Below are 56,514 nucleotides of genomic sequence, written 5' to 3' on the forward strand. Positions count from 1 at the left end.
AGTACTTTGGTAATTCCCCGCTAAGTTATTCGGTAAGCTAAATGCGGTATTAAATAAATCATTGAGCTCTCTGCCTAGCACCGAGGCGGTCGAGAACACCCATAATATCCCTGGCGGCGCATCAGAGACCACTTCGGTCTGGCCACTGGAGGAAATGATCACCGCATCGACTTTGGTCCCATCCGTACTGCCATAGGTAAAGCCAACCATGAAATACCAAATCATAAACGCGCCGATAAAACGATGAAACGCGGAAAAGTTTTTGCTGCTTAAGGTACCCACACCCGCCACTAACAGACCGATAGTGAAGGCAATACCAATCCCTTTACCGGCGCCTAGGCCTCCGGCACTCAGCACCATCACTACCGCGTCCAATACCGACTTCATCAGGGCGGCATCACCAAATGTGTAAATCTCAAACATGTCGAAAATCCCTTTTATCGAACAGTTTCAAGCAAATTCTTTAAATTTGAAGATGTGGCAATATCCGAATTGTTTTTTACTCTCAACTCATATAAGTCCCGCTCATGCACAGCAAAACTCTTTTCGATCTTCTCGATATAATCCTTTGGTATTTTGGCACTGTCAGATTTGATAATAGTGTCAAATGCCTTACGAAAATCCAGCATCATCACATCTAAAATATCCAGCGCTGCCTTTTCACTTAACAATTCAATAAAAGATGAAGATGCCTGACCACTGCGTAAACTTCTGGCAACCGTGCGTTGCGCATCTGGAATGGCGGAGATAACCGCATATTCTTCATCGGTCACCGCTGAACCGTCAAAGCGATTTTCTGCCAACTTGTCAAAGTAGCTTTTCATCTTTTCATAAATACTGCTCTTTAAGCCGACAAACTGATCCATTTTCCTTTTAGACACATCCATACATTTATCGTCTTCAGCAATAGTTGAGCTTGAAATATCATTACACACAAGCTTATACAAATCTTTCTTTTTAGGATCCCCATCTAAGAATGTTTTTATATCCAAAGTACCCGGTGCATACTTCGTAGTGGCATCTGAATCTGAGTTAGCATCCTGTGAATCGGTAGAAATTGTCCATGTTCCCACTAAAGACATAAACATTTCCGCCACCTCTATTGGCTCCAGGCTTAGAGCACCGACGGTCATTTTGCTATAGCGATAGTCAGACTTTTTTAACGCTTCAAAAAACACATTGATATTACACTTTTCCCCACATTTTTCTTTGGCATTTTGTGTGTCTGTTGTCGCTTTCGCATCATAGATATCCGAATGCGTACCCTCTTTATGGGTCTCTTCATTGACCGTGTCAAAAGACATACTCTCGACAAAGCTCTTTGCCCCATTCTTTATGTCGTCACCAAACTCTGCGGCCAGAGCTTCACAGCCACCACGCAAATATTTTGAATATTCATTCATGTCCTCCTGCCACTTTTGCATATTGGACCAACAGGAGTTACACATACCATCAATGGCGGCACCAAATGCATAGGTGGCAGCGCCAGAGGCGATGGAACGCAACTGCTGAATAATGGCATCTTTATTGATCATCGAAAAACTGCCTAAGTTTATGTCAATGCCTGAACAGCCATAGCGCATTGAGGGCAGGTTAAGATTATATAGTGCCGTGAATTGAGTTTGCGGCACTCGGATTGAAGTGGAACCAAACCCCACCACCGCACCGTTTGAAGTGGAATACGCTTTAGCTTTGGTGTTTTGCACCATCACATTAAATATTTCATTAGAAACATTCTTTGCAGCACTAGCGTAGTTTGAAAAAACCAGTGCTAATACACAGATCACAAGGTGTTTGTTCATGGTTGTTGTTCCTTCGCTTGTTCTGTATTGCCAAGGTTAAATGCATCCTCTATCAGGGCATCTAAATACGCGTCATTTGATAAATCGGATTGTTCTCTATCTGGCGTGTGCGTTTTAATAAAGTCTTCGCGCTTGGCTTCTCTGGTAGACATCATTTGCTCACGGCTGATCCATTTCTTTTCATGGGCCAACATAATGATTTTTTCGGAAAGTTGACTCAAAGAGGCATACTCATTGGTGATCATGGTCATCTCCAAGGAGTTGTTATCTATCATGTACACGGTCGGAGTGGACGATAGATCAAATTTATTGATCAACGCCTTCGGCATTTCACTGACTAAACGGAAATATTCAAACCCACCTGATGGCGGTAATCCATCTAAAGACACAGGCATTACGGACAGTCCTGTATTATCCATCAACTGCTTGATCAATGGGCCAAACTTGACGCAGTATTGACAGCTGGCGGTATAGAAGTAAAACAGACTCGCTTTGTTAGCTAACTCAGCGATCACTTTCTCGGTATTTTCTCGTGCTTCGCGACGCTTGAGCTGTAACGCCGCCGATTGAACCGGCATAAGTTTGTTTTCAGATAAACTAGGATGCTTCATGTAGAGCAGTCGGGTTTGATCGGCGAACTGAGTGGCTTTGTCCAACATAATGCGTTGTGCCACATAGTATCGCAGCATCGCTTTCTCATCCGTTGGATTGTTAATCGCAGCATCTCTCAGCTTAGGCAATACTTTACGCAAGTGCTCTACGGATAGCGCTTTTTCGGGCTCTTTCTCAGGTGACTTTTCCGAAGCTATCGGTTCATTCTTTGGCTCTGGTGGCGTCTCTTCTTCTTCCATCTCATACCAGAAGAATCCACGTTCACGCTCAGAGTAAAAGCCGCGCTCACGCTTCTCTGAGCCTTGCGCGTTAGCCAGTCCAAGTACAGAAAAAACAAGGCAAAATAGGGAAAAATAATAACGACACATACACACATCTAAGCCAATAGTAGTGTGTATATTTTACGGAGCTTAGAGACTAAAAAATGAAAATAACTGTTCTAATAATGACAGTTAATAAAATGATGTCGCGTAGAGGAGCAAAGCAACGCGACATACTAACTTACGCTTGAGAAGCTAAGGGCACTTCTACTTTGGCATATTTTGCTATCAAGGCACATGTCGGGCACGGGCGATCGAGCAATTCAGACTTAACAAAATATTTCGAATGGCACTTAGTACACGATTCCTTAATCAAGGTGTTATTACGCATAAAACCAAACACTTGATAAATATGATCCGCACGACATTCGGCAGGTAATTCACCAAATTCAAGTACTAAAATACGCATCACCGTTGCCAGTTCTGACAAGGTTAATGGATACTCAAAAGATGCATTTCTTGGGTTGATTTCCTGATAGATAAAAATAGCCTTTGACGCGATGATCTGTAATTCAGGCTTCTTTATCCAGTCAAAACTACGTAGCACCCGGGTATTACGCCCTTGCGCCCTATGGCTCTTTATGATCGCCACGATATCAGAGGGTAAGTTGCCAAAATGACTAAAGTTAGATTTACTTAAACCTCGCTCTAGCAGATAAATAGCGGCATTCCAACTAACTAGTTTCTTTGCTCCATTCATTATTCAATCCTTTATTTTTTACTATTTCTGATGTACCGACATCAAGTTAAAGATATTCGTTAATTCACTTTCATTCATGCCTTCAGACTCAAGTCTATCGGCAGATAATCGTAACATTTTAGAGTTGATCTTTATCAAAGGAGGTAAAAATCGCATTTTTGATACAGATATAGAGTTTAAAAAGTCCAACTCCTGTTCACCCAACATCAGTGTTTTTTTATAGAACTCCAGCAAAGGGTGAGACTCTTCTGATACTTCAAGTGCAGCTATAAACTGCTTCAACGATACCAAATATTCAGCTTGGCAGGCGTTCAGATGCTCCGTTTTTTCAAGTAGTTTATCGTGCTTCATACTATGCCTTTATCTCAGTCTGGGCCGCCATTTTTTGTATCGCCAAAGAATTGATACTCAATATACTGCGTAAACAATGGTAATACTCTGGAGATATTTGAGATAAATATTTCACATCCCTATATTCCAAAATTGTCTGATAAAACTTATCAATAGCCAATCCGTGCTCTTCCTGTTGGAGTTCTTCAAATACTTCACGAACAGCATTTAAGTAAGCTGCTTGAGATTGATATAACTCATTCCTTAAGTTTTCAATATGTTTCTGATTTAACATTTTTTCCTCAACTCACCAGAAAAACCATTTGTTTGCTACCAACTTTGTTACACACTAACAGTGAAGCATCGTCAAGAACTGATACTTTTGCATCTTGTTCAAAGCGTAAAGATTCGTACGAGAGAAAGTATCAAACATTGCAAGATCAAAAACTAAGCTTTCAATCAAACACCTTGCCATCTTAAATTATAGCTTGCAGCGCTTCAACACAAAATTCACAAAAAAGGGACAAATATAACATCCTATCCCTTCAAAAGTTATGAAAAAACAAGCCTGTGCGACATTGTAAAAAATTGCTAACAACTGTTCAAAAAAAATACAAAATAATACATTAGTATTGTGAGTTTCAATCATTGACCCACTAATACAGAAAAATCATACACTATATTTTTTTTGAGTAATTTAATTAACTACAAAAAAAAATCGAGTTATTTTCACCAGAAGCCAAAATCAAATCGTATATAACCCATATAATCTTTATGTCTAAAAAATCACTCAGAAAAAACACAAACAATTAATTCACAAACAAGCACAGAATCAATAACTTAGTTAATCCCAAAAACCAAGTAAAACAACAAAAAATAACATATTATTAACCACTGGTTGTACCACCATATATATGTAAGATAGCCTTTTACCCTACAAGCCCGCGCCATATAAGCATGAATTTCAAGCATCCATAAATGAGTATATCTCCCCCCTACGTCCCTTTATATCAGCCTATTTTATAACCTAGCTGCAAGCACTTTCTATAACACGTGGCATTGCGCAAATTTCGCCCAAAGCTACAGAGCAAAAAGCGAATCATTGCAGTTTTTACCGCTCTATAAAAATTCGAAAAAACAGCACAATAAATTAACTAATGAAATTTCACCCGTTAATTCCCTACTTTTCGCTTTACGTAAAATAAAATATCCCTGATGAAACGGAGTAGGATCTATAAATGTATAACAACACCAAGACTATCAACACAGGCGAACGCCAGCAGCCTGGAATTTCTTGTGCCATTACTTTGTATGCTCCCTCAATGAACGCACTGTTAAAACGCAACCAGAAAAAATCCACACTGGTTTTTGAACAGTATGCCAGTTTATATGCGGACACCTCTCTAGAACCGAAAACAATGATGCGCTTTACTCTATGGCAAGCCGAGTTCATCAGGAAAATGCATCAGGCGCAGACACGACTGGAACTGAGTTATGCAAATTTAAACCTGACACCTATTGATATGAGTAGCTTTAACAACTGTGGATATGCTCATCAAATCAAGGTAACTCATCCAATCGTACACACTTACCTTACTACCCTACAACGAATAGATAACGTTCTGTTTAGAAATCATATTCATTGGATCAAGGGAGATATTACACAGTGCGTCGCTGAGAACATTAATAATCAAGGGTGTAACATTATTAAACGCGCTCTCAACCGCTTAACCCACCTTGTCAATCAATCACAACTCACAAACCGAGGAGTATATTCAGACATTGCATTAGCCAACCTGTTAGGTAAAACTCCGCAAGAAATAGCTGGCAGCATGAAGCAAGCAAAATAAGTATTTACGTGCGTACAAAATCAATGGGATATTTTTAATCATGGCTGCGTTTAATCAATTACCTATGTTTTTTCAATGGTGTAAAACTCAGTTAGGCGAAAGAAGAGAGCCCTCTTTGGCCTCTCTATTACTACATTATCCGCCCGTAAGTTACGGTACGCCTATCAGTTCAAGAGCTGCTATCGTTAAACACTTCGATCGACAATTTAATGTTTTACTACCAGCAGCGGGGCTAAGAATGCATGCTAAGCAAGGGGTGCCTAGCTTCACTGCTTTATACCAAGAAACATTGCTTAACTTCACCAGCTACGCGCACTTATTACCCAGTCACCGCTTTGCTCTCAATGATGTGGGGGACCTACTCATGCATTCGTTGACAACCAGCCATAGCTGCCTTGAGTTAGCAAGAGCGCAAGAAGAGAACATCCCTAGAAGCCGCCAGGAAATGAACATTGATATTCAAAAAAAGCTCAAACCACGTTGGATATATGGCACTTGGATAGCCGCTTTATTACATGACTTAGCTACCACTTTGAGTCGCGTATCTGTTAACTCAAAAACTCAAAACTGCCCTGCCTGGGATCCCCTACATGAAAACTTATTCAGTTGGGCCAAGCGATATCAGGTCAAACACTATCAGGTTCACTGGCAAAATAATGTACGTGATGGTTCGGAAAAACTTGCTCATATGCTATATACAAACATCGTCAGTGACGCTGGCAAGCAATACCTAGCAGACGCAGGTGATACTCTAAAAGTACAATTAGAACGTTTTTTAAATGGTCATCAAGACCATTCCTTTATGGATCGCATTATCCTTGATACAAGCAATGTGCTGGCACGCAGCTATAAAGGAGCATCCCTAAAATCAATCGACTCAATATCTAATACTTTAACTCCAGATCCGGAACAGATTAACAACCCACACGTCCAGACTCGCACCACACGAAAACGACAGCGTGGGCGCAGTAAACTTCGATCGCCAATTGTCGCGATATTAACGGACGCCATTGCGGAACAATTTGATCTCTTGTTCGCCCATCAAGAGATATTACTGCTGGACTCACAAATATTATTGGACATAGAGTCTATCTCACGTCTGACTAAACAGGATACGCTCAGCGTCATTGATGCATGTAAGAAACAGGCCCTCACATCGGAGCCCGTCATAAAGCAAATTATCTTCAACGAGAAAAACAAACACTATTTAGTGCTATCCGATACACTGAGTGACATTATTTTTCAATCTTACCCAAAAGCACATTGTGATAATGTGATAGTTCGTCACCTCAATGAAACCAGCCACTGCGAGTCACAACACACACTGAGTATCATTCGTTTCAATGGTGCCCTGTATGCAGAGCAAGGCGTTGATTTACAAGCACATGAAATTACTAACAATCGTGCACAGCCTCCGGTCGTATACATAGAAGGCACTGCTCACCATAGGCTCGCATTCGATACAAAGGAAACAAGCCATGGATAGAAGCCACCCTTTATTTAGCGAAAATCTCTTCAGACCAACCTTTGAGGTCAGTGCTGGACATTGGCTAGCAAGCTTATCTATTGCCAACTTAGTGTTTAACTCTTTTAGCAGCGAGCCAACACAAATTGCGCAAGCCGTTTCTGTTGTATTGGCGGGTATGAGTTTCAATATGTACAACCAAAGTAAGCATCGAGTGAAGTTGTATGAAAAAATAAGGTATAACGATTATATGTTTGCCCAGTTGGATAAGCTTATTTTGGGGCAAGAAAAGGATTTGCAGCATGTTTACATCGGCAAAGGCTTTCATTGGGGACCGGAACACACTGCAAGAGTAAGAGAGTTGATGCGTCTTTCCTCAGATCTGCAGGAAATTAAACTTCCCTTTCTCTGGCAGCTATGTACCAAAAACAAAAAAGACACAACCAAAAAGCTGGGAGGTCACCCTTATATTCATGCTGTAGGACTAGATAAGGCCGAACAGTCTATGCGTCTAGAGACAGAGAATTTCAAAGGCCATACCCTAATTTACGGTCAAGTCGGTACGGGCAAAACGAGTATGTTGCAATTGCTCTCTAGTTTATCGCTGGTGCGTGATAACACGGTGATCGTGATTGACCCAAAAAATGATTTAAATTGGCTAAAAACCCTCAAGTACACCGCCAAGATGAAAAATCGCCCTTTTTATTATTTTCATCCCAGTCAGCCCAGCTCTAATATCGTCAAGATTGACGCCATAGGAACCTATACAAAAGCGTCGGAGATAGCCTCTAGATTGCAATCTATACTCCCATCCGGTGGTGACTCTGAGTCGTTTTCTAACTATGCCTGGTCACAGTTCAATGCTGTTGCTGAGGGTTTACTCTTTATTGGTAAAAAGCCCAATCTAATTACAATACACAAATACCTGTTTATTGAACGTGAGGAGTTAGTTGAGTTAGTCCTAGACAAGTACTTAGACACTCACATGCAACACCTGAGCACAGAGCCAGACAAACACCCAAAAATAGACTCGCTCGAAAAAAAGATAACTTACTATAAGAAAAAGATAAAACCGACTGCTGCAAAGGATGACTTAGATACGCGCCATCGGCGCACAGTGATGACAATGATAAACTACATCACCTTAGAAGATCCTGCGCGATATGCAGTGATGATGTCAACCACCAAGCCACTTATTGAGCAACTGGTTGCCACACCTCTGGATGAATTGCTATCGCCGGTCTTTGTACCAGGCGCAGAAGATCACCGCCCTATCATCACCACTAAGGGGGTTATGGAAACCGGTGGCGTATTATATATAGCCCTCGACTCCATGTCGGATCCGACGATTTCGTCTGTTATAGCGAAAATGTTACTTGCGGATGTATGTGCCAATGCTGCTGAGCGATATAATTCAAATACAGAAACCCCTCCGCGTTTAAGCCTGTTTGTCGATGAAGCACACAGCGCACTTAACGATCCTTTGTTAGATTTAATGGCGATGGGCCGAGCGGCGGAAATCGAGGTCTATTTAAGTTCACAGACACAACCAGATTATGAGCATAAAGCGGGCAAAGAAATCGCCAAAAGACTGACAGGCCTGTGTGGTAATGTCATCAGCATGCGTGTGTCCGATGCAGACACGCAAGAGTTTGTAACCTCTCGCCTTGGTGAAACCCGAGTGACCGAAATTCAACGCAGTCGAACTGCACAATCAAATACTCAATCACATTTTAGAGATTATATGAGCACATACATAGAGGGATTTAAACATGTGGACTCAGAAGTATTCCCTATCACCCTATTATCCGACTTGCCCAAACTACAATATGTCGGGCACTTTTCAGATGGCTCAAAACGAAAGGGCGTGATCCCCATCATTAAATTCAATGCCAAAACTTCAAAAGAGTTTGCTAAGCGTACGTATTAAAGAAGATCAGATTATGATAAAAAACCCAAGGTCAACAAAAAGCCAGATGAATTTACTGTTGCCGCGAAAAATCAGCAAGGTACTATCTAAAATATATTGGAACTGGCCATCGTTAGAAAAAATGCATATTGCCTTCTTTAAACAGGTTGGTGATAAGGTGCGCATTCATAACTCGCAAGAGTTGTTATTTTTACACGCCACAAGAAGAGCGGTCACGGTATTTACGGATCTTGAAGAAGTTTCGATGAGAAATGCATTTAGAGCATTTGTTACTGAGCTGGTTGACGCACTCGAATATTCCCTGCAATTTTGTATATATAAAAAGAATACCAGCCATGTCATTGCCTTTGACCCTTTCACCGAGAGTTTTCACAATTGGTTAGGCGATGTGAGCGAAGAAGAAATCGACATAAAATATGTTGGTAAGCCACCACAATATGATAAGTTCGAAAATAACTGCCGACTCATTCTAACCGCCAAAATAGCATCAAGAATTGATCTAATAAACCTAGGGATAATACCTGATATGGCACAGACGAATACAGCGACCCGCGACCCAATTTTAGTGTCAGATGAATTAGACATTTTTTAGGCTAATTAAGTGAATAAAAATACCAATCAACGCTCGCCGTTCATTATTTTTATCATTGGCACTTTGTTTTTCACCATCGTGTTTAACATTATTTTTATCACGCCAGAAGAAAATGAGCAGCGAGTGCGCCTAGAAGCGGTGAGTATCTTCAACGTGGCAGGGCAACAGGTCATCGACAATATAGTCCGTAAAGCTCACTATATATATCAACACACGATGATTAACAGCGGCATTGAGTATCTTATTGACAACCTCTTTGCCGTTAAGAATAGTTATCAAGGGCAAAATGCCATCATGCAAGTAGAGCAACTAACCGATAACTTTGGACAAAATTTAAAATTGGTGAGTTATCAGCTGGCTTTTCGGCTATCCGTGCTCAGTGAGTGGCTGATAACTTTAGCCGCGCTATTTGCAGGCTTTATTGTTGATGGCTATTACCGACGTAAGATAAACCAATATGAAAGCTCCAATGCCAGCATCGGTATGACCAAGGTTTGGTGGAGTATCGTGCTCACCTTCAGCTTTACATTAACCTTATATTTGTTTTTGCCTATTTCTTTGGGAGTCATGGCATTTTATTTCCCAGTCACCTATTTTTTACTGTTATCTTTAAGTGTGAGAGGCATATTGATCCGCTACCATCCCAACTTTTAGCACCTCGATATTAAAGCCGAAGCAAGCTGCCTACAACTCAATCCCCCCACAATGCCTTTTCCCGATTAACTACGAAAATTTTCCCTGTTATTTCGCCATCGCTTAGGATCTATTTGAAATAATACTCCTGCATTGACGCCCTCAAGTGGAGGGATTTTAAACTTGGAGATTAAAATGAAATTTAGCATTCTATTTATTGGCTTAGCATCACTATTATTTGCCCTAGATGTATTTGCAGGTACTGGTGGTTCTCAATTTGACACTTATTACTCTGAAATTGTGGGCTGGCTAGATGGCGCCCCAGGTAAAGGTCTCATGGCACTGATGTTTTTGGTTGCTGGTTACTTTGCAGTTATTGAACCTAACTTCATGCGTGCAGGCGCAGCGGCACTGTTCGGTTTAGTATTTGCGAATGCTTCAGCATTTATCACTGGTTTCTTAACAGCGACGATTTAATGTAAGCCATGAAAGAAAAGCGCATTCCAACTCGCCAAAATCAATCTGTAGAGATAGGGATATTCCCCGCAGATGCCCTCGGGCCAGCCCTTGTCATGTTTATTATTTTCACGACGTTGGGAAGCGCTAATATTGGGATCATGGTCAGCGCTATATGTCTTTACTTTTCAAAGGGTTTAAAAGACAAAGGGCGTGGATTTATGAAACATTATTTGTGGTCTAAGGGTTATACGTTAAAGATTGCTAGCAGAGCTATTCCTAACTCTAAAGTGAGGCAATATCATCGATGAGCACTTGCTCTTACCACAGTTCGATACCAGAGGCGATCACAACAGCAACTTCGTTAAAGCAGCTTAAGTTGCTACTCTTAGTGCTGCTTGCTATCACCTCTTTGTATCTTACATTTAGAACAGAAATCATCACCGTCAAGAACAACTTGTCCCCAGATATTTTGTTGTTATCTGGAAACAGCCTAAGCGAAAGCGAAATGACATCCATGGGACTCTATTACTCCGTTAGATACGGTAATATTTCTTCTAATTCGATGAAAAGCATAGAAAAAATATTACCAAAAATGCTGCCCTTTTCCAGTAGAGAGGACACCAAGGAGTATATAGAAGAGCTGAAAACAGTATACGAAGACACCGAAGTTACGGAGCGTTTTGTACCAACGAGAGTCTCTGTGCATAAACAAATGAGCAAGGTTTGGGTAACGGGCACTCGATATATTTACGTCCAACAAAACAAACCGAAAATCGCGCAAGTAACGAAGGTATACGAATTCAAGATCAAAAGAGGCTTCGCATACCCTGCACATTCAGAAATTCAAATCGGTGCGGGTAATGCACAAAGAGAAATATCAGCCTATTTAGAGCAAGAAAATTGAGGATAAAAAGGTGTTAAAGAGCCCAGCTATCAGAACCTACAGTGAATCAATTAAGTATATAAAAGATAATAAAATTTCTAATATTTTATTATCTTTTACGCTATTGGTTCTGGCGTATGGATTTGTGACCAATAAAACGACTGTCATCGTTAAACCTCCGATGATGAATCAAACTATCGAATATACCGCTGGGCAAGCTAATGCGGCACTGAAAATAGCTTGGGGAGATTGGGTAGCCAGCCTCACAGGCAATATCAACCCAAACTCAGAACCGTTCATTAAATCTGAACTCAAAAAAATCATGGAGCCGCAAATAGAAGCAGAATTCTTTAGCGGTCTCAATGCCCATGTTGAAACATTAAAGCTTAAAGAGTCAGAGCAAATCTTTAGCGTTCTAGAAGCTGATTACATACCTAAGGCTGACATTGTCTGGGTGTACGGTGAAAAAGAAGAAATAAGTAAGCGAAAAGGTCGAGGAAAACCTGTGCCTTGGACATATGAAATCAAAGTGAGAATTGTTGATGGCTCTCCTTTGGTTTATGGCTTTGCCCAATATCAAGGGGAACCTGATATCCAAGGCATGATCACCAACTTTAACCACACTCAACAAAAACAATCAGACCAGCTCGATCAGCAAGTAAATAAGGACAATGTTGAATGAAAACCAAGATAGCCGCATTCGCCCTAGCAGTACTCACACATTCAGTATTAGCTGAACAGAGCAGTTCACCGCAATATCAAATGTCTCTTCCTGTATCGGGCGCTTCAAATCCTGTTGTAAAAGATGAAGAAGTTGAAAAAAGGCAAATGATAGCCGCAGAGCTATTTAAGCAACAGAATCATGATTTGAAAATAGATCCCTCTTTATATGGGATTGTTCAAGATGGTTCAGCGATGACCACTGAACAAAAAGTGCTTGCTAAATATAGACCAAGACTCAGTGTAAAAACGGAAATTGGCGGCAATGAAATGCTACCTATCGCGATTGGTCTACCCAACCGTATAAAAACAAATTTTAAAGATGTTGAAGTGGTCGGTTCGTTCCCTGAAACAGTTTACATTGCCCAAGAAGGCGGATTTGTCACCATCAGCACGAATACAGCTAACCCGATAGGATTGTTTCTTAGAGAATATGGTATGCCAGAAACTGAGGTGGCCGTCACTTTGTTCCCTTTTCAGGTTGGGCAAGCGATGATCAACTTGGATATTAAAATCCCACAGGCACTACAAACAGAGATTGATCGCAACCATAAGCGTCGTGTTGAAGAAGAGAAGCTTGCTGAAGCAATGCTGATGCTAGATGCGGAAAATCGTAAGGCTAAACCACATATCAAGAAATATTCAGCGATATTAGAGCATATTGCCAAGGGTGTTGATCCTAACGGTTTCATATTACAAGAGATCACACCAAGAATGCCCTGCCCGCTGCTGGCATCTAAAGGTATCAACCATGTTCAATATCAGCAATATAACAATGCAAGACAACTCGTTGATATTCTAGTTATTGAGAATACGTCGAGCTATCCGGTGGATTTCGACGAAAGCTATTGCATGTATGAGCTTGATAACTATGGTCAAGCAGTCAAGAAAAAAGATGTCATTGTAGTCGGTTCATACCCTAGATCAACGCTGTTTCCAGGCGAGAAAGCGGAAGTATATATTCTTCGCAATAAAGAGCTCCCCATCGCTCAAAAATCCAGCCGTCAACGTTTGATAGAGCTTAACTAAGAGAGACACACCTCATGGATAAACTAAGAGAGTTTTTAGAAACTATTAAAGATAAGTTAGTGGATGATACGAAGTTTCGACTGAAAGTCATTTCTCTTGTCGCCCTATCTGTGGTCTGCTTTATCTTATTTGGCGGCTCCGATGAAGGCTATGAGTTTAACTTCAAACAATCCAAACCTAAACCTATGTTTGTGTCATCCGATGCTGCGAATGAAATTGATAGGGACAATATTGACTCAGCCTATAAGGCACTGCAAAAGCAATCAAAAGAGATGGAAACACAGACCATCAAAATGCAGCAAGTATGGGAAGGAAAACGCCAAGACCTGGAAACTCAGTTAGATAAGCAAAGACAGGAAATGCAAGAACTCAAACGACAATTAGAAGTGATAAGCTCGAACCGTAATAATGTTGCCAACTCCTCTTTGAATGCTCAGCAGTCAACTCAACAGTCTGTAACATCTGCGCAATCAAACGAGGTGCAACCTGCATTTTCTCAATCTATGCAACCAACTCATTCGACGGTTAAGCAAAGTCGGACCAATATCATCACAGCGGCTCCCATTACCGGAGAAGGAATACGTTTTATCTCGCAACGCAAAGAAATCACGTACAAATCATCTGGTGAGATAGAAACGCAATTAAGAGGCAAGGCGTTAGAATCACAAAAGGCTTTAGAGCAAAGTAAAAATAATACTACCGTAGATGAGGAAGACGATGGTTTTTGGTTACCATCTGGAAGCATGATCACTACGACGCTTATCACCGGTGTTAACGCCCCTACACACCCAAGTGCGCAATCTGAACCTGAGCCAGTAACAGCACTGATCACCGAGAATGTAATTTTACCAGGCGGTTATACAGTTGACTTGAGAGGATGCCATATCATCGGCTCTGCGATTGGTGCACTAAAAGATGATAGAGCTAAAATCCGCTCCGAACTAATTTCTTGTGTTAGAGAAGATGGTAAAGCTATAGAGGTCAACCTAGCAGCATATGCTGCAGGTTCTGATGGCTTACAAGGTGTTAAAGGCAAACGGGTATCTTTAGCCACTCCTGTGCTAACGACATCTATTGCAGCGGGTCTGGCCGGAGGTTTTGCTGGAGCGATGCAACCCCAGCGGATCCCTTCACTACAAACATCGAACAATCAAGAGGCGCTATTTCAAAGACCCGACGTGGGAGAAATCACGGGCATAGCAGCACTGGAAGGAACCTCACGTTCATTCAGTCGTGCGGAAGAGTATTTTATGGACCTGGCTGATCAAATGCACCCTTACATTGAAGTGAATGCAGGTAGGACTGTAGAGTTTATGACGACTCGTGGCACCAAACTTAAGATCAACCAAAAGGGTTAATCATGACTGTTATTGACAAAGATAAATCGCCAAAAAATAGTAAAAACTCTGCTTTTCAGTACTCTGAGGTTGCTGTCAATGTAATTCTACTGGCCACGATTGTGGCTATAACTCTGTACGCATTAATGGCCCTACATTATGAACCAAAGTTCGAAAAGTTGATGGCACAATCTCATGGTACAAAAATAGCTATCTTAAACTATCCAGAAATTTCCCTAAGCACAAATATCACAGATCCAAAAGAAGTTGCGATACGCACAAAAACGGTCGTTGACAGGCTGACTAACGAAGGGTACGTCGTTTTAGATGTGAGTGCAGTTCATAGTGTTAACTTAGACTTGGAAATAACCAAAGAAATGATTGAAAGTGTCGTATTGGAATAATATTAATTTGTATTATTCAATGAACTTGATCTCCCTATCCTTTATCTAACAGTATGTTGCTGTAACCGAGCAGAATTGTTTTTCATGTCGGTTGCAGTATCACTGTTAGATCTCATACCATCTCTCCTAAAATCTGCAATGTTACTGTATCTCTGTATCCGATACTCTTAACATTTTCAATTTATTGGTTTATTAACCCGATCATGACCACTTATCACATCACCCTTCACTCGCATCTGAAATGCAAATGACAGTTAAAAAGCAGCGATCCATGCATTGATACTATGATCGTCACGATCTCTTTGCATAGGCCTTCTGAGAGCGCCTCAGGATAAGACAGCATACATAATAGTGATGAAATGCATGTTCTTATTATTAAAAGATAAATTGTACGTTCATGTGGGTATGTGGGAAACGAAGTTATCCACATATCCACATGACTATAAAGATCTATAAAGATCTATAGATCTAATATAAATATATATAAGATCTATAGATGCATTTAAGTTTTTGATAAATAATATCTTTTTAGGCTTATTCCTAACATAAAACTACACCTAATGAGACGTTTACCACCTTGTTACATATCGTTTTTCATGCCAAATAGATCATATGCCTTTCGCTAAGCTAACATTTACCTTCTTTTTATGTGACAAATTACTTGCCTTTTAGGTGTTACAAAGGGGGAAAATGTCACTTATATCTATAGGTTACAAATAACTCCGCATAAAAGTGAGGGGGATCGGAATGTGGTTGCTTTGAGTATATGTGACAAAAAACTCCGCAAAAAAACACATTTATACCCATAGGTAACAAAAAACTCCTCATATGATGGTTTTTTCTCTTTTACAATACCTTTAACTCGGTAAATATGACCAGTTATTTCTTTTTATTTGCTTTTGCGACTACATACTTGCTTTTATTTTCACTATTAGAAATAAAAAAGAGTCATTTTTTACCAGAAAACGGCTTTTATTAACATTTCAGTTACAATCTGGAAGGTTTTTTTGCTGTTTATTCTTGTATCGTGGGGGTTTAGTGAATGTATGTGGTGTTTTTTGTAATGTATTGAGGTGGATTGTGTATTGTATTGGTCTCTCTGTGGGTTTTGCGCGGTATATTGCTTGTTTTGAGGAGGATTGTGTTATTTACAGCTGGGGGATTATGTAATATATTCAATGTTGAGTGTAATCATACACTGTGCTACGCATCTAGGGCTGAAAATAATAATTATGCATACAGACGAACATTACGAGCCAGATCACTTTCCTGACAAAGTCATTACTAAAACAGGGTTACCAGATCAAATTAAAAAAGGTCATGAGCTGGTCTTTTCTTATCAAGACTTATCCAAAAGGCAGGCGGATGTGTTTGCTTTGATGATGGCGAGTATGCATGAAGATGATTGGTCTAAAGGTTCGCCTGTATATGAGTTTACCACCACGCAGATCTCTGACTTTTTGGATATTGATAAGCGTTCTGTCAGATCTATCATAAAACCTGTGTGTAATGAGCTAACCAAGAAAAACATTGGTCTTGAGAATGGCTCTAACTTTGAATTCTACCCCATCTTTTCTCGGATCCGATATGAAGGTGGGGTGTTAAAGATGAAACCTAATCCTGAACTCAGAGCCGCTTATATTGATTATAAGAAGGGTTATGCACTGATCAATACGAAAAACTACTTTGGATTAGATAAGGAGTATACAAAACGACTCTACGAAATGCTTTCTCGCTTCAAGAACCATGGAACGATTCACCCTATTGCAATTAACGCGTTAAAAGGCATGTTTGGTATTTTGGACGAAAAGGGGGAATACAAGTCAGATAAGCGCTCTTATAAAGCAACGGCTGTTTTTATTAACCGTTGCATAAAACAGCCCATGGAAGAAATGAGAAATAATCTGGTTGTTTCCAAAGAAATGGTATTTCCTGACTCAGCAACTAAAAAAGGTGCCTATGGTTTTGAATTAATTAAACGCGGCAAAACCATTACCCATATTAAATTCACAGTGAAGTGGGTTTCCAAGAGTAGTGAAACAAGCATTGAGTTAAACCAAAAAGATGCGCTGGAAAGAATAAAAGAAATAGAAGGACGACGTTTTACGCTTAAACTTCGTGATGAAAAGCTTTCTATTAAAGAGCTGGAGATGCTTAAGTATTGTTATGAGACAGTCGGAGCGATTGACAAGGCCTCTTTAATTTCTATAGCCATTGAAAAGCGCAACGAAGAACTTAATGAAGAAGAGAACTTTGAAGATCTTGTTACGGAAGAATTAGCCAAGCTACAAGGCATGGCTGAACAATTGGGCGTGGACAGCGGAGATTATTAACCGCGAGTTAGTCTTTTTGTCAGTATTATTTGCTTTTATTCAAGTTGAATTCGCCAATATTCAACTTTTGTAACGCGCAGTAAATATTAAAAAGTTATCCTGAACTTATCATTATTCTAGCGTTTGTGTTGTCGACAAAATCATGTATTTGGCGCTGCTCCAGTAAAGTGTAGCTATTTGCCTAATTTGCCTGTTATAGCACTGACTGCGACTGTTAACGAGGGTCGCTTTAAACTGATCTTAAGCTTCAGTTCATCATGAAAACGGTATTAAAGATGTAATTTTGCCAAGTTAGTTCGTTTTTCGTATGGGATTTTAGGGTAACCTACTAAAAACGAATTAGATTTTAATATGCATTGATATGAGAACACCTATCCCATCTCAAAAAAATTATATTGTTCTTATTTTGTGTCCATAATGAGAACATAATTCGGGGGTAAATTTAATGCCATCATATGTGACATGAGTGATATATCAATGATATCGCTCTTTCCATTCATCATGTGGCTGTCTTTGTTTACAGACGGTACTTTTTTTAATGGTAAAATATTGAAGCGTTGCTAATTGCTAAAGGAACAGAAAGTTTGGGTGTTATGATGAGTATTCAATTGGAAAAAATCCGAGGATTATTAGCTAATAAGCAAGTGTTAATGTTGCCTCGTTTTAGAAGCTCAGCCATACCCTCCCATGAGGGGATGGTTTTTAAATGTGACGAACAGATAGCCATTATTTTATCAATACAACACTCATCTATATTTCCTCATGCTTTAGAAGTGCGTACCAATATACGGCCGTATCATATTATTTTTGGCGATGACTTTGAAAAAGCCAAAAATGACGTGAAAGATTTGGCCAAGGAGCATCAAGTCTCTATATTCTGGATTGATTCAGACACACTTGCCCCCTTGCCTGGTGACACGATTAATAACTTTTCACCCGAAGAAGTGATTGCAATATCTGGATTCAGAAAGTGGATTTACTGCCCTATTATTGAATCAAAGTTTAAGGCATATGTAGAAAACCTATCTTTAGAATACCAGGATGATGGATCGGAGTATGAGTTGGAACACTTTATTGACCCAGAACAAGTTGAGTTCCGGTTGGACAAGCAGTTGTCTACTGCAGAACATCTTTATCGTTACTATGGCTGTAGTGTGGAGCACCTATACCCTTGCCGACCTGAGTTAAAAGATGATTTCTTTACCGATAGAGAGTTGATCTCAGCTCTGTTTATCAACCTGCTTGAGTCTAAAGAAGGAACAATCCAGCTAAATGCGTTAGTGGAGCGCATTTTTAAAATGGTTGTTAAGAGTGAAAGATTGGCTGTGTTTATGATTTACCATGCGAATTGTTTCAACTGGGAGCTACAACAGTTTAAAAGAGAAAGTACAACAGTAAGCGTTTATCAGGTGCTTGGCCTGTCGGACTTTTTGGAGCGACATATGCGTCAGCTGCCCATGAAACTGATAGCGTTAATGGAACGCAAACTCAAATTACCGTTTATCATATTACAATCGGCATTTTCTGCTGAATTGTTTATTACCTTAAGAGGTGATGACGTATTGTTTAATCGCAAAGCATTTATAGCGCGATTTTGTGATGAAGAGGCGGTACGACACAGCGAAGTAAATAATACGCGATTCGTAAACAAAGTGATCAGCGACGATTTGCCAAGCTTCAATGACCTAGAAAGTACGATTAAGGGGCTGACAGAAAGAAATAGACAAGCACTGTCTAACCAGCCTAAATTTGTCAAACTATGTCAAAGCTGTCGAGCTATTTTAGCCAATGACAGCAGCATGTGCTGGAACTGTAATAACACGACACTGCTCTCTATGTTGCCTAACTCAGTAGAGCAGTTTGTTCCTTCCTTGATGGATGTCGTGAATGTATTGAAAACGAAGTCTTTGTCAGTGGACTTAGAAGTTAATTGATAAGCGTAGGTGGTAACATCGTTTATGATTATTCTAGCTTAACCTGTTGTTTTTTATATGTCTTATACTTTTTTTTGGCGATTATTCAAGGTGAATTCGCCAAATAACCTAGGCTCCTTTCCTAATATTCAGCATCGTTGCTATCTCCCCTACTCCTTGTAGATTGTCATTAAGTATCAAATATCGTTGATTTATTTCCGCAAAGTCAGGCCCACAAAAGATATCATCAAGACATGATACTTATGGTATAGAAAAATGAATAATCAACTCCTCAGTGTGATTACATTAACGGGAATGCTTGGTGTTAATATAACGACGCATGCAGCACCGTGTAGTGATTCAGCATTACAGGCGCTTATGCAGCGCCCTCCCCTAGACGAAGCGTTTACACAATACAAAACCATTGTACAAAGTCAGTATGTTGTTTGGACTGCTCAAGTGGAAGATTTGAGTATGGGTATGGGAGGAAGCAGTGCTTCTGATCTTGTCATGCAAGGTAACGTGTACGAAAAAGAAATAGTCGAGAGTCTAAAGCGTTTAGGTCGCCTCGTGACGCAAAATGAGCACCTCGTATGTCAAGCTGAGTTACAGGACTATATTATGTCTGGCATTAAAGATTTTCAAAGTTGGCATCAGCAATTCAAAAAAGAACACCTAGATAATTAATCATTCAAAATAGCTTAGTTAATTGCTTATCGATGAGTTTTATCCCATTAGACTAGAGATACTTCAGTTCTAATTGGAAACCTAACATGCAAATGAAAATGCTGGCCAGCTCACTGTTGGCGTTGAGTGTGACATTATCATTTCCTAGCTCTTCACAAGAGACTCCCGGACAAAAAACCGTTAATGAGAAAATCGCCGAACTAGAGCGTTCAGTTGCACGCCTACCAATAAAAAATGTGTACTTTGGCCTAAATGATAAAGGTAGCTTTCTGTTTAGCGAGGGGGGACGTTTTGTTTTTGAAGGTAAGGTATATGATGGTTGGCAGAAAAAATACATCACTAACTTAGAAGAAGCAAAGGCATCTTATGTGGTCCCTCTGGAGCGCATTGGTATCAACCCTGCAACTTTAGGTGCGCTGCACAGTAAAGAAGAAGGTGAAATTGACCTTGTGGTTTTTACCGATCCAAATTGTACTGCATGTGATGGGCTTTATGAAAAATTACAGCCCTTTAGTCAAGACTATAAAATAGCTTATGTGTTGACTAACTTGATCGGTGGTGATGAGTCTACACCATTAATAAAGCGTCTTTACTGTGAGCAAGATAAGCAAAAAGCACTAAAGAGTTTAGTTAACAGTGAAGAATTAGACCTTCCTGATATGAAAGTAGATCAGTGTGACTATTCTCGCTTATTTAACAACTTGGCAGCGACGCAAGTCTTAGGTATTTCTCAGCTTCCTACATTGGTTAATCGCCGAGGTCGCATCATCCAGGGTGTGCCTAAAGCATTAACACAATTTTTAAAAGAGGGTGATGAGTAATGTTTAGAAAGATTGTTACTGTTGTTTTCTCGATGCAATTAGCTGGATGTGCAGTGTTTGCCGTTGGGGAAGACCCCTCATGTGATGAGCAGGCCGATGGCTTAGTGTGTCACTCCGCGAAGGAGGTCTTGCTGATGTCGAGCTATAAAACTGACCTTGAGAATTTATCGCCAGAAGAGTTATCCGCCCTACAGCAAAAAGCGCTGGGATATACTAAAAATATGAAAACAGAAGAAGAAGGCATGAGTCGTTTCTTTGCAAGAGATGATGTACATGAAAGTGTTTCTTCGAACCAAAACACTGGACCAGCAAAGGCTGTCGTGACGGAACCGCCTGTAGACACCGCATTGAACGTTGATTCATTTAAACAAATGGAAGTATTGAAGCAAGCCGAAATGTTACGTGATGAGCAATCGATTATGCGTACGCCGGCCAAAGTGCTCAGAATGCAATTTGCGACATGGGAAGACGATGAGGGTCGGTTACATGACCCAGGTAAAATCTACGTCGAAGTGGAATCTCGCAAGTGGGCCATTGGCAAAGAGAAGCGTACAGAAATGCCGGTTATCACCCCGTTGCAAATTCGAAAATTATCGTTAGAAGAAATTAGACTTCGCAATGAAGGAAAGTAGGTCCTGATATGTCTTTGTTCTCTAGCTCTGCAAAGCTTGCAAAAAAACTGCTGAAACGTCACTCACCAGGCGAATTATTCCCATACGTCGACTATTTGGAGAAAGATCAAGCCTTCATTACAGACGATGGGCATTTGGGAGCGATTTGGATTTGTTCCCCTATCAATGGTACCGCCAAGGAAGTTGAAAGTGTATTAAATAATTTATTGTCACGAAAGTTTCCAGACGACTGTTGGTTGCAGTGTATGCTATTTGCTGTGCCCGATGTTACCGCCTACTTAAGGGGTTATGCTGCCATGCGCGGTGGCCGAGTGGCCGATCCTGAAAGAAATAGAGACTATTCTGTCGGCTCTCGTGTTATCCGTGATTTCTGGGAAGAGGCGACGAGAAGCCCTATCATCAGCAACGGAACCAAGGCGCGTAACTTCCGCCTGTATTTCAGCTTTAAAATGCCAGTAAAGGGGAATCGTAACGGTAAATTTGCAACAGCGAAGGAAATGGCGGAGTTTAGGCGTTATACCCAAGTCGTTGAGGGGGCATTAAAAAGCATGCATTTGGCGCCTTTTCGTATGGACCAAGAAGAGCTGTTATATCAAATGCAGGTGATGTTCAACTGGAACAAAAATGCTGGATGGCGAAAAGGGCGTCCTAATGTTGACTCCTCTATGATGCTTAAGGATCAGATTTTTGATATTGGCGGAGGATTCAGTGTTAGTGATGATAATCGCCATGTATTGCTCAAAGACAAGGTGATCACCGCTTATTCGGTGAACACGCCTCCCGCGATGATGATGATGGGCAGAATGTTGAACCTCACTGGTGACTGGCAACGAGGTATTGATGGGATTTTTGATAACTATGCTATTTGCGTCAATGTCTTTATTCCTAATCAAAAGAAAGCGTTGAATGATTTCAGTCGTTCCAGAACGGCCCTGAAACATCAATCTAAAGTCGGTTTTGCGGCTATTAATGAACGTATCCAGTTTCAAAAAGAAGACTATGACCTCATGTACGAAAGGATAGAAAAAGGCAAACAATCTATTCTTGAGTGGTCTATGCATATTCTGCACTTTACCGATACCGTGGGTGAGGCGAAGGAAAAGCAAAATGATTTGGAAGGGTATTTCAATAAGAAAGATTTTGGCATAGTCCCTGATGAAGCCATTATGTTGCCGCTAGTGATGAGTTGTATGCCGCTCTCTCCTAATAAAGAAACCAAGAACTTTTTGGAGCGAACATCCAAAGATACTTCTGAAGTGGTTGCGCTCTTCATGCCTATCTATGCATCTTGGCAGGGCAACTGCTATAGAGATGGCCGGATCAGCCCGTTGATGACTTTCGTCACGCGAACGGGGGCGTTGTTTGGTTTTAATCCGTTTGAAACAGACTCGAACATGAACATGTTGGTGTGTGCGACCAGTGGTGCGGGTAAAAGCTTCTTTACCAATGGATTTGTGAGTAACTTACTCACGTCAGGCAGCGAATATCGTTTAGGTCTACTTGAAGATAAAGGTATAGAAGATACCGCCAGCCATCCTTTGGATGGGGGGCAGGTATTTATCATCGACGTAGGTTATAGCTACGTTAAGTTGTGTGAAATTTACGATGGCCAATATCTAGAGTTTAACGAGCACTTTAAATACAGTCTGCAACCTTTTAAAACCGTTGATGAATGGGAAGGTGAAAAAGGGATGGCGGACATGGTATTCCAACTTATTTCTCTGATGGCTTTCCCTAAGACCGCACCGGATGATTTCCAAGAATCGAGAATGCGTACACTGCTCAACGAAGTATGGTGGGAGCATGGAAACAATTCTACCATTGATGATTTTCAAGCAAAGTGTTTAGCTGATCAGGACCGTCGTATCAACGACGTTGGATATCAGTTAGCCGGATTCTGTAAGGGTGGAATGTACTACCGCTACTTTGATCCCAGCAAAAAACCTGTTGAATTTAATGGTCAGCTTATTGTTGTAGAGCTAGAGCAACTTAAATCTCAGGAACATTTGCAGAAAGTAGTGCTGTTACAGATGTTCTCTAACATCCAATTTGCCATGTATTTGGGGGATAGAAATATTCGAAAGGCCCTGATCATCGATGAGGGTTGGGAGTGGATCAAAAGTGGCAATGAGACGGTTGGTAAGTTTTTGGAAACAGGCTGGCGTCGATTTAGGAAATACAACAGTATGGGATGTCTTATCACACAGTCATATCTGGACACCATGGAGACACCGGTTGGTCGTGCTTTAGCGACGAACTCTCAATTCAAGGCCATCATGATGCAAGGTGATGGTGAGGTAGAAAAACTAAAAAGCGGCAAACATCTGACAATTTCAGATGGAGAGTATGATCTGATGGAAACCGTGCGTACTGAAAAGGGCAAGTTTTCAGAAATTTTCTTACAAGCAGGCCCAGCAAGAGAGGTTGTACGCTTTGTGGTACCAAGGTTTGAGCAGCTTATGTACTCGACAGACCCCAAAGATGTAAACCGCATCAACAAGCTCAAAGAGCAGGGGATGACCACCGATGAAGCCATTACACATATCATTAATAGTGAAGCTTCATAAAATTGGATAATTAAAAAAGGCTACTCATTTAAAGTAGCCTTTTTTATGGGGGGTCGTTTAGCTCTTGATGTCGTGTAATGTTGAACGTTTAACGAGGTAAATGCACTTTTTAACAACCAGCATGACACACAGTAATAATAGCGGAATTGCACTGAGCACCGTGGCCAGCAAGAGCATACGAGCGAAGATAATCGACGCTTTTTGTAGTTCAATTCCCAAGCTGTGCACTCCTGTTGGGACGAAAATAAATAACACAAACACAATGCTGAGCAACAAAAACAACCCCGGCCACATATTCCTTAAATCGGCTCGGCTGGGTGACATATGCAAAGAAATTGCACATGCCGCATATAACCAAATGCCATGTGACCAACTGAAATTAAAATAATGAACAATCGTTGTATAATCCGCAAACCAGAGCACAGCAGTTAAGGCGTGAAGTGCCTCTGCCATGCTTAACGTGGTATTGATGTGAATATTCGCTAGCCAATCGTTGAGCTGTGGGAAAAGAAAGTAATTTAATAAATAAAGCGCCAACGCACCGCCAAACAGTGGCGCAATGGCGACAAAAAAGCAACCAACTTGTTGGTAGGCGGTATTGCTATAGCTATGCTCTACACAGCCTAGTTCACCGGTTTGTCGGTTGGGCTTAAACAAAGAGATGGCTCTAACGTTATGGTTGAATAAGATAGCGGTTGCTGCATGAGATAGTTCGTGAATGGGCACACCAAGGATCCCAGTAAAATATAGACATCTAAAGCCGTTATATCTAATGGCCAAATAGATGGCTACTTTTTGTGAGACCCTTAATAGTAGGGCGACGGATAAAGTCAGTCCGAAGGTGGCGCTTAGAAAAGATCCCAAATTTATAATTTGCTCTGATAGAAAAGTTGTCATACTGGCTGCTCAAGCCAAGAAGGGTTGCTCTTTAAAATCGAGTCAACGCGGGTCCTTATCCTTTCTATCAGATCTGGCTTAATACGGTAATACTGCTCATTATCAATGTACACTCGGTAATCACCGGCACTGTTTTTAGCGAACAAAGAAGAACGTTGCAACATGTTATGACAGCTCAGGGTGAGTTGCTTGACTTTTTCTTCATTAACCAATGACTCATCAATCGCCAACAGGTTTACACAGGCCAAATATGATGATTGGGCTATGATAGGGCCTTGTGCTTTTGGAGTGAAAACCAATCGGCCCATTTGCACGCTTGCTGCTATCAATAATAGCAGTGAGAGTAATGCGATAAGCAGATGCTTTTTGTTGTATTTATTAAGAAGCGTCATTATTTTTTCCTTTACGTGTTAGTTGTTCTTGCATCGCTTCTTCCTCGTCCTTTGGTGGCAAAATATGCTTTTCAAAGTCAATGGATAAACGTACTTGTTTGTCTGATTTGTCATCCTTTGCAAATTGCTCGAAACCATCGACAGACTCAGTGTAATCGGAGTAACCGGTATCTGAGAGATTGTCATCGGGAGAAAGTAAGTCAATTAGCTGTTGTCTCACTGAAGGTGGAAAGTGGTACAAATAATGCCAATTTTTTTCTTTTTCATCGTAGACTTGCAGTTCGTCATAATAGAAGCGCATTTTTGAAAAGTGGGAGAGGTTTATTTGACAGCTGTCTTCCTCATCTTCGTCTTCATCAGGATAAGGAAATTGGTCCTCATCAAATTGGGCGACTAACTCTTCGTCATCCTGTTCTAAAAAACCATCGCCATTTAAATCGTAATCATCAGCCTGATCTTTTTTGAATATTTTACTTATTGCCACAACCACAAGGTAACCCCCCAATAGGCTATCCCGATAGCTAAGATGTTAGGCAGAGAAATTAACATGATTGAAACCACTAAAATTGAGACTTTGCATATTCTAAATTCACAAACTCAGTACTTTTATAATTAACTACACAAAATTATCGAGTTATTGAAAATTAAATAGATAAAAAAAAATACAATTTACAGATAGAGTCAGTAATAGGTCCGTAAATTGTAATGAGCATAAGTAAGGTTATAAAAAGTTACTTGTTTTTTGTCTTTTCATTTTTTAGTAATACCTTACTTGCGTCTCAAGTAATGTTAGATGAGCAAGTAACCTTGGCGGTTGATAGGTTACTGCAACTGCCTAACGGCGCATCGCTAAGTGTGATTTTAACGGAAGAATTAAAAGACAAAGACGGAAATCGATTACGAGGTCCGCATGATGTGCTGTTTACCTTGTCAGAAAACAGCGAGTTTGCGGTTAATATTGAGGGCAGTACCGTTGCCCCTGGACAAACGGTTCGCTTGGTGACTAACTTAAGCTTGAGCTCAAGCCGCTTATATTTGCCTATTTATCCTGCTAATAAAGGCGACTTTGGTCACATTGATTACTCTATTCATTTACCTTCCTTATCTATTACCGACTGTCCCGCACAAACAACACCACTGAAAAATGGTGGATGTGCAGCAACTGAAGTGCAGGCGGGGGTGTATGTATGCCCACAATCTTATGACCTAAATGGCTTAGAATGTCAGCTCGATGAGACAATCACGATTAAATCTGCCTGTCCGGTAGGATTTGCCTATTTAAATGGTCAGTGTATTTCCAGTGATGTGGTCTCAGTGCGTGACGCCTGTGCGGATGGGTATATTCTGACTAGCACAGGTACCGTGTGTGAGCAGACTGTTCAGCACCCGATGGTTCATACTTGCCCGATAAACTTTACCATCCAACCAGACACAACTTGTAAGCAAGTCGAGACCATATTACCTCATGAAACCTGCCCGGATACTTACACCAGAAATAATGAACAATGTGAAAGGACCTTAAAGTTAGCGATAAGTGATTGTGAAAGCGGCTATGTGTTGCTTAATGGACAATGTTACGAGCGCCAAGCCGCGTCTCCCGTATGCCCAACTGGGCAGCAATTGGTGGGGGATAATTGTGAGCGCGTAGAGCGCATCGACTCATCAGTACAATGCGACGATGGCTTTACCATGAATCCAAATGGGCAATGTGTTAAACGCAGTGAACAGCCATTGAACGGCCATGCTTGTCCTGAGGGAACCGTCACAACTGACGGTGGTTGCGCAAGATTAAGTCGCTATATACAGGAAAGTAAATGTCCCAGCGGTATGACGTTTAACGGCGAATTTTGTACCGAAGAAACGGTTCAGGACATTATCGGTTGTGCCGAAGGCTGGTATATGCACGATAATGGCACTTGTCATGAGTTGCATGACTTTGAGTTAATTTGTGAAGATGGTTATAGCATTCATAACAACCGTTGCATCAAAAACGAAACAATCAGTGCCACTTTAGGATGCCCGACGGGTTATAGTTTTGATGCGGATAGCAACTTGTGTTCAAAAACGGTGGTGATTGATGCGGCGAAAAGTTGTGTGGATGACTATGCGTTAGATGGCGGGCAATGCACCAGAGAGATCAGTACACCCGTTGAGAGTTGTCAGTCCGGTTATCTACTAAAAAACGACCGCTGCTATCAGGTAAAAGATATCACCTATGTATGTCCCACAGGCTACAGTGAAAATGCTCAAGGGCGTTGTCAGCAGACCGACAGTGTAGAGAAAACATGGCGCTGCCCTGACACCTATGAATGGACAGGCAGTGTTTGCCAACGCACTTTGGAAGTGGACGCACAACAAAGTTGTGCACTGCCAGGATATAGCATCGTCAATGGCCGCTGTGAAAAAGTCACAACCGCTGACTTTGTGCGTTGTGAAGATGGGTATGATTTAATTGCGGGTGAGTGCTATCAAGTGACCGCAAAAAACACCTACTGTAGCGATGGTTATACCCTGACCGCCGATGGTAGTCAGTGTGAAAAAACCGCCAGCGTTGAATCGACACAAGTATGTCCAGATGAATGGGAAAACATGGGCACCCATTGTGAGTGGCGTGATAGTTATGCCACAGAGCCTGTATGCCCACCCTTTTATGAGCTTAATAATGAGCGATGTGAACGCTTCGTCTCTACCGCGGTGGAGGAATGTCAGCCGGGGCAAATTAAAAACGCAGATGACACCTGTAGTACTTACCATATTATCGAACCACAGTGTCCAGAGAATATGACCTTACGCAATGGCGCTTGCTACCAACAACAGGAAGTATTACCCGAGCGGTGCGAGTCAGGTTATTTGTTTTCGCAAGGAACCTGTCATGAAATCGTATCGGATGAGTTTAGTTGCCCTGATGGGATGTCCTTGACTCAAATCGCAGGAAAGTCGGTTTGTAAACAAGTACAAACCATTCAAAACTGTCCAAGTGGTTATGGACTCAATGAGCAAAATCAATGTGTTAATGGGTTAGGTCAGGTGGCTACGGAACAACATTATTGTCCGCCGGGTACTGTTTGGAACGCACAAGGGGGAGCTTGGGGAAGTTGCCAGGTTTTGGATGGCGAAACGACCTATACCGACACGGTGCTCGCTTGTCCTGATGGGTATCGTGTGGCCAGCGAAGGGGAATGTTTCACAAGCTGTCCTGAGGATGCGCAACGCGATGCCAATGGGCAATGTGTTAAATATGAGTATACCCTTGCCAAGGATAGCGCGGTTTGTTTAACCGGCACCATGCAATATGGTGATTGTTGGGAAACCTATGCACAGCAGATAGGCACTAAAGGGTATCAGTGCGCAGCTGGGTATCGCAATACCGAACATGACAGCACATTGAATGATGATGTTACCACAGGCCATGGCAGAAACTGCGTAAAAGCCATTGCCGTTGAATCTGTCAATTACTGTACTGACGATATAGGCATACAAGGTGGTATTTGCGTAAAAGAAGCATTACTTAGCAACAATCTTGCTAAAAAGTGTCAGCCAGGGGCCGTGATGAATGAGCAAGGAGAGTGTCATTTATTGTCTGAACAGGCGGCCTCATGTAATTCATTACCAGCTCAAGTCGATGGGGCCATCATTCGTAGTCGTCATTATGATGAGCAATTAGGCGCGTGCGTGGTGACCTACGAATATGAGCATCATAGCCGATACCAATGTCCTGCCGGGTTCCAGCCCGTGTATCCATTTACCAGTAGCTATGTGGCCGACTTACCGCAAGCCAACAGTGTATTTGTGGGTGACAATAATGTGCTGTTTGGCGTATCGGGTTTGCAAAGTGATGAACTCATGCTTGGACCGGATGATCAGCGACAAGCGATTGTGGGCTCTGCAAATATCAAACAGTACTTATGTGTTGCTGATACCATCGCTTACAACTACTTGTATTTAGGAGATCATTACGAACAGACGTTTGATAGTGTCACCTCAGGTACCAAAGGTTACTTGGCCGATGAATCGCGTAATATGCTGGATGATATACAAAAACGACTCTCTGGGAATTATGAGATTAATGGCACCTATAACCCTGAGTACCTGCTAAGTAAAAACACCAATCCATCACAAAAGCGTCATCTTAACGTGTTTCCTAGGTCGTTATCGCCCGCTCAACAGGCCGTGAATTCGGTGACCATACCCGGTTGGTCACAATTGCACGAAACGACCAAGGCATGGCCAATTATTGGTAACGAAGACTACTTGATCTACGGTGTTAGGCTGGTTGCTGGCAAGCTACCGGACAGTAGCAATGTGAATCCTGCAAGTTATATTCAGCAATTACCAGAGGGGCAAACCAGCGCTATCACACTGCTTCCAACCTGTAATAGTGCATCGACGCAAGAGTTATTGCAAAACATGCAGATCTATAACCATGCGGCGTATCAGGGTTTTACATCGGATGGTAAGGAAATTCTTAGTTTCAGAGGGTACAGTGACGCACAAAGTGGCGAAGAGAAATGTCTCGTTCAAGTGCGTATTAATGCATCCGCTACGACCCATCAGCTGCGTGGTTACGAAGCGCTGGCAAATGGCTTAAGCCGCTCTATCAAAACCCAGCCACAGGCAGAATTATGTGACACTTTGGCTACGCCCGTATTTACGCGGGGCTGTCCGCTGGGAATGACTTTGTCGGAGGATCAAACCAGCTGCGTTAAGAAGTCGTCGGTTGCGGCACAGGTAGACTGTGGTTCAGGTGTGTATGACCCGCAGCAGGGCATGTGTATTTTAGGTGCGCAATGTCCGGATGGTTATAGCCGAGATGGTGATCAGTGTGTGCAGTTGGTGAGTTGTGAAACACTGACAGGTAGAAGTGGTGCGTTTTATGATGCCAATAAAGATGCATGTGCCGTGTCAGTATACGATGTGGACTCGGGCAATGAAGACATCGCCCATACCCCGATCATTTGTCCCAATGACGCCGATGTATTTGACCCTATGTCGATGACCTGTCAGCACCTATCCTTGGAAGGGCAGAGCTCCGCTGAGCTGTATTGTGATATCGGTACACTCAGTGGTAGCAACTGTTTAATTGAAGAGCACTTTGGCGCTATTGAGGTGATGCAAGCTGGTGTATATACCTATGATCAGGCCCATAACCAGTGCATCGAAACCAAGTTTGTCACGCCGTCGGTAACAGAACATTATTGTGACAGTGGCGAGCCGCCGCATATTGTGAATGGACAATTACGTTGCGCGGTGTCACCGTCTGTTGCACAAACCTTGCCTCCTGCCATTTGCCCGCAAGGCTATCAAGCTGACGACGCTCACTTAGGGCGTTGTAGCAAAGTGGTGCTGCACCCTGCGTCAACTGCTTATGCTGAAGATGTGGTCATGATTGACAATTTGTATGTCAGATCTCAGGGTGATGAAACTAAGCTTCGTTGTCCACTGGGGGCAAAAAGCCATAATGGCCGCTGCATCATCGAAGCACAGCAAAATATTGACCAATTCGAGTATGCCTGCCCAGCTGGGATGCACAATTATAATTTATCCGATGACAACGGCATTATGATGCCTGTGTGTATCGACGCCGATGTACAGCCTGTGTGTGAGGCAGGTTGGGAGCTTGGTACTGAACCGTTTGCCTGTAACCGCATAGAAATACACCCATTGCACAAGCAATGTGATGAGGACTATGGGGTAGAGGGCTATCAATGTAAACAGGTGGCCACTCAGCCAATAGACTATCAATGTCCGACGCAGTTTACCCTCTCGACGGATAACTTATGGTGTACTCGACATATCACACAGCCTAAGTCACAGCCGTGTAATGATGGTGCGGTCGAAAGAGATGCCGAAAATTGTCGCTTACTCACGGAAGACGATACCATGGGGATATGTGCGCATGGTTATCAATATGACATTGCTAGTGATAGTTGTCGTCAGAGCCTGATTGAACCGATCGTTTATAGTTGTGACGCCGATCGCACGCTAAATCCACCCATGTGTGATAAATATGAGGTTGCGGGTCGTATTTTCTCTTGCCCTGAAAATTATACCGAGCAAGGAGATGGTAGCTGCCTGCTGATTGATTACACTCCGAAGGTAGAGCAATGTGAAGCGGGTTTTGCGGTCTCTGATGGTCAGTGTACCGCGGTTGAGCCGAGTACCTCCGTGGCTCAATGTGGCGCAGGGTTTAACTATGATGCCGATGCGGATATGTGTAAAAAAACGCAGACGCAGGCACACATTTATAGTTGTGAAGATGGCTATGATTTAAAAAATGGCACTGAGTGCCATCGTCTAGATCAGCTGTTTGCTCAGTATCAATGTTATGGCGCAGATCAGCTGACTGGCGCTGAGAAATGTGAGCGTACCGATGTGACTCACTCAGACACGAGTTGCCCAAGTGGTTATACCTGGGACAGTAGCCAGAACCGTTGTGAAAAGCTCACCAGTGTGGAAAGTACTGGTTGTGCCGACGGATTTAGAGATGAAAATGGCCAGTGCCGCCAATTCGGACTGTACAACTATTCGTGTCCAACTGGTTTTACCATGAATGGTAATGGTTTGTGTGAGTCCGATGCGACACACACACCTAATAAACGTTGCCCAGATGGTTACTTTAATGACAACGGCACTTGTTTTTCGGTAGAAAGTGCGCCGGCAAGTAAAGCATGTCCATCGGGTTGGTATATCAAAGATGGTATTTGTAAAACCACTTTGTTTGAGCAAGTGATCTCCTGTCCCAGTGGTTATCAGCTCTATAATGGCACCTGTCGAGCAACGACAGGGGTCATTTATTCTTGTCCGTTTGGCTATACCCTCTATGGCACCACCTGTTACAAAGATGAGTCCATGAGTGCAACACCAAATTGTCCATCAGGGTATTTCTATAATGGCTCACGATGTCAGCGTGATGAGTCCATGGGGGCTACCTTAAACTGTCCAAGCGGCTATGTGTATAACTCCTCTAATGGACGCTGTGAAAAAGGGGGCAGTATTAGCTACACCATTAACTGTCCTTCTGGGTACAGTTATAATGCCAGCTCACGGATGTGTGAAAAGGGCAACACCGTTGGCTATACCTATTCCTGCCCCAGTGGTTATACCCGCAATGGCACCAGTTGTTATCAATATAGTTACGCAAATTATAGTTACAGCTGCCCGAACGGCTATTCGTTAGATGGAAGTACATGTATCAAGACGGCATCGTATAACTATTCCTGTTCAAAACCTGATTGGGGGTTGAAATATTATAACAACGGTTACATCTGTACAGGTACAGAAAGGGAATATAAGAGCTATCTTAGTACTAACCGTTATTGTGACCGTGGATGGATGACCCTTGGCTATGAGCCAATGGCGGCGCAAACGTATCTGGTTGAGTGTTATAGAGATACCACTTCCACAGAAGCGGCAAACAAATCATGTCCAACCAATTATTATGCCAATGGCTCGAATTGTGCGCAGTCTGGCCCTGTTAACAAGTCTTGTCCAAGTGGTTATGTGGACATTGGTGGTCGATGTCGTAAGACCTTGACGACCAGCGCAAGTAAAAGCTGCCCAAGTGGGTACCGTGACACCGGTAGTGGCTGTACCAGTTACACCACAACCTCGCCTACTTATAGCTGTCCAAGCGGGTATCGAGATACTGGCAGTGGCTGTTCAAACTACGACTATCGCAGCCCTTGGTATAGCTGTCCCAGCGCCAGTCCTTCTTGGAGTTTATACGGTACCCAGTGTCGGCGTACCTTATATCAAGATGAGTGGTACACCTGTCCTTCGGCTTCGCCGAGGTGGAACCTATATGGTACTTGGTGTCGCAGAACCTTATCTCAGTCAGCGTACTCTTATTGTCCATCTGGGTATTCGCGCTTAAATAGCACCCTGTGCTACCGTGATGCGCCAACACCGGGCGTGGGGTCGTGTCCCAGCTCTTACACTCTCGTAGGTACGCGCTGTGAAAAAGAAATCGATCATGCGGCAAATTTAAGTTGTGGCAGTGGCTACTACTACAAATCGGGCAGTTGTCATCAAGTGATCACCAAAAGTGCATCCTGCGATCCCGGTGAAGTGCTCGTGGGTGAGCAATGTTATTTGGATCAACAAACCGCCATCTCAACCTACTGCGAACCGGGTTTTGAACGGGTGGGGAACACCTGTCAGGTATCGGTGGCAACGTCATTTGTGGCCTGTCAGTCAGGTTACGTGATGAGTGATAGTGGTGGCTTTAAAACCTGCCATAAGTTGGCTGAACCAACCAATGTTTGTCCGGCTGGCTATGTGCGAAGTGCGGGGAACATTTGTCAGAAGCTCGAGCGCTTCACTGCCCCGACAGTGTGTCAGCCAGGCTTTGAAAAATCACCTGAGGGAGAGTGTGTTCGTCATGAGTATTATCCTCAGTATAAAGGCTGTCCAGCCTCTCATCCCGATGAGTACCTATTTAACCGAAGTCAATGTACCAACGGCAGTGAACAAGTCAGTAAAACATTGATCTGCCAATCTGGGACCACTTTACAAGCAGGGCAATGTGTCAAAACCTATCGCGAGCCGAGCTTTGCGCAGTGTCCTACGGCGTATCGACTCAGTGGTGGGCAGTGTGTGCGCACCTTGCAAGAATATCCAATGGACAGTGTATCTTGCCCCGCTGGCTATGTGGCCAGATATGATGGTGTAGTGCGCTGTGAACAAGTAAATGCGACTCCATCTGCGGGAATTTGCCCTGATCAATATACCAATACCGGCACTCAGTGTACTCGTGCGCACGCTTATCCTGTGACAGAGTCTTGCCCCTCTCCGTATGACAGAGTGGGTTCTCAGTGTATTCGTCGCTCTTGGCGTGATACCCATAGACTGTGTCCGGGTAGCTCGCAAACCAGTCTGGATAGTCAATATTGCTATGCTAACTCTAGCACCAGTTCACAACTTAAAGCGTATTTGATGACCTGTCCAAGTGGCTACACATCGCTAGGGGATACCTGTTATCGACTCAATACCGTCAGCCCAAGTAGTGTGTGTAACACTAATTACACCCATAACAGAACCACCTGTGTGTCGTTGGAAATCCAATCGGTCGCAGCAACGTGTGACGCTGGCTATAGCAATTTTGACGATGCCAAGTGCTTATCGGGCAACGTCAATGCGGCCCACAATTGCCAGAATGGTTATCGTTTAAATAGTGATGATGGCAAGTGTTATAAAACGCAATTGATCCGCCCCAACTACCACTGTCCTAGTGGCACAGGGGAAGGGTTTGAGTGCTATACCTTTAACTCTACCAATGCGATTGCCGATTGCCCAATTGGCTTTACCAAAATTGGCTCAAATTGTCAGCGGACCATCAAAGAAGCGGTGACCAAAGAGTGTCGCGATCAATTTGGTGCACATACATGGCAGTTCTGTCGAGAAATGGCGCCGAGCATGTCCGTGGGTGAGTGTCCAAGCGGCTATAAGTTGTCATTGGAAGAGAGACGATGCATACAGGTTGAGCAGGTTGAACGGTTGGGTAGCTGTCCAAGTGGGCAACGCTACAATGACCGAAATGGCTTGTGTGAGGTGTGGGAGCCGGTGAGTGATGAGCAAGAGTTGTGGTGGATATGTCCAACGGGGTACACCTTTAATTCTGAGCAGGGCCTATGTCAAAAGGTTGAACAGGCAGGCAGCGGCAGTGAGTGGCGCTGTGAAGCAGGATACATTATGAACAAGGGCATGTGTGAGCGTTACACAACAGAAGATCCAATTTATAGCTGCCCTGAGCAAACCACTTTAATCTCTGGACTATGTCGTTACACGGCAAAGGATCGTACTACCGCAGATGGACCGCAATGCCCCAATGGCTTTAATTACTCGGATACTTTGAAATTGTGTGTCAGTGAACAAGGTATGGCGCAGGAGTTTAGCTGTGCGTCCAGCGGTATTGTGTATAACAATGCCACCGGTAGGTGTGAAACCTCGGTGGTATCTAAAAAGCCAGTAAGAGAGTGTCCGCTAGGTTACAGTGATCACCCTGATTATGAAGCGTGTATCAAGGTCATAACGTTATTGCCAACACCGATGTGTGATCCGGGTTATATCTACCACGAGGGGCAAAACCTGTGTGTGGATGAAGACCAACATGATCCCAACATCGTCTGTCCTGATGGCTATACCCTAACGGCGGATAATAAATACTGTGAACGCCTGTTAACCATTCCTGCTCAGCAACAATGTGAAGAGGGCTTCCACTTTACAGATGGTAAAGAATGTACGGCGAATGAAGCCAGTGACAGTGTAGCAATATGCCCTGAGGGTTACCGTTTAGATCCCGCTTTGAACGTGTGTGAAAAGGATGAAGTCATCGGGGTTGTGTATTATTGTGATGACGGACAGCAGTATGATGATGATAAGAAAGCTTGTCAGATCACCACCATTCAAGATGGTCAGCAGTGGTGTCCTGATGGTTATCAATTGACAGCGGATAAAACTCAGTGTTTTAAAACCGATACGCAGGCTGCGACAGAAGCATGTCCACAAGGGTACTTGAATCAAAATGATGGTACCTGTACACAAGAAATCGTGATCCCACCTGCTAGCACATGTCCGGTGAACTTTGCGCTTGGTAACGACGGATTATGCCAGCGTATTGAGGAACATGAGCCAATGGTACAATGCTCTGAAGGCTATGTTTTCAATGGTGAAAACTGTGAGAAAGTGATTAAGCAAAATATTAAGGGCTGTGGTGTAGGTTATTTGCAAATTGATAGTAATTGCTTCTTGGCCAGTTATGCTGACTATAACTGTCCGACTGGCTATGCGCTCAAGCGCGAAGAAGGTGAGCTGGTCTGTAAACATAAGCGTATTAAGCGCTCAACGATAGCGTGTATTGATGGTGTATATGACCGCAGTAATAATACCTGTATCGACGCGCAGACACGTGAAGACATCGGTGCGAATTATATTCATTGTGAAACCTACATTGACCCTTCTGCCACGGGATTGGAGGGGGATTATGACAGCACGAATAAACACTGTGTTTATGAACGTACCTTGTCGGCAAAATTGTATCGAGAAAGTTGCCCTGGCGATTTCATTGAACAAGGAGAAAGGTACTGTCGCTCTGTGATTGCCAACAATGATAAAGCACTGTGTGCCAATGAATACAGCTACAATAAAACCACAGGGTATTGTGAGCGCTATATCGTACAGACACCAACGTACATCTGTTATGACGGTTTCAGTTTAAATAAAGATAGTTGTTTTAGAACGATCACGGTGGATGTCACGGCAGGAGAGTGCCCTAATGGCTTCACCACAGTGTCACACAGTGAATGTGCTAGAACCGAGTCTATCCCTGCCACCTTACAATGTCCGATAGGCTTTATACAGGTGAGCAACCAGCAGTGTCAAAGAACACTGTATTTGCCGCCATTGTAACGAAAAAGCCCCAGCCTAGGTTGGGGCTTTTCATATCTGCTTTGCAGATAATGACGTTGGTGTTTTTTGTCTTTCGACTATTTCAGTACCGTTCTCATAGGCGACTTTTTGTTAAGTCAACAATTTCACTCAGTTAATAAAAAATCAAACGTCTCTATAAAGTTAGAATGACGTCAGGAAAGTCTAGCTTTAAAAGGTCGACATGAAATTCAAATCAGCTATAGCTTGTTGCTTACTTACTTTGTCAAGCTTAGCTTGGAGTGCGCAAACATTGGACGTATCGGGTTCATTGAAAGCGTATTTGCCAACGCTTGCAAAACAATTAAATAACCCGAAATTGGCAAGCATTGAAGAAACGGAATTAACCCTGTCAGTCAACCCCGATTCAGGGTGTGAAATAGTTGATAATGTCATTAAAGCCAGAAACAAAAATCTTGATGGAGAGCTGGCCTGCGTGTTCGAGTGGGTCAAGGTTCCACCGGGTCTGTCTTCTGGGCTGTTAAAAGCTAATGGTATTGCTACGGAAGCGGGTATAAACACCATAGGCTATCAGATCACCTTTTATTCTGGGCGTAATGCCGAGCGTGTCGTCGTTAATTCGGAAGACATTAATCTTAACCTTGCATTACCTAAACAACCTGTGATCACAGGTATTGAGTCCTATTGGGATGATAAAGCACAGCAAGGACTAACCAGTGTCAACTTCTCTGAAAAAGCACTGCTAAAGAAAGTCACAGTTAAAGTGGAAGAACGACGTTTTGATCAACGTGTGAGTTTGTCTCGATTGGGAAACTGTATCGTTAAAACTGGTGAAGACAGTTGTGACATTACCATCTCAGGTGGGCGATTTGGCAGCACAAAGGAGAAGCAAGGCTATTCAATGCATTGGATAGAGGTCAACTCTATGAATAACTTCTTTCCAAAAATGAATGAGCTGTTTACCATTTTGTGGGACTACCGCTCTCCGGAGTTGGTCGGTGTTGCAGCCCGTTTTCATAGTGATTATGTTAATGGTAACTTCCCTGACACCACCATTTTAGCGGGTGAAAAAGTCATTAATGTGGCCAATAAAGAGGCCAAAATTGTTGTTAAAACCCCTTACGAAACGTTAGTGGGGGCGGGGAACGCTCTACGCCATTCTGCGGATCTAACACAGTCTTCTTGGATAAAGAAAGGCACCAATAAACCGGCCGTCTGGGCAACCACGGTACGGGTACCCAATGGTTTTGGTGATGCGCGTTCCTATCGCTTTGAGCAAAAAGGTATGAACGGGAAAGAAGCCTCGCAGTTAAGTCAATGTGTAAAGGCTGAGGATGTTGCTGCGGCACAAACCTATACTTTTAGCTTGTATGTCCGGTCATCAATAGGGACCTTGGATGATAAGGTCGGATTAAGAATAGATACAGGGTGTAATGAAGGTGAGGGTGAGCAAGGAGTTGAGCAGTGGTTTAACATCACTGAACAATGGCAAAAAGTAACTGTAACTCAGACACTTAATACGCAATTGAATGATAATGTCGCCGTTTATATTTACGGTAATAATGCCATGGATGAAGGGGATATCTTCTTTATGGCAAACCCCCATTTAACCAAAGGTGAAGGGGATATATCTTACATTCCAACCATGGCAACCACTCGCAGTGTGCAAAACACGGTAGGGGATTGGCGTATTCCACAAAGCGTTGAGGTTCGCTTTGTTCCTGATGACGAGCATGATAACCCAGACCATGAACTGGTATTAGGTAAGTATCGAGTGCTTAGAGAAGGGAACCGCAAGCCAAGAGGCGATAGCTTTAAAAAACAAAGCAGCGGTGCGCCGGAAGTCCATGGTCAATACTTTGTCTATACCATTGATTTAGATGACTCTGAGAATGGCGTCTATGTACCACAAGTCACTGTGCGTGACCAAAAGGGCAACGAAGGGTATGGAGAAGGCGCCAGCCTTGTACTTGATGATAAAAAACCCGAACTTAATTTGTACTATATCAACCGTAAGCTTAAAGAAGGCGATGGTATTTACTTTATTGAAGATATGGTGATCAGTGCTGACGATGTTCACATCGGTGGTGCCAAAGTTGAGACCGTCAGCATTGATGGCCAAGTGATCGATATTGACAATAGCCACGGCAATTTTGCGCGTATTAACACGCTGCCGTTCGAGCCTGAGATAGGGAAAGAGTATACCCTAGCAGCTAAAGCGATTGACCTACAAGGCAACCCAAATAACATTGAATTGAAACTGACTTATATGCCTAACCAAGTTGAAGTGAATGCCACTTCGGGTCAAATATATCAGCATGTTCAGCAGTACCAACTCAAGCTTTTGCAGCGAAAGGGCCTTCGTTGTCAGTACTATTCAGACAAGGCGCGTGCGCTGCAAACATCAAGCTATGGCCGCTATTCTTGCTATGTGGATTTTTCAGGTACTGGCGACATGGCTGTGACGGCAAGTACCATTCCAACTTATCAGGGGGTCTTTACGACGCTGGGTGAAAATACCGTAAGTTATCGCTATGTGTTGGTTAATCCAAATGGGGTTGAACGGGTGATGGCTCAAGGAAAGGTGAATGTTGATGTTATAGAGCCTGTGAAGCCGATTATTGAGGTGTACCCTGCACCGCCTATCAATGATCAGTACTTTAGTGCATCTTTGGAAGGGGGAGACATCGCTTCAGCGATTATTTCTGCATCAAATGGTGAGCTGGAAATGGAAATCAATGCGCCTAGACAAGATGTTAAAACGTATCGTCAGCGACAATCTACATTCAAAGATACCCTGAGATTTGGGCGTCGTCTCAGAGCGTCAGCAGGTCAGCTGTGGCAAAAAGAAACCATTGCAGTAAAGGGTCGTTATGCCCTGATGCCCCAAATTGAAACGGTGAAAAATGTTGACGTGGTGTATGTGCCCTCTAAGTACATTAAAGCCAGTTTAAAGCGCAATTTTAGAGAAAGCCTTAATAACCAAAAACAAATCGATACCATTGAGTTTGGGATCTATGACCGAACGAATAAGACTTACGTATATGATGAAGAAACGATGGGTAAGTGGAGTGGTTATCTAGCGCTTCGAGAGGGGGATGGTACCATCATTCCAATTACGCCAGAGAAGCCGATTACCAATGGTAAAGCTGATTTTGAAATAGATATTTCGCAACTTGAATTAGGATCGGTTAGCTATGTTGGGGTACTACATCTTGAATCAGAGGTTCCTGGTTATGAGCGTCAACTGCTGACCAATCGAAATTATATTCGGGTCTGGAAAGGGACTGAAATCGAAGGTGGGATCAGAGCAAACCGCATTTTTGGTCGGGTGCCATTTACTTTCTTTGGTCGTTATCAACCTGAAACGCTCGATGATTATCGAGCATTGGGGTCGGTTGTTTGGGAGATCACGCAAGATGATGAGAATTGGCAACAGGTTCTGAGTGAACGTTCGCCGACGTCTGTGCGGATGTTGTTTGATAAAGCGGGAGTGAGCAAGATCCGCGCAAGGGTAACAAATAAATTTACGGGTGTGGAGTCTATCACTGATGCGGTTGAGATCACGGCATTTGAAACGCCGAATGTGAATATTGTCGGCCCAAGTACGATGTATTATGGAGAAACCCAAGAGTTTAAATTGATGGACCGAGGCGAGTTGGCTGATGATGTTTCTGGGATCATTGAGTGGTCTTATGACAGGAAGACATGGGTGGAAGCCGGAAGTACATGGGTGCATACCGCCAAAGAAGACGAGTCAACGGTTCAGCTTCATGTGCGAATGCGTTATCAAGAAACGGATGCGGCGGGCAATTATGCTTATGACTACACAACCAAGTCATTCGGTGTCAGACCACCTAGCGCTCCAATCGTACGTTTCGATGGAACTCGTTTTGCTGAAGTTGGTAAGCCCTTTACTTTCAAAGTGACAACAACCCCTCGCTATTCCGGTATTTATAGTGAGGTGCAGGGACGATTCATTCTGCCTGATGGTACGACGGTTGAGGGAAATGAACTAGATATCATTACCCCTGCATCGTGGAAAGATAAGAGTAACGAAGTTATTTATGAAGTGTGGCACAAAGGTCTGGAGCTGGAGACCAAAACACAAAAATCGTTCTTTATAAAGGGTTGGCAATATGACTTCCCAGAGTTTGACTTTACGGTCTATCAGCAAACCAAATTTGCGCCCAGCCTGATCAGTGTGTTTGCTAAACGCAAGCTGGAGTCATACCCTGAGCGGATCACTTTCAAGGTGAAGTATATGCCTACCTCTGATATGGAACTGACTTATGAGCATGGCATGCAGGCTCGCTTTTTAGCCAATAGTGTGGGTGTGCATTCATTTAAAGCCATAGTCTCTGACTCCCGTGGTAACACGCGAGAGTTTGTGAAGCTGGTAAATGTGGTACAAGCGGAACCGCCAAGGGGCTCTATGAGCTTGTTTTATAGTAATGCATTCAAACGTGAACCACTGGATATCACCTTGTACGCATCAGTGATACCAAAGCACTATCTTGATCGCGTTGCGCAGTATGAGTTGTTTGTCAACGGCCAAAGTGTCTCAACGTCTGAACATAACAAGGGTGTGATCACTGATTTATATGAAGGGCAGCAGGAAATCAAGTTGGTGGCCACGACTGAACATGGTCATGTGTTGGAGCTGGTTGAGAATATTGAAGTTAAGGATAATCAGCGACCAGAGTGTAAACCCACTTGGGAGGTAAGAGATATACTTACGGAGATCACCAGTAACTGCAAAGACTCTGATGGAAGAGTGATCTTTTATAATTGGCAGATAAACGGTGCGACGACAACGGTTAATGCCAGCAGTATTAAGTACTACTACCCTGGAGGTGTAAATCCAGGTGCGCTTACCTTTACATTTACGGCGTATGATGACTCAAATGAGTCTACTTCCCTAACGCGCACTATCGATACCAAATAATGCTTTTAGGTTATTAATGCCTGAAAAAAGCAGAGTTAATTTCCAGTGCTGAAGGTTGCCAATGATATATTGGCAACCATTCAAATTGTGATTTAACCAGTGTGATGATAACCAGCGGTAGAATAAAGGCATTAATGGGTATAGGCATTGCCAGCTTGATTTATTGGTATGGCAGTAGCACATTTCAGGTTGTGGTTCCCACACAAGCGGAGCGTTGCCTGAAGCACTCGTATTTTATTCATAAAATGACGGATGTGTTTAATCGTGGTGATTTGGTTAGCTTTACGCTACCACGAGATTTACCGCCATTTTTTGAAAAAGGGCAAAAGTTCATGAAAGTGTTGGCAGCCGTAGAGGGAGATAAAGTTACCATCACAACACTGGGTACCACTGTGCTTACCTCTGATGGTGATAGCATTTATTATCCAAATGACGCGACGGCGATGCTTAACAAGTTGCAGTTGACACCCGACGCGTTTAGCCACTCTTTTACAGTCCCTGATGGCCAATTATTTGTGCTTGGCACTACGCAAAACAGCTATGACTCCAGATTTTGGGGAACAGTTCCACAACAGCAGGTAACAGGAGTTGGTTATGCTATTTTTTAGAACGCTGCTGCTCTTACTGGCTTCAGGCTGTGCACTTGCACAGTCAGACCCTGCTCCATCCACGGATACAGTATCAGCAAAGATTCTGGAAACCGGGGCGGTCGACATCAAAAATAAATACCAGATCAATGAGATGGATAAAGACATTGTGAAGCGTATGAATCGCTTGTTTGAACATCTTGATCAAGGGAACGTACCCAAACACTTACAAGGGCTTGATTTAGATGCGTTAAAAAACAATCCATATCAAGAGCAGGCCAAGCAAATCACACAAGCTCAGCAACACAATGATAAGCAGCAGGATGCGCTTAATGCACTGGCCAAGGGCACTGGTATGGAAGATATTGTGGCCCAATATCATGATGATCAAGTAGATGAAGCGCGCGTTAGCGCAACCAAGAGCGAAGATCAGATCACCTATTTTATTTCATTTGATATGCCCAAGAAAATCCTCAAAGAATTACTGCTGGTTGCCAGTGAAGATAAAACAGCCAGAGTGGTGGTTCGGGGGATCCGTCCAGGGATGAAAAGCATCTATGAGATGGTGCAGTTTGTGGAAGGTTACTTACAGACCTTAAAAGCAAACAGAGATATTAAAAACATCCCGATTGTAGAGTTGGATAACACCGTCTTTATTGAGCATGACATTTATGCCGTACCGAGCATTGTTTATCACTATCAGGGCAAAGTGGTGCGGGTAGAAGGGTTTACCAACAAACAGTACATCAAAGAACGGTTATTGGCCGGAGAGACAGATTTAGGGCGCGTTTCAGAGGTCTATGATATTGGTGAACCCGATCTGAAGGAAACCTTGGCGAAAGTGCTTGAACAGCAGGATTGGGAAGCGAAAAAACGCAAAGTCATGGCGACATATTGGCAAAAATATAATTTCTATGAAACGGATCATGCATTAGAAAGCGACAGCTATTACGTCGATCCGTCGGTGACAGTGACGCAAACAGTGCGTGCGCCCAATGGTCAGGTGCTGCTTCACAAAGGGCAAAAAATAAACCCACTGTTGGCGTTAAACAAGCAGGTCACCACCATTATTTTTGATGCAACCAGCAGTGCGCAAGTGCACTGGGTGAAACAGTTTATTAGCCAACAAACACAAGGAGAGTTGCTGTTGCTGACCACCAAGATTGATAAAGACAAGGGCTGGGAAGCTTGGTCTGAATTATTGAGGACATTTGAACAAAACGTGTATCTGCTGAATGAGCAGGTGATCAAACGCTTCGCCATTAAAGCGGTACCATCTGTGGTGACGCAGCAAAGAGCACTGTTAAAAGTAGATGTTATTGGACGCGAGCAATGGGGAAATTTATAAATGCGTGATTTATTGATGTTTTTAGCTGGGGTATTTGTTTCTTTTACCTACCCCGATATTGGTCAGTATCTATTTGGTTGGATACAGGTCGGTATTGAAGTGGCGATGAACTTTATACAAAACTATAGATAGGTTCCCAATGGTGGCGAAATTACTCACGACGTTGAGCGCTTTGATGTTGATATTACTATCTAACTTGGCTGTGGCTGGGATGGAAAAAAGTAATGGCGCATTGTGCACGGACGCGAAAATTTTTACCAAGATGTTAGATCAGGTCTGCTGGACTTGCATGTTGCCACTGCGTTTAGCTGGGGTGGGTGCAAAGGGCCCAGAGGGCTCAGCCAGAACATTACCGGTCTGTTTATGTAAAGACGGCAATGGAGTATACAAACCACCAGGCGTGTCGTTTGCATATTGGTCTCCAAGGCGTTTAATTGAGACAGTCAAAACCAGTTGGTGCAGTCCATCATTAGGTGGAATACGCTTGCAGAACACCATTACGGGCATGGGAAGTAAAGGCAGGGGCAATGCTGGTGAGCTCGATGAAAGTGCTTTTTATCAGTACCACTACTTTGCGTATCCGATTATGGAAATGCTGCAGTTATTCACTGTGCCCGATTGTATGCGTGATGAATACGTCGATTTTGATATGTTGTATATCAGTGAAATAGACCCTGTGCATAATAATGATTGGTTGGCGTTTGTGTTAAACCCAGAGAGTGTCGCATTTGCGAATCCATTGGCGCTGGTTGCCGCTGCGGCGGATTGTGCTGCCATTACCTCTGGTAAAGCAAATCTAGATTTGTTTTTTAGTGCTGGGTGTGACGGACTTATCTACCCAATGACTGGGCACGTTTCAGCCGGTGGTGAAGTGGCAAGAAATACTTCTCTTGTGGCACAGCGGGCATTAGCAGGATTGCATCGCAGAGGGTTAGCAAAACGAACTATGGGGGAAGATGCCATGTGCAAGGCTCAGTATTCACCGATGATCCCAAAGTCGATGTACAAGCTTTCAGCGATTTTCCCAATTTCAGAAGCTTCGTCTGGCAAAACGGTGAGTATGGTGGACAGAGACGCAGATGGAAAAGCTAAAAAGAATCCAGATGGATCGCTAAAAACCATAGAAGGGTCATTGGGCTGCTGCCACAACTTGGGGGAAAGTGTGAAGAAATGGCGTGGCTTTTCAGGAGAGCATATTCCGGGGATTGGCGAAGACTACGTTTATTTGTTATTCAAATATACTGACTGTTGCATTTCATCCAGTGGCGGAGGCTCTGGTTCTGAGTAGTGTTGTACAGCATAACAGCACTCAACTTACGGTGTGATTCGATGCCGGCTTATTAGCCACCGAATACATCGATGTTGAGCGTTAGCGCCGCCCATAGCGTGCAGTGTACTGTGAAAATGGGCTTGGTCAGGAAAAGACCTTAATACCCGTACCGCGGAGTATGTTAGGCAGAAGCCTCCGTGCTTCTTTAGGAGGGAAACCTACTAAAGAGGATTGAATACATTGTTGACTGACAATAGGTCATTGATCACGTCATGGTGATGCCCTAACGGAAATAACCGTTAGGGCGCCAGTTTGAGTGTGATGGATGTTCACCTAATCACCTGTTCATCGGGTGTATTAGGGAACATCTATTACATAATTTCTGGAGAACTCTATGCACCGTGATCATGACTTATTCGAGCAGTTAAACAAGGTAGTAAATGGACGTTGGGATAAGGTAGTAATGCATTATCAAGCTCTGCTTGTTGCTGCACAACTATTCCCACGCCATTGTGGTTGCCCCCTAGGGAACACTGGACGGTTCCGCTTTAAAAAAGGTTGGCAGCAACATGGTATTGGTTATCATGATAAGCATGGTGCCATGCATATTCTGGAAATCATCTCCGGTATCGAGAGGGTAACTCCAGAGCAAGCCTTTGGGCTGATCTTGGACACGTTGTTGCAACGTGAACCAATCAAGAGTGTGGGCGAAAGTAACGATGTTCTACCTCAGAACAATCGTGAACTGGCCATAAACAGGGTGTTGGCCGAGGCCACACTTGCCAATGACTCTGAGGTAGCAAAAGCCTATTTTTTAACGTGTTTAGGTAAAAAATTACGCTATTCGTTGCCCAGTAGTTTATTGTTTCATCCTTCTCTGCCTTACTATGAGTGGGATGAAACAACTAAAAAAGCTTATTTTATTGGTCATCATCCGGCCTTGATATCCAAGGTTATTGACCAGAATAGCAATGACGTGACTTTGTACTGTACCTACTTACAGGTCATTGAGAATGGTTTGGTCTATAAATTGGGGGCGCATAGTTTTGTCTCACCTGGTAAGTACCTTGAACCTGAAAAATTTATGGCACCAACAGGTGACATGCAAGGGGTGCATACGTTATTACCGGGTACCAAGCCAAATACTTCTCATGTCGTTTGTTATTGTGAAAGCTTAGAAGCGGCGGTTGCGATTCGTGAAGCGACAGGTCTGACAGTGAAAGCCTGCTTTTCTAGTGCTTTGCTTGGACAGCAAAGTGCCGCAGGTGAAGAAACTTGTTTGATCTTCGCCAACAGAGATATATCGCGTAAAGGACAACACGCTGCGTTTGATTTATCCAGAAAGTTAAGAAGGCGGGGCAAGGAAGCGAACGTATACTTACCAACACTGCCAATCACAGTTGAAGGGGTAGACTTTTTGGATGAATATCGACTTGTTTCGTCGACATGGGAACATTGGGGCGCATTGATTGCGCGTCCGGTGAAAAACCATATTGAAGCGGAGCAAACGTGGGATACAAATAGCGATAGGGTGCTTGGCAAAAAATATCAGGTGGAGTCCAGGTGAGATAGGCTTACTTGGTATTCACCCCCTGCATGATACGCAGATTATTTTTGGCCATTGCCTATGAACCTATACTATTTGTGCTTGCGTGTCGTTTTGTCTCAAAAAATTATATTGTTAGACAGAGCGACGCAATATACAGGCACGGGTTGGCAGAGCCCTGATCATTCTGTTAGCTCAGTGTCTGTGTAGTGCGACTAGCGATATGAGCTGTCGTAATATCCTTCAATTTCCTCACAAATCACTTCGCTGAAATTGATATCACATAAGTCGTTATATATTTTTTTGGTAGTAAGGGAGCGCCAAAATCCCAGATTAACGCCCATGTCTGGCTCTAAATAAATCAAGTTGTCATCATCGTCTTCGGTGTTGACTGTGATGCATAACTCAGAGTCATCATTGAGCTTCATAACGCCCAATTTACATATTTCAAAGAACGAACCAAGCACATCAAAGAAGGACTGCCTATCAATGGCAACATATAATGCTTCATGTATGAAAGACAGTTCATAGGGCCAAGTTTCATGCAACAAGTATGAAAATCGTGCGATCAATTTATCATTAAACAACACAAAACGTGTTTCACCAGCCTCTTCGCCCAACTCTGTTGGGATAGTGCAGTAGCAACAGTGCACAGATATTTGCGGTGTGATTTGATAACGCTGCGTCTGCTTGATGAGGTTGCCAGGTTCAATGAGAATACTTGAAATATTATGATGTTGCATGCTACTTAGATCCGGCATAGAGAAATATACGAAAGAGGCGTTATGAGGGCCAAAGTCAAAACTGTACCTTTATTATACTCTACTGATTACGTATGTTCACCCTAAAGTATGCGGGTTTTTTGTTTTGCCGCTTTCATCCTAAGCTGTTTATCATCTCTTATATAAATTTTGGTTGTTTCAATCGATTCATGGCCTAAAAGATCTCGCACTGTCATCAAGTCAACCCCCTGCTCCACAAGTAATGTGCCATAGGTTCGGCGCAAGTTGTGCGGCTTGACTTTATCGGTGTCTATCAACAGTCCTCTTTTTTTGCATATATAGTAAATACTCGTTGTTGAGAGAGCATTGTCCCCTACCGTGCCATTTTTTCTGATGGGGTTGAATAGCGCTCCTGGGTGTGTGCCGCGCACGCCCTCAACCCATTCATGAATGCATGCCATCAAAGAGGGGTAACACTCTAGTAATCTTTGTTTGTTTCCTTTGCCGTTAACCAGCATAGTATTATTAATGAAATCAATATCTTTGATACTCAGTTGTGATAACTCAGCACGTCTTAGTCCCGCGGAAACTAACGTTGCAATAATGGCTTTATCACGAATGCCGGTAATACTGTTGTCTTCACATGCAGCAAGTACCTGTTTCACCATCGTTAATTCAAGGGCTTCCCCTGCACCTATTCTTGCGCCATTTGGCCGTTTGATATCTCGGATGGCGTCATATTCATCAAAACTGAGTAGCTTGAGATAGCGAGCTTCTTTCATTACTCCTTTAATTGCTGCTAGATAAGTGGCGATTGTATTGGTGCTTAATCCTTTATGCTGCATATGATTTTTAAGACTTAAAACATGCTCTCTACGCAGCTCGCCCCAATTAATATCGTCCATACACCAAGTGCTTGGCCTTTGTTGTGAGAGCGCGCTGATGTCCATGATTTTAGCGATGGCATCCAATGCGCGTTCCATACCTTTGGCTGAGTTAGGTGACAGGTTGGCCAGATAGCGATGAGCGGGAGACTCAGCATTAAATAGCCGTACTCTGTTGCGCGGCCTACGCATCGATACGGCACCTTCATCTATCTGGCAAATAGGCAAACGGCGGTGAAATGAAAAATGCGGTGTGTTTTGAGTCACGATTTTTTATAGGCGGATATTTTATATTTGTAGAGCATAGCATAAATAAAATGAAAAATGAGAACCCTACTGTCGTTAATGGTTATTAACGTTAACTATATTATGTTAAATTTATGCGATGTTTTTAAAATGGGTAATTCTTGATGGGTAAAAGTTGATAATTTCACATTTTATCTGAGTTATTAGCAATCGCAGGGGGGAGGAGGGCGTTATACTTTGCACACAAGAACGTAAATGGTAAAGGTAAAGATGAACCTGTTAGATGTAAACATCGAGGATCAAAAAACGAGTTTTGTTAAGCGTTATTTAAAATTATCTGAGCGAAATCAATGTCGGTCGCGTGTCAAAGTCTGCAATATTGTTGCTGCAAAGATCTGGTATTCGGTAGAGTTTGAATTTGCCGAGCTAAGCCTTGAGTGGCCAGTGGTATTTCAGTTACATGATTGGAAAGCGATAAAGGGCGAAATATACAGTTACCTAGGCTGTGTCGCCATTGATGTGTCAGGTGTCCCCGAGTTGGACTATATAGAACAATCATCCCTTTTAGGCGATAATGTCATCGCTTTTCCCTTTTCTCGCATTAAAAGATAATCCTTCACTTTAGCCGCTGATGCGGCTTTGTATTACACTCTTTTTTCCGTTCATGATGTTTGCACAATAGGCAATTGATTGTTCATACATGCAAGTTGCAACCATTGTTGATCTGTCGAATTCAATGTTTGACAAAGTATTTGCTCACCGTTGTCTGTCTGTATCGCCAGTTGATAATAATGACGAGATTTTTGTATGAGCTTGGTGTGTTGCAGTTGACCGCTGTGTTGATAAAAGGGCAACGAGAATAATTTGTGCTGCAGTCGGTATTGGTCTTTCATAATGTGCAGCTGTGTACTGTAAGACAAATATACAATCATTAACACGGTAGCAAGTATGAATTCCCAAGCTATCACACTGCCATAAGATGTGTAGTTGTTAACACATACATAGGCGTTAAAAGCGATGCCAATATAGCATAGGGCTTGTATTGCATTATCTTTGGGTAGAGTAAAACGTATCATCGTAGTTTTCCGTTAGTTGATCATCGATATGTGTTGAGTGCTTGGTGGGTAACATACCTGCTTGGTCAAGTGACATGCGCGATAGGACACCGACAATGTGGCGTGTTCGCCTATCATACCGATATGCAAGGGAATGGAGAGCTTATTGGTATAACCATAAAAGGGCGTGTTGATAAGCTTATATAGTGATGCTTGTGGTAACTGATAGTGTGCTTTCACACCGTTGAATTGCAGGGTTAAAGGGTGCGCATAGAGCACGACATCAGTATCCATTTCCGCAATTAACTTTATCGAGTTTCTACCTTTTTCTAAGTAAAATTCAATAGGTTCTGAGTATGGCTGAGCGTAAAAGGGGAGCATGGATAGTCCCACTATTATTGGTATTCTGTACACGTTATTCTCACAACCCTCTGCAAATATCATAATCAACTAGTCATTAGGATAGAGACTTATACTACCTGCTGTTCGCTTGAGATGGTGAAAATAATCCGCCGAATAATCGCTGTTATTTCCATGGCCAAGATAGACCATGTGGCAAAATATCGTTAATTAGACAGATAAGGTATAGCCATGAAAAAAATCATTATCACTAGCTTAGCGGCACTATTAAGCACCACCGTAAATGCAGATAACAGCCAAGTTGAAAAAGTATTTAAAGAACGTTTTCCATTTGCTATTAGTGCGATTGAAGATAGCCCAATTCCTGCGGTGAAACAGATAGTGACCCAAAAAGGGGTGTTCTATATGACCGAAGATGGCCAGCACTTTATCCAAGGCAGTGTTTTCAAGATAGGTGAGCGTTTCACCAATTTAACTGAAGCCCGCTATAAACCGATGAAAGAAGAAGCACTACAAAGTATTAAGCCGTATATGAAGACCTTTAAGGCCAGTGAAGAGAAGGCACAAATTTACGTGTTTACTGACGTTACCTGTGGTTATTGTGGAAAATTACACTCGGAGTTAGATGACTATTTGGCAAAAGGCATTACGGTGAATTATGTATCATTTCCGCGTGGCGGTATGACGGGCAATGGTTTTGAGCTCAATCAAACCGCTTGGTGTTCCGATACGCCAAGAGAGACAATGAGCGAGTTATTCAACCGTCAGTCGGTGACTAACAAGGTGTGTGATGCCAATATTGATAAAATGTATCAGGTTGGTGAAATGTTTAAAATCAACGGCACACCTGCCATTGTGACAGAAGATATGCAAGTTATCCCGGGTTATATGCCAGCACAGCAAATGGCAAAACAGTTGGGGTTGGGCTAATTCCGTAAGCGATGGTAGTAACGCTGCATCGCCACGTTGCTACCATTTTTCCTCCCTTATCAATTGCCGTTCAACACATTCATTTTTCCCTGTCCTTTGGTGTGCCCAGTTCGGCACACCAGACCCATCAAATGTTAGTTTCCACCTGTAGAACGGTAAATACACACCGGAGGCGGGGTTGGGACCGAGCAATCAACATTGAGGGCATCAACACTGTTAAACACTTCTTGCTGTTTATCAGACAACTCATTGCCTGACGTTCTGTCCTCTAAGCGCTCTACCGTGGTTTGTCGGCCATATTTATTCAACAGCTGACCGTCACCAGTCATAGAGTCCATATTCACATCATCACTACTGGTTGGCACCAATCCAGCGCCCGACATTAAGCCTATCCATTCACTCATATCGATTTTATCCCAGTCGAGTTGCTTCATTTCATCAATCATTAATCCTTGGCAGGTAAAGGTTTCTTGATCGACCGTGATGGTTTTTCCAAGCTGCGGCATGGCTTGTTCGATAATGATACGGGCCAATGGGCTGCTGTAACAGCAGTAGTGATGTTGGCGCTTTAAACAAACACCGAGTACTTTCTTAGCGCAGGTTGAGCCCTGATCATTGATATCCTCATTGATGGAGTTGTTGACTTTAATACATTGATCCATTTGTATTTTTAGTCCCGCATCCGCTTCATTGTCATCACATTGGGTGGCGAGGGTGATAACAAGGTTCGCCATTTGATAGGCGCTGTACACCGCCATAACACCACTGACCATATTCATCGCTTCGCTGAGCGCGCCATCCATCACTGTTGTAGTGCCTGCGCTCGCCGCAGTATCCGTCGCTTGGTCAAAGAGCATCTCCTTGAGAGCATCGGGCATTAGATCAGAAATATAGCTGGTCATTTCTTCTTTGAGTGCACTTAGACCTTCGGAAATCGCTTCACCTACCGCTTGTCCGGCTTTGGTAACGGCCTGACCTGTGCTGCTGCCCGCGATGGAGTTCCAAGCGGTGGTTAAAGATTGACTGACGGTATTGTAGGCTGATACGACGGGCTCTCTGATAGCTTCCCAACCATCGCGCACCAGAGTGTTACTGAGCATATCAGACTTCATAATTTGCGAGTCTAAAGTTTGCATATTGCTAAGTACACTAACATAGTCGTAGGGACTCACCCCACTTGGGCCTTCGCAACAATCATTACCCACAGGATAAAAGGAGCAGTACTCATATTCACCGGGAAAGATTGTACAGGTTGATGGGTCATTGGGGTCTTGGCAATTGGAATCCTGAGACATGCCCATGACTGCACTGTATTGCCCAGCAACATTCAAAAAGTCGGTATTTGTTTCTTTCTCTGAAACGTCGCAGTCACCACCGGCACAGGCAATATCGCTGTCACAGATATTACTGGTGCGGGCATTGGTGAGTGTGACTTGGTCGGGATCGGTACACGCATATTCATAACGCCAGCTGAAACATTTTTTGGTAAGAGTGTCTTCCCACATACACTCTCTATCAGAGACTTGACATTCTGGTCTGGCCAAAAGGTCATCACAGGCGTTATTTTGCACGTCTTTTACTTCTTTGGCGGTGTAACAGAGCTTTTCTTGTAGGATTTCACCAGTATCAGGATCGGTGACTTCGTCTTGAAAACATACTTCATCATCATCACCAAAACCAGCACTGGCTAAGGGGTCGCAACGATAGTTTTGTGATAAAGCAACGAGACAGCTGGCCGTCGAGCCTGGAAATAATTCAGGAATATCTTGTGCTAGTTCGCCGAGTAAGTTGTTATCGTACTCTAAGCACTTCCATTGTTCTGCGACACAATAGGTTTCAGATTTAAAACCATTGGTATTGTAATTCGGCCCTAGATCGTCATAACAAGAAGGGGATTTCTGGCGAATAATTTCGGCAACAGAGCTAACATCTTTGTCAAAATGTAACTCCACGGTGTAGTCATATTCACCTCCATCACCCACCCCAGTGTTAAATGTGACATCGAGTCTTCTATCGTTGGTGATGGAACTATTAAAGTGAGAGGTGTAGCTGACGTTGTTGTAAAAGTACTCGGTATTGGCTTTCTTTTCACAATCTTCTATTGTGCCATTGAATACGCCGGGGTTACTGTCAAACAGCACCGTACCGTCAACGACGAGCTGTGCGTGGTCATCCGCACTGCCGTCTACGGTGGCGCGGGTAATTGAAAGCGGCTCGTTAGTTTCTATGCTGAACCCTGCGGGGAAAATGGTACATTTACCTCCATTGAGATCATTGTCCTTAATCGACGGAGTATTAAAACGTAGGCAACGTGGTCCACAGCGTTCAAAAGAGAAACGGCCAAAGGTTTGTATCGAGCGAATAGGTCCTTCAATCTTACGTTCAACTTCACACTCACCAGAGAAGAAATTTTCCGACACCATTTCTGAGCAGGTAAATTGTTCCGCATTTTCAAAATCAAATGTCTGATCATAATATTCTACGGTTTCAATGCAGTGGCCAAATGCGGAACTTGAACCTGAGTCTATCGCGTTCACGCTGTCTTGGGTGCGAGTCAAAATAGGATCGTTGTGACCAATTGGCGTAGGTGGGTTTTGGTTTTGAATAGACATCAGCGTCTGGTACGCATTACCTCGTCGCGTACCCTGTGTTTCTAATGTTCCCAAATCACCTCGCACACTGTTAGTCAGTGCCGATTCGTCATCGTAAGTTTCTCCTGCTGAAAACAATGAGGAGGTGGTTTCTTTGCCGCCGAGCATACTTGAGTTGGCGTTAAATGTTCTTGCAGGTTCACCCTCTTCACCCGGTAAATTGATGTTTATTTCCCCAGAGTCAGAGACGTTATAAACCGTGTCACCCATTGAGCGATAAAGGCTTTTCCCTGAAGCTAATTGCATATCTCGACATATTTTCTTTTCCTCTTTGGAGGCGTCATTGGTGAGTCCGTGACAGGGGAGGACGGCACGACATTGTTCGAGTATGTTTTGGGGAGAGTTTTGCGTCACACCTTGACACGGCTTGGTTGCAAGACAAGCGTCAATGTCGTCTTGCGCTGATCGCCAAGTCACGCCAACACACGTTGCGCCATAGCTTGTATTTGCTAGCAGCGTTAACAACAAAAAAAACCAGGAGTTTTGCAGTCGCATATTATTTCTTACCTTTGACACATTGGTCATATTATAAGAACCGCTCGACTGCACATTGGTAATTAAGACCGTTATTTTCCTCAGTTAATAACCCAGTTCATGGCGAAAGGATGCTTTCCATGACATCGGCTTAGATTTGTCTTCTCGTGACAGGCTTGAGGATATACGTTTGGTCACTGATTTGAGGAATGTGGCACTGGCCTTACATTGAAATACGATGTCTTTTTTTCTGAGTGTGCCAGTTTGATCGGTATAAGGAATGCGCGCTGTGACTTCGCTGATCTCACTCCCTTGCAGCGGTGCTACTGTCTTTTCACCTTCAACGTCAATCTCTATCGTCAGATTACTATCTGAGATCATGTCTATTGCTTTAATAATGGTGGTGCTGAGTGTTTTCGGCTGTGCACTCATACCGCCATAGCATATGCTTGCCGATACTTTTGTGTCGACATAAGCCAACAATGTTTGTTCTTTGGGGTGGTAAAATGCGCGACCATTAAAGCGCGTGTCAACTTCTACCCCATTGCTTGGTTGTTGTAAGCTGGACTCCATCAATTGGCTGATGGTGTCAAAAAATGTCCCTGCGATATCAACTTGAAAGGTAATATCGACTTCAACATCTTTCTCTCTGACGGTATTAACCTGACTATTGAGTACGTTAACACTGGCATAAGTTTGTGTATTGGCGAATAAGTCAGCCCAATGCGTCAAAATTCGGTTGAGTTCATTCACATCATACACAGCCTGAGAGAGCACATCTTGCAGGCTTAATAAGCCACTGAGCCCACCGCCACCAATCAAATGTATAAAGTTAAACAGTGCTGCACGTACCGCATTGAGCTTGTTATTGGCAACATCAACGACGTCCTGAGCAATCGCCTGGCCTGCCAAAACAGCATCAATCACTTGTTGGTAGTCTTTAATAGCGACTTGTAGTCCATCCATCAACGAAGGCTCAGACAAAAACGCTTTGACGATTAAGCTTTGCTTGGCGGTGTTAACTGTAAACAGTGCATCTGCAAACACACAATAAGGAATTTGATTACGCGTTCCCTCAGGACAGGCGGCCATAGAGTAGTTAATGGACTCATCACTGAGTGAAGATTCAAAAAACTGAGCCAACAACGCGGTATCTTGTCCAACGGTGGGCTCAATACGAGCCGTTAAGTTGGCATAGTCTTCATTTTCTAACAGTGCCAAATGTAAGGCTTTAAGCCGAACTAGACGGTGGGTGTACAGTGTTGTTGCATTGATATTGAGCGGTAGCACCGCTTTTGCAGGAAAAGTGGCGTGAAGATTAGCAAAGGTACTACCGGCAAAGAACAAACAAAAAGCAAGAACAGCGCGAAACAACATATTTAAAATAAAAGCCAAGTTAACGATGTTGTTCACTTTAGCAAGTTCATGTCCATCTCAGGGGAATTAACCCCTTCAATTTAACTGATTATTTTGGTTGCTTAACTCGTGTGCAGCAAAATACGTTCATGTTGCTTGTTGGAGGATTAACGATTGGCTTCTTTACTGTGCCAAACCCTAACAATCACGACTTTGTTACCCTCTTCTCGATATCGTAATATGTAATTACCGGCACCAAATGGCAGCATAACTTCACGGAAATGACTTAAACCGGCCACAGGTCGACCGGATTGAGGGTTCTCCATTAAGATCGTCGCACCTTCTTTGATCCTCATCGCGGCACGTTGTGCTGCACTGGGGTTTTTCTCTTTAATAAATTCGCGTAGTCGCATAACATCCTTGACGGCGTCAGGTAACCAAATTACTTCTCGGGACATGCTTTCTCCTGATCTGTGCCCCAGTCATCCAACCAATCCATCACGGCTTGATTACTGACAAATTCACCGTTTTCTTTATAGGCCTCCCAGCGCTCCAGTGTTTCCCTGTCTGCCTGTTCTCTGGCCTCTTCTTGCTCAATATAACGCTTCAGCGCCTCTTTGGCATGATGGCTTTTTGATCTGTGAGTCCGTTCAGCCAATGCCGCTAATCGCTGCTCTAAGTCTGTATCTAGTCTAACCCCTAACATAGGCACCTCAATGGATGTTTAACGTTGTTTAACAGTGTTAAACAAGTTGCGGCTCCTGTCAATTGATCCCCTCTTATTTTTTGAGCGGGCTGTTATGTAAGAAAGGGATATCAGCAACTCAGTATCAATTAATGGGGAGTGATATGGCAGGAACATACTCAGTACGGCACTACTTCCTAATCATGTACCACAAATCGCGTAACACAGTGTCCTGTAAATCGCTTGATGACAATGGGATCGGTTTCGTCGTCATCATAGCGCTTTACCTTGTAGTGATAATCCAGTTCAATTTCCTTGCCAAGGTATCGTTTATAGTTGGCTGTACGATAACAGTGCCGGTGTAATCCTTTCCCTTTTGGCGATTGATGAAAAACCGTGTCACCGATTTGATAAACATAGGAGCTGCCACGACCAACCTCTTCCAACAGCGTCAGCTTTCCTCGTAAGGTTGTCACCACCTCTGAGTAGCGCGTTTCAATCTCAATTTCTCTTGCATCATCCTCAAAACCAAAGATAGAGAACCCACAATAGCCTAACCAGATGGCTTTTACCCACCACTTAATTGAGGACATGGCAAGTATAATCATAGTCGCCACGATAAAAAATAAAATGGTAGAATAAAGGTCCAATACAGGCATATCCTGAGGGTATTGATAAACAACGGTCATAGTCTTAACGGCTTATTTTCCTATGCGATGTAGTACGCCGCCCATATCCTGTCTCGTAGGGTGGCGTCTA

Annotated in this window: 45 protein-coding genes; 27 read left to right on the plus strand and 18 right to left on the minus strand. The window is 43.0% G+C overall.

Annotated features, from left to right (window positions below):
- From C2M32_RS16360 to C2M32_RS16385, 6 genes are all read right to left on the minus strand, one after another.
- On the minus strand, positions 1-423 hold a 423-nt coding region (locus C2M32_RS16360), incomplete at its 3' end, for a conjugal transfer protein TraG N-terminal domain-containing protein (RefSeq protein ID WP_199886179.1).
- Positions 424-437: 14 nt separating this feature from the next.
- Positions 438-1,802 (minus strand): conjugal transfer protein TraH, encoded by a 1,365-nt coding sequence (locus C2M32_RS16365; RefSeq protein WP_105169398.1) that lies wholly within the window; start codon positions 1,800-1,802, stop codon positions 438-440.
- A complete protein-coding gene (traF, locus tag C2M32_RS16370; RefSeq protein ID WP_105169399.1) occupies positions 1,799-2,782 on the minus strand; it encodes a conjugal transfer protein TraF in 984 nt (327 codons plus the stop codon). Before traF ends, C2M32_RS16365 begins: the two co-directional genes overlap by 4 nt.
- Before the next feature lie 133 nt (positions 2,783-2,915).
- Positions 2,916-3,434, minus strand: a complete 519-nt coding sequence (locus C2M32_RS16375) for a hypothetical protein (protein ID WP_105169400.1) — start codon at positions 3,432-3,434, stop codon at positions 2,916-2,918.
- A 21-nt stretch (positions 3,435-3,455) separates the two neighbouring features.
- Complete coding sequence (locus tag C2M32_RS16380; RefSeq protein WP_105169401.1) at positions 3,456-3,785, minus strand: hypothetical protein; 330 nt, start codon at positions 3,783-3,785, stop codon at positions 3,456-3,458.
- A 1-nt stretch (position 3,786) separates the two neighbouring features.
- A complete protein-coding gene (locus tag C2M32_RS16385; RefSeq protein WP_105169402.1) occupies positions 3,787-4,059 on the minus strand; it encodes a hypothetical protein in 273 nt (90 codons plus the stop codon).
- Positions 4,060-5,002: 943 nt separating this feature from the next.
- On the opposite strand from C2M32_RS16385, the gene C2M32_RS16390 reads away from it, so the two are divergent.
- The 18 genes from C2M32_RS16390 to C2M32_RS16475 all read left to right on the plus strand — a co-directional run bounded on the left by C2M32_RS16390 (position 5,003) and on the right by C2M32_RS16475 (position 24,019).
- Complete coding sequence (locus C2M32_RS16390; protein ID WP_105169403.1) at positions 5,003-5,614, plus strand: hypothetical protein; 612 nt, start codon at positions 5,003-5,005, stop codon at positions 5,612-5,614.
- Positions 5,615-5,654: 40 nt separating this feature from the next.
- A complete protein-coding gene (locus C2M32_RS16395; protein WP_105169404.1) occupies positions 5,655-7,100 on the plus strand; it encodes a TraI domain-containing protein in 1,446 nt (481 codons plus the stop codon).
- A complete protein-coding gene (gene traD, locus C2M32_RS16400; protein ID WP_105169405.1) occupies positions 7,093-9,009 on the plus strand; it encodes a conjugative transfer system coupling protein TraD in 1,917 nt (638 codons plus the stop codon). Before C2M32_RS16395 ends, traD begins: the two co-directional genes overlap by 8 nt.
- Before the next feature lie 13 nt (positions 9,010-9,022).
- Positions 9,023-9,601 carry a hypothetical protein gene (locus C2M32_RS16405; protein ID WP_158678245.1) on the plus strand — a complete coding sequence of 193 codons (579 nt, stop codon included), beginning with the start codon at positions 9,023-9,025 and terminating at the stop codon, positions 9,599-9,601.
- Between the two features lie 9 nt (positions 9,602-9,610).
- Positions 9,611-10,255: a DUF4400 domain-containing protein gene (locus C2M32_RS16410; protein ID WP_105169407.1), complete on the plus strand. Its 645-nt coding sequence runs from the start codon at positions 9,611-9,613 to the stop codon at positions 10,253-10,255.
- Positions 10,256-10,429: 174 nt separating this feature from the next.
- Positions 10,430-10,711: a hypothetical protein gene (locus tag C2M32_RS16415; RefSeq protein ID WP_105169408.1), complete on the plus strand. Its 282-nt coding sequence runs from the start codon at positions 10,430-10,432 to the stop codon at positions 10,709-10,711.
- Between the two features lie 8 nt (positions 10,712-10,719).
- Positions 10,720-11,001 carry a type IV conjugative transfer system protein TraL gene (locus C2M32_RS21185; RefSeq protein ID WP_105169409.1) on the plus strand — a complete coding sequence of 94 codons (282 nt, stop codon included), beginning with the start codon at positions 10,720-10,722 and terminating at the stop codon, positions 10,999-11,001.
- Positions 10,998-11,597, plus strand: coding sequence for a TraE/TraK family type IV conjugative transfer system protein (locus C2M32_RS16425; RefSeq protein WP_105169410.1), 600 nt, complete (start codon positions 10,998-11,000; stop codon positions 11,595-11,597). The genes C2M32_RS21185 and C2M32_RS16425 overlap by 4 nt, the downstream gene beginning before the upstream one ends.
- A 10-nt stretch (positions 11,598-11,607) precedes the next feature.
- Entirely contained in the window at positions 11,608-12,258 is a 651-nt protein-coding gene (locus C2M32_RS16430; RefSeq protein ID WP_158678246.1) for a TraE/TraK family type IV conjugative transfer system protein, read from the plus strand.
- Positions 12,255-13,325, plus strand: a complete 1,071-nt coding sequence (locus C2M32_RS16435) for a hypothetical protein (RefSeq protein ID WP_105169412.1) — start codon at positions 12,255-12,257, stop codon at positions 13,323-13,325. The genes C2M32_RS16430 and C2M32_RS16435 overlap by 4 nt, the downstream gene beginning before the upstream one ends.
- 14 nt (positions 13,326-13,339) lie before the next feature.
- Complete coding sequence (locus tag C2M32_RS16440; RefSeq protein WP_105169413.1) at positions 13,340-14,683, plus strand: TrbI/VirB10 family protein; 1,344 nt, start codon at positions 13,340-13,342, stop codon at positions 14,681-14,683.
- A gap of 2 nt (positions 14,684-14,685) precedes the next feature.
- Entirely contained in the window at positions 14,686-15,066 is a 381-nt protein-coding gene (locus tag C2M32_RS16445) for a hypothetical protein (RefSeq protein ID WP_105169414.1), read from the plus strand.
- A gap of 1,232 nt (positions 15,067-16,298) precedes the next feature.
- Positions 16,299-17,399 (plus strand): replication initiation protein, encoded by a 1,101-nt coding sequence (locus tag C2M32_RS16450; protein ID WP_158678247.1) that lies wholly within the window; start codon positions 16,299-16,301, stop codon positions 17,397-17,399.
- Between the two features lie 593 nt (positions 17,400-17,992).
- Positions 17,993-19,333, plus strand: coding sequence for a hypothetical protein (locus C2M32_RS16455; RefSeq protein ID WP_234401325.1), 1,341 nt, complete (start codon positions 17,993-17,995; stop codon positions 19,331-19,333).
- 255 nt (positions 19,334-19,588) lie between these two features.
- Positions 19,589-19,999 carry a hypothetical protein gene (locus C2M32_RS16460; RefSeq protein WP_105169417.1) on the plus strand — a complete coding sequence of 137 codons (411 nt, stop codon included), beginning with the start codon at positions 19,589-19,591 and terminating at the stop codon, positions 19,997-19,999.
- An 86-nt stretch (positions 20,000-20,085) separates the two neighbouring features.
- Complete coding sequence (locus C2M32_RS16465) at positions 20,086-20,820, plus strand: thioredoxin fold domain-containing protein (protein ID WP_105169418.1); 735 nt, start codon at positions 20,086-20,088, stop codon at positions 20,818-20,820.
- Positions 20,820-21,452, plus strand: coding sequence for a TraV family lipoprotein (locus C2M32_RS16470; protein ID WP_105169419.1), 633 nt, complete (start codon positions 20,820-20,822; stop codon positions 21,450-21,452). The genes C2M32_RS16465 and C2M32_RS16470 overlap by 1 nt, the downstream gene beginning before the upstream one ends.
- 8 nt (positions 21,453-21,460) lie before the next feature.
- A complete protein-coding gene (locus C2M32_RS16475) occupies positions 21,461-24,019 on the plus strand; it encodes a TraC family protein (protein WP_105169420.1) in 2,559 nt (852 codons plus the stop codon).
- A 57-nt stretch (positions 24,020-24,076) separates the two neighbouring features.
- Here C2M32_RS16475 and C2M32_RS16480 read toward each other — a convergent pair whose 3' ends face one another.
- The 3 genes from C2M32_RS16480 to C2M32_RS16490 are packed head-to-tail and all read right to left on the minus strand — an operon-like array spanning position 24,077 to position 25,792.
- Positions 24,077-24,916 carry a hypothetical protein gene (locus tag C2M32_RS16480; RefSeq protein ID WP_158678249.1) on the minus strand — a complete coding sequence of 280 codons (840 nt, stop codon included), beginning with the start codon at positions 24,914-24,916 and terminating at the stop codon, positions 24,077-24,079.
- On the minus strand, positions 24,913-25,308 hold the full coding sequence (locus C2M32_RS16485) for a hypothetical protein (protein ID WP_105169422.1): 396 nt from the start codon (positions 25,306-25,308) through the stop codon (positions 24,913-24,915). Before C2M32_RS16485 ends, C2M32_RS16480 begins: the two co-directional genes overlap by 4 nt.
- Positions 25,295-25,792, minus strand: coding sequence for a hypothetical protein (locus tag C2M32_RS16490; RefSeq protein WP_158678250.1), 498 nt, complete (start codon positions 25,790-25,792; stop codon positions 25,295-25,297). The genes C2M32_RS16485 and C2M32_RS16490 overlap by 14 nt, the downstream gene beginning before the upstream one ends.
- Before the next feature lie 221 nt (positions 25,793-26,013).
- Here C2M32_RS16490 and C2M32_RS16495 point away from each other — a divergent pair, with 221 nt between their 5' ends.
- The 7 genes from C2M32_RS16495 (at position 26,014) to C2M32_RS16520 (ending at position 46,413) form a co-directional block, all read left to right on the plus strand.
- Positions 26,014-36,714 (plus strand): hypothetical protein, encoded by a 10,701-nt coding sequence (locus C2M32_RS16495; protein ID WP_105169424.1) that lies wholly within the window; start codon positions 26,014-26,016, stop codon positions 36,712-36,714.
- A 202-nt stretch (positions 36,715-36,916) separates the two neighbouring features.
- Entirely contained in the window at positions 36,917-41,641 is a 4,725-nt protein-coding gene (locus C2M32_RS16500; RefSeq protein ID WP_105169425.1) for a phage head spike fiber domain-containing protein, read from the plus strand.
- Positions 41,642-41,745: 104 nt separating this feature from the next.
- Positions 41,746-42,249, plus strand: a complete 504-nt coding sequence (gene lepB, locus C2M32_RS16505) for a signal peptidase I (protein ID WP_105169426.1) — start codon at positions 41,746-41,748, stop codon at positions 42,247-42,249.
- On the plus strand, positions 42,236-43,576 hold the full coding sequence (locus C2M32_RS16510; RefSeq protein ID WP_105169427.1) for a TrbC family F-type conjugative pilus assembly protein: 1,341 nt from the start codon (positions 42,236-42,238) through the stop codon (positions 43,574-43,576). Before lepB ends, C2M32_RS16510 begins: the two co-directional genes overlap by 14 nt.
- Positions 43,577-43,708, plus strand: a complete 132-nt coding sequence (locus C2M32_RS21040) for a hypothetical protein (RefSeq protein ID WP_267894538.1) — start codon at positions 43,577-43,579, stop codon at positions 43,706-43,708.
- 43 nt (positions 43,709-43,751) lie between these two features.
- Positions 43,752-44,864: a TraU family protein gene (locus tag C2M32_RS16515; protein ID WP_234401326.1), complete on the plus strand. Its 1,113-nt coding sequence runs from the start codon at positions 43,752-43,754 to the stop codon at positions 44,862-44,864.
- Between the two features lie 376 nt (positions 44,865-45,240).
- Positions 45,241-46,413: a hypothetical protein gene (locus tag C2M32_RS16520; protein WP_105169429.1), complete on the plus strand. Its 1,173-nt coding sequence runs from the start codon at positions 45,241-45,243 to the stop codon at positions 46,411-46,413.
- Positions 46,414-46,607: 194 nt separating this feature from the next.
- On the opposite strand, the gene C2M32_RS16525 is transcribed toward C2M32_RS16520, so the two are convergent.
- Both C2M32_RS16525 and C2M32_RS16530 read right to left on the minus strand, forming a co-directional pair.
- Complete coding sequence (locus tag C2M32_RS16525) at positions 46,608-47,135, minus strand: hypothetical protein (RefSeq protein WP_105169430.1); 528 nt, start codon at positions 47,133-47,135, stop codon at positions 46,608-46,610.
- A 101-nt stretch (positions 47,136-47,236) separates the two neighbouring features.
- Positions 47,237-48,265, minus strand: coding sequence for a tyrosine-type recombinase/integrase (locus C2M32_RS16530; RefSeq protein ID WP_234401327.1), 1,029 nt, complete (start codon positions 48,263-48,265; stop codon positions 47,237-47,239).
- Positions 48,266-48,499: 234 nt separating this feature from the next.
- Between C2M32_RS16530 and C2M32_RS16535 the strand changes: the two genes are divergently transcribed.
- On the plus strand, positions 48,500-48,856 hold the full coding sequence (locus C2M32_RS16535) for a hypothetical protein (RefSeq protein ID WP_158678252.1): 357 nt from the start codon (positions 48,500-48,502) through the stop codon (positions 48,854-48,856).
- Between the two features lie 50 nt (positions 48,857-48,906).
- Here the strand turns inward: C2M32_RS16535 and C2M32_RS16540 are convergent, their stop codons facing one another.
- Together C2M32_RS16540 and C2M32_RS16545 are read right to left on the minus strand one after the other, a co-directional pair.
- Positions 48,907-49,320 (minus strand): hypothetical protein, encoded by a 414-nt coding sequence (locus C2M32_RS16540; RefSeq protein ID WP_105169433.1) that lies wholly within the window; start codon positions 49,318-49,320, stop codon positions 48,907-48,909.
- A 12-nt stretch (positions 49,321-49,332) separates the two neighbouring features.
- Positions 49,333-49,680, minus strand: a complete 348-nt coding sequence (locus C2M32_RS16545; protein WP_158678253.1) for a protein-disulfide reductase DsbD domain-containing protein — start codon at positions 49,678-49,680, stop codon at positions 49,333-49,335.
- A gap of 210 nt (positions 49,681-49,890) precedes the next feature.
- Here C2M32_RS16545 and C2M32_RS16550 point away from each other — a divergent pair, with 210 nt between their 5' ends.
- Positions 49,891-50,589: a thioredoxin fold domain-containing protein gene (locus tag C2M32_RS16550; RefSeq protein ID WP_105169435.1), complete on the plus strand. Its 699-nt coding sequence runs from the start codon at positions 49,891-49,893 to the stop codon at positions 50,587-50,589.
- 134 nt (positions 50,590-50,723) lie between these two features.
- Here C2M32_RS16550 and traN read toward each other — a convergent pair whose 3' ends face one another.
- The 5 genes from traN to C2M32_RS16575 form a co-directional block, all read right to left on the minus strand.
- Positions 50,724-53,705: a conjugal transfer protein TraN gene (traN, locus tag C2M32_RS16555; protein ID WP_234401328.1), complete on the minus strand. Its 2,982-nt coding sequence runs from the start codon at positions 53,703-53,705 to the stop codon at positions 50,724-50,726.
- Between the two features lie 114 nt (positions 53,706-53,819).
- A complete protein-coding gene (locus tag C2M32_RS16560) occupies positions 53,820-55,127 on the minus strand; it encodes a hypothetical protein (RefSeq protein ID WP_105169437.1) in 1,308 nt (435 codons plus the stop codon).
- Positions 55,128-55,237: 110 nt separating this feature from the next.
- Complete coding sequence (locus C2M32_RS16565) at positions 55,238-55,528, minus strand: type II toxin-antitoxin system RelE/ParE family toxin (RefSeq protein ID WP_105169438.1); 291 nt, start codon at positions 55,526-55,528, stop codon at positions 55,238-55,240.
- The gene (locus tag C2M32_RS16570) at positions 55,513-55,776 is read right to left on the minus strand and encodes a CopG family ribbon-helix-helix protein (RefSeq protein WP_105169439.1); all 264 of its coding nucleotides are present in this window, start codon (positions 55,774-55,776) and stop codon (positions 55,513-55,515) included. The genes C2M32_RS16565 and C2M32_RS16570 overlap by 16 nt, the downstream gene beginning before the upstream one ends.
- A gap of 176 nt (positions 55,777-55,952) precedes the next feature.
- Complete coding sequence (locus C2M32_RS16575; protein ID WP_105169440.1) at positions 55,953-56,444, minus strand: hypothetical protein; 492 nt, start codon at positions 56,442-56,444, stop codon at positions 55,953-55,955.
- Positions 56,445-56,514 lie beyond the last annotated feature (70 nt).

The organism is Pseudoalteromonas sp. T1lg23B, assembly GCF_002964665.1.
Taxonomy (GTDB): domain Bacteria; phylum Pseudomonadota; class Gammaproteobacteria; order Enterobacterales; family Alteromonadaceae; genus Pseudoalteromonas.

Excerpts from the sequence above, each read along its gene's own strand:
- C2M32_RS16475 (WP_105169420.1), top strand. The coding sequence starts at position 21,461 with ATGTCTTTGTTCTCTAGCTCTGCAAAGCTTGCAAAAAAACTGCTGAAA.
- C2M32_RS16510 (WP_105169427.1), top strand. The coding sequence starts at position 42,236 with ATGCTATTTTTTAGAACGCTGCTGCTCTTACTGGCTTCAGGCTGTGCA.
- C2M32_RS16445 (WP_105169414.1), top strand. The coding sequence starts at position 14,686 with ATGACTGTTATTGACAAAGATAAATCGCCAAAAAATAGTAAAAACTCT.
- C2M32_RS16390 (WP_105169403.1), top strand. The coding sequence starts at position 5,003 with ATGTATAACAACACCAAGACTATCAACACAGGCGAACGCCAGCAGCCT.
- traF (WP_105169399.1), bottom strand. The coding sequence starts at position 2,782 with ATGTGTCGTTATTATTTTTCCCTATTTTGCCTTGTTTTTTCTGTACTT.
- C2M32_RS16545 (WP_158678253.1), bottom strand. The coding sequence starts at position 49,680 with ATGCTCCCCTTTTACGCTCAGCCATACTCAGAACCTATTGAATTTTAC.
- C2M32_RS16470 (WP_105169419.1), top strand. The coding sequence starts at position 20,820 with ATGTTTAGAAAGATTGTTACTGTTGTTTTCTCGATGCAATTAGCTGGA.
- C2M32_RS16395 (WP_105169404.1), top strand. The coding sequence starts at position 5,655 with ATGGCTGCGTTTAATCAATTACCTATGTTTTTTCAATGGTGTAAAACT.
- C2M32_RS16525 (WP_105169430.1), bottom strand. The coding sequence starts at position 47,135 with ATGCAACATCATAATATTTCAAGTATTCTCATTGAACCTGGCAACCTC.
- C2M32_RS16570 (WP_105169439.1), bottom strand. The coding sequence starts at position 55,776 with ATGTTAGGGGTTAGACTAGATACAGACTTAGAGCAGCGATTAGCGGCA.
- C2M32_RS16535 (WP_158678252.1), top strand. The coding sequence starts at position 48,500 with ATGGTAAAGGTAAAGATGAACCTGTTAGATGTAAACATCGAGGATCAA.
- C2M32_RS21185 (WP_105169409.1), top strand. The coding sequence starts at position 10,720 with ATGAAAGAAAAGCGCATTCCAACTCGCCAAAATCAATCTGTAGAGATA.
- C2M32_RS16365 (WP_105169398.1), bottom strand. The coding sequence starts at position 1,802 with ATGAACAAACACCTTGTGATCTGTGTATTAGCACTGGTTTTTTCAAAC.
- C2M32_RS16500 (WP_105169425.1), top strand. The coding sequence starts at position 36,917 with ATGAAATTCAAATCAGCTATAGCTTGTTGCTTACTTACTTTGTCAAGC.
- C2M32_RS16415 (WP_105169408.1), top strand. The coding sequence starts at position 10,430 with ATGAAATTTAGCATTCTATTTATTGGCTTAGCATCACTATTATTTGCC.
- C2M32_RS16380 (WP_105169401.1), bottom strand. The coding sequence starts at position 3,785 with ATGAAGCACGATAAACTACTTGAAAAAACGGAGCATCTGAACGCCTGC.
- C2M32_RS16455 (WP_234401325.1), top strand. The coding sequence starts at position 17,993 with ATGATGAGTATTCAATTGGAAAAAATCCGAGGATTATTAGCTAATAAG.
- C2M32_RS16550 (WP_105169435.1), top strand. The coding sequence starts at position 49,891 with ATGAAAAAAATCATTATCACTAGCTTAGCGGCACTATTAAGCACCACC.
- C2M32_RS16435 (WP_105169412.1), top strand. The coding sequence starts at position 12,255 with ATGAAAACCAAGATAGCCGCATTCGCCCTAGCAGTACTCACACATTCA.
- C2M32_RS16425 (WP_105169410.1), top strand. The coding sequence starts at position 10,998 with ATGAGCACTTGCTCTTACCACAGTTCGATACCAGAGGCGATCACAACA.
- C2M32_RS16565 (WP_105169438.1), bottom strand. The coding sequence starts at position 55,528 with ATGTCCCGAGAAGTAATTTGGTTACCTGACGCCGTCAAGGATGTTATG.
- C2M32_RS16495 (WP_105169424.1), top strand. The coding sequence starts at position 26,014 with ATGAGCATAAGTAAGGTTATAAAAAGTTACTTGTTTTTTGTCTTTTCA.
- C2M32_RS16405 (WP_158678245.1), top strand. The coding sequence starts at position 9,023 with ATGATAAAAAACCCAAGGTCAACAAAAAGCCAGATGAATTTACTGTTG.
- C2M32_RS16480 (WP_158678249.1), bottom strand. The coding sequence starts at position 24,916 with ATGACAACTTTTCTATCAGAGCAAATTATAAATTTGGGATCTTTTCTA.
- C2M32_RS21040 (WP_267894538.1), top strand. The coding sequence starts at position 43,577 with ATGCGTGATTTATTGATGTTTTTAGCTGGGGTATTTGTTTCTTTTACC.
- C2M32_RS16485 (WP_105169422.1), bottom strand. The coding sequence starts at position 25,308 with ATGACGCTTCTTAATAAATACAACAAAAAGCATCTGCTTATCGCATTA.
- C2M32_RS16440 (WP_105169413.1), top strand. The coding sequence starts at position 13,340 with ATGGATAAACTAAGAGAGTTTTTAGAAACTATTAAAGATAAGTTAGTG.
- C2M32_RS16465 (WP_105169418.1), top strand. The coding sequence starts at position 20,086 with ATGCAAATGAAAATGCTGGCCAGCTCACTGTTGGCGTTGAGTGTGACA.
- traD (WP_105169405.1), top strand. The coding sequence starts at position 7,093 with ATGGATAGAAGCCACCCTTTATTTAGCGAAAATCTCTTCAGACCAACC.
- C2M32_RS16515 (WP_234401326.1), top strand. The coding sequence starts at position 43,752 with ATGTTGATATTACTATCTAACTTGGCTGTGGCTGGGATGGAAAAAAGT.
- C2M32_RS16375 (WP_105169400.1), bottom strand. The coding sequence starts at position 3,434 with ATGAATGGAGCAAAGAAACTAGTTAGTTGGAATGCCGCTATTTATCTG.
- C2M32_RS16460 (WP_105169417.1), top strand. The coding sequence starts at position 19,589 with ATGAATAATCAACTCCTCAGTGTGATTACATTAACGGGAATGCTTGGT.
- C2M32_RS16385 (WP_105169402.1), bottom strand. The coding sequence starts at position 4,059 with ATGTTAAATCAGAAACATATTGAAAACTTAAGGAATGAGTTATATCAA.
- C2M32_RS16540 (WP_105169433.1), bottom strand. The coding sequence starts at position 49,320 with ATGATACGTTTTACTCTACCCAAAGATAATGCAATACAAGCCCTATGC.
- C2M32_RS16520 (WP_105169429.1), top strand. The coding sequence starts at position 45,241 with ATGCACCGTGATCATGACTTATTCGAGCAGTTAAACAAGGTAGTAAAT.
- lepB (WP_105169426.1), top strand. The coding sequence starts at position 41,746 with ATGATAACCAGCGGTAGAATAAAGGCATTAATGGGTATAGGCATTGCC.
- C2M32_RS16450 (WP_158678247.1), top strand. The coding sequence starts at position 16,299 with ATGCATACAGACGAACATTACGAGCCAGATCACTTTCCTGACAAAGTC.
- C2M32_RS16575 (WP_105169440.1), bottom strand. The coding sequence starts at position 56,444 with ATGACCGTTGTTTATCAATACCCTCAGGATATGCCTGTATTGGACCTT.